Source organism: Nonomuraea harbinensis (assembly GCF_019396385.1).
Classification (GTDB): domain Bacteria; phylum Actinomycetota; class Actinomycetes; order Streptosporangiales; family Streptosporangiaceae; genus Nonomuraea; species Nonomuraea ferruginea.
The window spans coordinates 1-57,173 of the sequence record NZ_JAHKRN010000022.1 but is presented as its reverse complement, the minus strand read 5'-3'; the positions used below and the strand labels follow the sequence as shown (position 1 = coordinate 57,173).

Genomic DNA, 57,173 nt, shown 5'->3' with positions numbered 1-57,173 from the left:
CGCTGGAGCACGAAGCGGTCGTGTCGGCGCTGGCGTACCGTCCCGACGGGAAGACCCTCGTGACCGGCGACTTCCGAGGCGTCGTCCGGCAGTGGGACGCCGCGACGCACCGCCCGCACGGCCCTCCGATGGGCCGCCCCGACCACGGGCCGGAGCTGGCGAACATCGTCCGCGAGGTGACCTTCAGCCGGGACGGCACGGTCATGGCGGTCGCGAGAGGCAGGGCCGTACGGCTCTGGGACCCCGTCACCTCCCGCCCGCGGGGCGAACCCGTCGCCCGGCAGGCCGACACCGTCCTCGACGTCGCGCTCAGCCCGGACGGCGCCACCCTCGCCACCGTCAGCCAGGGAAGGACCGCCCTGCTGTGGGACCTGGCCTCGCGCGAGCGGACGGGCGAGCTCAAGGACCGCCTCGCCGGGTTCACCGCGATCGCCTTCAGCCCGGACGGCACCCGGATCGCCACCGCGGGAGGCAGCGGCCGCACCGTCCTGTGGGACACCGCGGCCCGCCGGCGGCTCCTCACGCTCGCCGACAACGTCGGCGTCCTCGAATGCGTGGCGTTCAGCCCGGACGGGACGCTGCTCGCCGCGGCCGGCCAGGACGGCGTGGTGCGCCTGGCGGACCCGCGGATCCGCCAGCAGATCGGGACCCACGTGCCCGCGCGCTCGGCCGTCGCGCTGAGCCCCGACGGACGCACGCTCGCCGCCGGGGCGGCCGGCGAGAAGGATCCCGCGATCCAGCTGTGGGACACCGCCACCCAGCGGCCCGCTGGCCCGCCGATGAGGCCGACGGGCACCCGCCGTTCCGTGGCCACGATCGAGTTCACCCCCGACGGCCGCACGCTCCTGACCTCCGGCGTGGACGGCCTGCGGCTCTGGGACGTCGCGGGCCGCCGCGAGCTCGCCCACGACCAGACCCTCGACGGCGTGGCCGAGCTCAGCCCCGACGGCAGGTTCGCCGCCGTCCAGGTCGGCCAGGACATCGCGTTCTGGGACCTCGCCCGCCGCGGGGAGACGGGGCCGCGCCTGCGCGTCCCCGGCCACACCGACGTCGTCACCGGGATGGCGATCAGCCCGGACGGCGCGACGCTGGCCAGCGCGGGCTTCGACGAGCGGGTGCGGCTCTTCGACGTGGCCACCCGCCGCGAGATCCCCGGCTCGCCGCCCGCCGCCGCCGGCGGGCTGGTCAACGACCTGGCGTTCAGCCCCGACGGCCGGACGCTCGCCTACACGGCCGCCGACGACGCGGTCCGGCTGTGGGACGTCGGACGCCGCCGCCCGGCGGGCATCGCCCTGATCAACGAGGACGGGGCGACCGGCGCGCTCGCGTTCAGCCCCGACGGCCGGATCCTCGCCACCGGCTCAGCGGGCGGCGGCGTGCAGCTCTGGGACCTGCGGATCCACCGGAGGCTCGGAGCGCCGATGACCGGCCACACCGGCGGCGTGACCGACGTCGCCTACGGCCCTGACGGGGCGTCCGTCGCCACGGTGGGCGGCGACGGCGCCGCGCGGCTCTGGAACGTCCGCACCCCCGCCGACCTGGTGGCCGCGGCGTGCGCCAACGCGGGCCGCGCCCTCACCCGCGAGGAATGGGAGAACCACGTGCAGGAGGAAGAGTACCGCCGGACGTGTCCATGACCCCGGAGCCGGGCCCACTCGGGGGGAGAGCGCGCATGTTCCTGCGAGGACTGCGGCGGCGGACGGACCGGCCCGTCCCCGAGCTGGTGGCGCTGTTCCGCTCGATCATCGACGGCGGCCGCGACGTCCACCCGATCGCGTCCGACTTCCTGGAGCACTTCATGGACGGCGCGGGCGCGTCCAGGACGATGTCGTCGCGGTGGCTGCGCTCGTTCCGGGTGATCGAGAAGGCCGAGCGCAGGAACCAGCGCCGGTTCGAGCGGCAGCTCACCCGGGAGGCGGGGCTGCTGCCCGACGGCGGGTCGAGCTGGTCGCACGACCACTGGGACGCGCGGATCAACGCCTTCATCGGCACGGAGCTGTTCTACGTCAGCAGGATGAGCCTGCTGCGCTCGCACGGGTCGTTCGTGCTGACCAGGGACGGGCCGGAGGTACGCGTTTCGGGTACGGTGCGTCACCGCTGGTTCGACCCCTACGACTGGGACCGGGGCCGATGGGTCTACATCCCCCGCCACGGGTTCGTGCCCATCGCCGTCGGCCGCGAGCTCGTCGAGGCCGACGAGGCGCGCAACTTCCTGATGGAGTGCCGCCACGTCCAGACGCTGGAGGGCCGGTGCGTGGCCGGCCGGTGGCCGCGGCGCGCCCGCGCGAGCTTCGCGTGGTCGCTGGTCCGGACGGGGGACGGATGACCGCGGAGCGTCCCCGCCCGCCGGGCCCCGGCCCCGCCGGCACGGCGGACTTCGTACGCTCGCTGGCCCTGCTCAGGCAGTGGGCCGGCGAGCCGTCCCTGAGCAGGCTGCGCGTCCTCGGCGGTCAGACGTCGACCGCCGACGGGACCAAGGTCGACGCCCTGCCGAAGAGCACGACCTCGCACGTCCTGCGGCAGACCGACAGGCTGCCCCGGTGGGACTTCGTCCGGGCCTTCGTCACCGCCTGCTTCCACTACTGCGACCATCCGCCCGAGCTGATCCCCGCCGAGCTCGAACGCTGGCGGGCGGCCAGGGCGGCCCTGGCCGAACCGGCCGCCCCCGCGCCCGAGCCGCCCCCCGCCGACGTCCCCCCGCCCGATCCCGCCGTCCGGCTGCTGGCCCGGCGCGTGCTCCGGGAGGAGGACCGGGCACGCAAAGGGCTGCTCGGCGGCTACAGTCTCGCGCCGCTTCCCTTCGGCCCTGACGACGCCTCGGGCGGCGGGGCGGCGCACGACCTGCACGCGATCGGCCGGTTCTTCGGCGGCCTGCGCCCGCGGCGCCTGCTGGTCGTGGGGGAGTCGGGGGCGGGCAAGACGGTGCTCGCCGTCGAGCTGGTGCTGCAACTGCTGGAACCCCTGCTGGGGGGACGGCCCGGCCGGGACCGGCCGGTGCCGGTGCGCCTGAACGCGGCCCGGTGGACCCTGGGCAGGCCGTTCGAGTCCTGGCTGGCCGAGCAGCTCGCGCAGCAGTTCGGGGTCGCGGCCAGGGACGCGCACCGGCTGGTGCGCGACCGCCTGGTGCTGCCGGTGGTGGACGGGCTGGACGAGCTGGACCCGGAGCCGTCGTCGGGTCCGCCGCGCCGGGCGATCGGGCTGCTCGCCGAGCTCAACCGCTACAGCGACCTCTCCGGGCGGCGGCCGGGCGCGGTCGTCGTGACCTGCCGCGCCGACCGCCACGCCGAGCTGCGCGCGGCCGGGGCGGGGCTGGACAACGCCGCCCTGATCAGGCTGAGACACCTCAACACCGAGCAGATCGGCACCTACCTGCGCGCCCGCTGGCCGGACGGCCACCCCTTCGCCCCGCACCGCGACGCCGTCCACGCGGCGCTGTCGGGGCCGGCGGGCGAGGCCGTGCACGCCGCGCTCGCCACGCCGTGGCGGCTGCTGCTGACCGTGACCGCCGTGGAGTCCGGCGGCCACCCCGACGACCTGCTCCACGCCGACCCGGACGCCGACCCCGCCACCGGAGCGGCACTGATCGCCGGAAGGCTGCTTGACGCGTACGTGCCTGCGGCCACCCACCTCGCACCCCGCGCCCCCCACGGCACCCCCTACCGCCCTGACCAGGTCCGCTCATGGCTCGTCCGCCTGGCGGCCCACCTACACGACCAGTCCGACCACGCCACCGAGGCCGACCGGCCCCGGCCCGGCTTCATCTCCCACCTACGCGGGAAGGCAGGCCGCAACGGGCCGCCGCCCGGCCTCGTCCCTCACCCGCGCGGGCAAGCGGGTCGCGGTGCTGGGGTGGGGCGGATGTCGCCTGGGTTGACGGCGATCGATCTTGTGCCTCATCTGTTGTGGCCGATCGGAGGGCGGCGGCGGGTGCGGGTGCTGCACAGTCTGGGGTGTGTGGTGTTCGCGGTGATCGCGATGCTGGCGTTCTGGACGGGCTCGGCGGCCGGTGAGCTGCCGGATCAGTCGCTCACCCTGGCGCTGATGGCGGGCTGGGTGGTCATCGCCACCGTGCTGTCGCTGGCACCGTGGCCGGCCGCCGCCGGTGGGCGGACCGGGGTGCCGCGACGGCGCCGGGTCACCGGCGGTCTGGTGGGCGCGCTGGCGGGAGTGCCCGTCGGCGTGCTCGGAGGGCTGACCGGGCTCGCGCTGACCGGGGGAAGGGCCTTCGGTCCCGGCTTCGCGGTCGTCGCCGGGGGCACGGGGGGACTGGTGCTGGGCGCCGTCATCGGGCTGACGGCGGCCGGCCGGCCGGGAGCCGAGCGCATGACCGTGCCGGAGGCGATCCGCGCCGAACCCCTCACCCTGCTGGGCTTCGGGCTGTGCGGCGCGCTCACCGGTCTGCCGCCGCTGCGGCTGGCCGGCGCCGGTCCGCTGCCGCTGGCCGCGGGGGTGGCCGCCGCCTTCGCCCTCGCCTTCGCGCTCGGGGTCGTCTTCACGATCGCCACCGGGGGCTGGAGCAAGGACGCCGAGCTGGCCCACCCGCGAGAGGCCCTGCACCGCAACGCGGTCATCGGGCTGGCCTTCGGCCTCATCGGCGGCGTCGCGGCCTTCCTGGTGTTCCTCATGAACCACGACGTCGCCGAGTCGCTGCTGTGCGCGCTCGTCGGCGGCGTGACCTTCGGCCTGGCCTTCGGCGCGATCGCCTGGGCCCGCACCATGATCGGCCTGGCCGTCGCGGCCGCGCGTGGCCTGCTGCCGCTGCGGCTGTGGGCCTTTCTCGACTGGGCCTGCGAGGCCAACCTGCTGCGCGTCAGCGGCGCCACGTACCAGTTCCGGCACCGCGAGCTCCAGGACTTCCTGACTCCCGTCGACAGGTGAAAACCTCGATATCCGCACGGGGCGGACCGTCACCAGGCGCGGGTGCGGCCCACCCAGACGTTGCGGGCGCGGAGTTGGGTGTCGCCGGTGGGCCCCGGCAGCTGCTGGTTCAGCCCGACGTCGTCGCCGTCTTTGTACATCCAGACCCGGTACTTGTGCCAGGCGGCAGGGTTCGCGACGGGCACCCGCTCCCGCGTGACGAAGTAGTCGTCGCCGGCCTCCTCGCCCTCGTCGCCGCTGGAGGTCTTGTTCCAGGTGTTGAAGAGGTTGGTGGAGTCGCCCACGTACTCCAGGATGTCGGTCTCCGGCGGCCACGCCGGCCATTCCCCGGTCGTCCAGAACGCCGGCCAGATGCCCGGCCCGGTCTGGGCGCTGAACTCGCCCTCGATGTCGTACTCGGGGAACTGGTCGTTGACGATGATCTGTTCCCTGGCGTGGATGGCGCCGGAGCGGTACCACAGCGGGGCGTGCGGCTTGTGCGGGCTGGTCCCGTCGGCCGCGGCCAGCCGGGTCGCCTTCAGGGTCAGCACGCCCCCGGAGAGTGAGATCTGGCCGGCGTGCATCCGGGCGGCGCCGTTGTGGGTGTCGTCGTCGCCTCCCCAGGGATAGAGGCGGTTCCACTCCCGGTCGAAGGCCGTCCAGCTGTCGAAGGACGACTTCTCGATGATGTTCTCCCACGTCTCGGCACGGGCGGGAGAAGGGGACGGGGTCGCGGCCGTCGCGCCGGTGGGCAAGGCCGCCACCCCCAGGGACAGGCCGGAGACGGTCAGAAATCTACGCCGGTCGACGCCATGATCAGACATCTGTTTCCGTCGCCGGTTCCGCCACAGGATGCCCGCACGTGAGTGGATGATCACTGTTAAGGCGGCGACAGTATGCCTCACGTGACGAAGATCGGCGAGCCCTCGTCAGGGATGCCGCAACGACGTCAGCCCCGCGTCCCAGCGGCCGAGGACGTACTCGGCCCACAGGCGTTCCAGCCGCAGCGCACATGCCGCCCCGTACAGGACGTCCCCGGCCAGCCACGGGTGTTCGGCGGCGAAGTTCTCGCACAGGTCGTGGCAGGCGATCTGCTCGTGCACGGCGTCGGCCTGCACGTGCTCGTCGTAGAAGAGCGCGGCGGTGTCGTCGCCGCCGAGCCTGCGCAGCCCGATGGCGTAGCGGCGGTTGGGCAGGGAGGAGGTCATCTCCAGCGCGGCGAGGTGCCCGATCAGGGCGCCGCGCAGCCGCCGGTGCAGGCCGAACAGCGACATGGCGTTGGAGATGGCCAGCGTGATGCCCGGCACGCGGCCGAGGTGGGCGCCGTAGGAGTCGTCCAGGCCGAGGCCGCGCATGGTGGCGCGGAACAGCTCGGAGTGCATGCGCTCGGCCCGGCCGCCGCCGTACTCGTCGGCCTGGATCTCCACCAGCGCGGCCTTCGGCCGGCCCCGGAGGCGGGGGATCGCCCAGGTGTGCGGGTCCGCCTCCTTGAGGTGGTAGATCGACCGGTGGATCACGAACTCGCGGAACTGCTCCAGGCCGGCCCGGCGGGACAGGAAGGCGGACAGGGAGGGGCCGTCGTCGTCGGCGGTCAGCTCCCTGAGCGCCCGCCGCACCTCGACCGGGCCGTCGAGCGGCGGCCGGGGCACGGCCGCCGCGAGCGTCTCCTCGAAGCGCCGCTCCAGCTCCATGCGCGCGGCCAGCAGCGGCGGCGCCCACTCCCAGCGCTCGTCCACGTCGTCGAAGCCCTGGTAGTGCAGCTCGTAGCAGGCGAACAGGGCGAGCTGGAAGTCGTCGTCGCCCAGCTCGGCGCCGGTGACGTCCAGCGGGATCGGGCTGTCGTCCGGCGGACGGGTCAGGCGGTCGAAGAGCGTCGCGGTGACCGGCCCGCGCGGAGCGGGCAGCCTCGTGGCCGGCTCCCGCCCGGTGGCGCCGCGACCTTCCCTCCTGGCCCTCCTGGCATCAACCGCTGTCACGAGTCCCCCTTCTCACTCCGGGCGACTGCCCGGGGACCGGCGCGCGAAACCCGGGTGTCCCCTCTGCCACGCCGGGAAGAGGGGTGGGATGTCGCATCAGGGAGATGACGTGGTGACGGTGACGCCTTGCGAGGACGGGCCCCTGCTGATCCGGGGGCCGTTCGAGCTGGTGACTCAGGACGGCGTGCCGATCCCCGCGGGGCGGGCGACGGTCGCGCTGTGCAGGTGCGGGTTCTCGTCGGTCAAGCCGTTCTGCGACGGCTCGCACAAGGTGGCCGGCTTCCGGGCCCCCAGCGAGCGCGAGGCCCCGGCCTGACGCAGCCACCGTACGGAATGGGCCGCCCGGCGGAGCCTGCGCCCGGCGTACGGCACGCCGCCGCACACGGCGGCCCCGACCGCGAGCCAGGCGCACGTCGCCCGCTCCACGATCCAGACCGGGGCGAACAGCGCCGACGTGCCGGGGAAGACGCGCCGCCCGCCCGCCCTGCGCCGCCCCGCCTCCGCCACCCCCACGGCCAGTACGGCGCCCGCCACGGGCAGGACATACCGGCGGCGCAGCAGGCAGAAGGCCAGCCCCGGCAGCACGGACAGGAACAGCGCCATGCGGCCGGGCTGCGCCAGATCGTCGTACGCCTGCCGGACGCGCTGGCCCCAGAAGCGGGCGGCGTCGGGCGGCAGGCGCCGGACGTAGAGATCCAGCGGGCGCAGCTCCCTGCCGCCGTGCGCGCGTACGGTACGGATGAGTTCGAGATTCTCGAACAGCACGTCACCGTCGTAGCCGCCCATCCGGGCGAAGAACGAGCGGCGCACCCCGAACGTGCCCGGATAGTCGGCCCCCAGACCGCGGTTGAGCAGGGTGCGGGCGGTGTCCCAGCGGGCGTGCCAGGGCAGTCGCGCGAAGTAGTTCTGCGGCCGGACCAGCTCGGCCTCGTCCAGGAGACGATCCACCCTGGCCAGGGCCCACTCGTCGTAGCGCACGTCGTCGTCGGCGATGATCACGTGCTCGGCGCGGGCCAGCCGCATGCCGGTGAGCACGCCGCCGACCTTGCCGTTGGCGCGGAGCAGATCGGTGTCCGGACGGGCGTGCGTCACGAGGCCGCGCCAGGCGGCGGCGTGGCGCTCGAACAGCGGCGCGGGAGAACCGTCGACCACGACGACCCGTACGCGGCGGCTCAGGGCGCGCAGGTAGGCGGTCAGCTCCTCCAGGCCGGAGTCGTCCTCCCAGCGCAGCGGGAGCACGTAATCCATCAGGCGCCGTCTTCCATCCCTCATGCCGGTCGCACCGTACCCGGGAAGGCCTTCAGGAAACGACGGCCGATGCGTGCCGGGAACAAATCGAGGTTAGAATGCTCACCGGTTGACCGGCTCTTGAATCCCGGCCCCCACGTGCGGCTACACCGTGGAATTCGACAATCTACATAGTCTTGCCCCCGCGAAATGGGTGCCGGCCCCGATAGCCGGATTTCTGTTTCTGGGCCAAACTGGTAAGTGAGCGGACCCGATTGCTCGAAATTCCTTGAAGTGACGAGGTTCGCGCCGACGACGAGCCAGGTCGACAGGGGATGAGGGCATGTTCGCGCTGGACGGTCACGTGGCAGGCGCCGGCCGTGTGGCTCCTGCTGGGCCTTCTGCTGCTCGCCACGCTCATCGCCCGGACGGTGCGCGTCGTCGGCGAGGACGAGCGGCTGGTGGTGCGCAGGCTGGGCCGCGTGACGGGGGTCCGAGGGCCGGCGTCATGGCGGCCGTCGAGGACCCGGTCCGCTTCGCGACGGCGGTGGAAGGCCCGCTGACGGCCACCACGATCGTCGCCGAGAACGTGCTGCGGCGCGAGATCGCCCGGCGCGACCTGGCCGAACTCCCCGCCCTGGTCGCCGGCGCGGGCGCCGACCTGGCCGGCCAGGTCAGCGAGACGACCCGGCAGTGGGGCATCCGCGTCACGCTGCTCGACATCACCGACATCCAGGTCCCGCTCAGCGCCGATCTGATCGCGTGGGGCAGGGGCGACCGGCGGCAGGAGAGCCTGCCCGCATGACGTCACAGGGAAGGAGACCCATGAAGATCACGAGCAACACCATCCCCGGCATCGGGACCGTCCATCACACCGACACCCGGCGGGGAGACCACCTCGCCGTCATCGTCACTCCCGCCGGACGCACCCTCCTGCTCTACGACGAAGCGGACCCCGACACGCCCGCGCACACCGTGGAGCTCGAACAGCAGGAGGCCGACCAGCTCGCCGACCTGCTGCGCGGCTGCCCCACGGCAGACCGGCTGACCGAGGTCGAACGCCGCCTGGCCGCCGTGGAACGCCGCCTGGCCACCGCCGCGTAGCCCTCAGAGGAACCTCCAGAGGGTGTTGCCCGCTCCCTCGTCGGCGAGCACGACCTGCGCGCCCTGGGACGTCCCGGCGAGGCCGAGGACCCGGCCGCCGTTGGCGCACTGGATGCGGAAGGCGGCCCCCGGCCCGGGGCGCAGCCGCCAGCGGTGGTCGGCCGTGCCGTTGTCGGCCCACTGCAGGACGCGCGACCCGGAGGCGGTGCCCATGTTCTCCACACCCAGCACCTTCTGGCTGTGGCCGTTGCGCAGCCGCAGGTAGCCGCCCGTGTCGACGACCGCCGTCCACAGGTGGTCGGCGGTGCCGGTGTCGCCCCACTGGACGACGAGCGCGCCGTCGGCCGTGGACATGCCGGTGACGCCGAGCACCATCCCGGTGGCCACGTTCTGGACGCGCCGGGCGCCGCTCGGCACGAACCGCCACCGGTTGTCCGCGCCGCCGTTGTCGGAGTCCTGGACCACCGGGGCGCCGTTGGCCGTCGAGCCGTTCTGCACGCCGAGCAGCTTGCCGCTGTGGACGTTGCGGATCTTGACCGAGCCGTCGCCGGTGTCGGTGACCGTCCAGCGGTGGTCGGCGGTGCCGTTGTCGTCCCACTGGACCACCCGGGCGTTGTCGGCGGCCGACATGTTCTCGACCCCGAGCACCTTGCCGCTGTGCGCGTTGCGGAACCGCAGGGCGTCGCCGTCGACGATCGGGACCCAGTCGTGGTCGGCGGTGCCGTTGTCGGTCCACTGGAGCGCCGGGGCGCCGTCGGCGGTGGACATGTCCTGGATGCCGAGGACCAGCCCGCTGGCCGCGTTGAGCAGCCGGAAGCCGGAGCCGGTGCCGCCCTGACCGCCGGTGTTCCAGTAGACGACGTAGTTGTGGCCGTGCGCGTCGTGGAACGGCCCCAGCCGCACCGTCGCCCCGCCCGCCGTCGCCGTGAAGGCCAGGGACGAGGCGCCCGTACGGGTGATCGACGAGGGGACCAGGACCGGGGCGGACGACAGGCCGGTGTTGCCGTAGTCGCCCGACAGCACGACCGGGCCGTAGGTGACGGCCTGCAGGCCGGGGTTGTCGTTGGCGGCCTTCATGACCACCCGCATGGGCAGCCGCACGGTCACGGTGTCGCCCGGCGCCCACGACCGGGTGAGGCCGGCGTAGCTGCCCGGGGTGACAGGGATGTTCTGCTGCACCCCGTTGACGCTGATCGTCGCGCCCTGGGTCCAGGCCGGGATGCGGACGCGGATCGTCCACGTCCCGCCGACCTCGCCGGTGACCCGCAGCGACGTGGTGTCGCCGACCGGGTACGAGGTCGTCTGGGTGACCGTGATGCCGCGCTGGCTCCAGTCGAGCGTGGAGGGCGCGAACAGGTTCACGAACAGCGTGGTGCCGTCGTAGAAGTAGATCGAGTCCATCAGCTTGGTGTTGGTCTCGATGCCGGTGCCCTGGCAGCACCAGAAGGAGTCGTAGTCCGTGCTCCAGGTGCCGCCGCCCCAGGCCGGGCCGACGCCCCGGCGCCCGCCGGGGTTGAGCGGGGTGAAGTACGTGACGTGCCCGCGCGCGTCGGCCGGGTTCTGCTGCCCGATCAGATGGTTGAGCAGGGCGTTCTCGTAGTAGTCGAAGTAGTCGGCCCGGGTCGGCGACAGCAGCCACAGCTCCCGGGTCAGCTTCAGCATGTTGTAGGTGTTGCACGCCTCGCCGGTGTCCCTGGTCAGGTGGGCGGCGATCGCGTTCGGGGCGCGGAAGTGCTCGGCCTGGCTGTTGGAGCCGTTCGCGTACGTGTGCGCGCCGACGGTGATCGACCAGGCGTTCGCGGCGATGTCGCGGTAACGGGTGGTGCCGGTCGCCTTGTACTCGCGGGCCGCCCCGATCCACTTGGGCACCTGCGTGTTGGCGTGCAGCCCGTTGAGCTGGTCCTGGCCCGCGGCCAGCGGGTTGAACACGGCCGCGTGGTCGAACCGCTGGGCCGTGGTCAGCCACCGGGAGTCGCCGGTCATCTGGTACAGGTCGGTCAGCACCGCGTTCATGCCGCCGAACTCGGTGCCGAGCATGGCCTGCAGCTGGCTCGCGCCGAGCCGCGAGGTGCGGGTGTCCACCCATCCCGCCAGGGCGAGCAGCACGGTCCTGGCCCGGGTGTCGCCGATCAGCCGCCACACGTCCAGCAGCCCGGCCAGCGTCTTGTGGATGCAGTAGTACGGGACGTTGCCGTTGGTCAGCGTGCGGTTCTCCACGGCGGTGATGTCGGACTCGGGGAAGCCCGACAGGTAACCGGCGGTGAACCCGGCGGCGGCGTTGTTGGCCTGGCACCGGGCCAGCTCGGTGACCATGTGGACGGCCTTGTCCCGGCAGGTGGTGTCGCCGAGCACGGCGTAGGCCTGCGCCCACGCCGTCAGGAAGTGGCCCTGCATGTGCGACCGGAACGGGAAACCGGGCGCGTCCCAGCCGCCGTTGGCCGCCGCGCCGCCGGTCGGCAGGCGGTGGTTGGCCCGGAAGACGTACAGCAGCCGGTCGACGTCGACGAAGCGCAGGTAGTTCAGGGTGCGGTTCTGGTTGTCCAGCCAGCGCCCGGAGGTCAGCCGGACCTGGCCGAGGTCGAAGGCGTGGGCCGAGACGCCGATGTCGGATCTGGCCCACGGCAGCGCGGCCGCGGACGCGGGGGAGGCGCCGGCCACCTGGCCGGCGGCCGAGAGCGCGACGGCGGCACCCGTGGCCTGGAAGAGCCGGCGGCGGCTGATCTCGCTCATGAGACCACCCGGAAGGTCGCGTCCTGGCGGTCGGTGGCGCTCGACGAGGAGCTGACCGGGTCGATGCGCAGCACGTACCCCTGGTGCCGCAGGTGGTGGGTCGGGAAGTTGTGCGACCGGAACGACGACCAGCCGCCGTCCGCCAGCCCGGCCACGCGGTGGAAGGTGGCGTCGGCGCGGAACACGGACGAGCCGTCGTCGGGGTCGAGCCGGACCGCGTAGTTGCTGTGCCGCAGGTAGTCGCCCGGCACGTTCACCGACTGGAACGAGACCCCGGCCGGATCGGCCAGCCCCGGCACCATCCGCCACAACTGATCCTGGTGCGGGTCGAACGGGTAGGGGTCGATGCGCCCCACCCGGTCGGCGTGCCGGACGAAATAGTCGGGGAAGTTGTACGACTTCAGCCGCACCCAGTTCGGCAGCCCCCACCGCGCGACCATCGCGTTGTACTCGGCGTCGGTGATCGAGGCGATCGAGCCGTGCTTGGAGTTCAGCGGCGGGGTGTAGTCCCGCTGACCGGCCGCCGTCCACGCGCCGGCGCCGATGTTCGACGACGACCACAGGTAGTAGTCGTTGTTGACCGGGCTGAAGGAGTCGCCCCACAGCCGCCAGCCGCCTTCGTTGGTCTTCTGCAGCAGCGGCGCCTCGATCGCGTTGCCCATCCGCAGGCCGCCGGTGTACGTGGTGAAGCTGTTCGGCTGTCCCGTGGCCGAGCGGGCGCCGTAGAGGTTTCCGTCGTTCAGGTTCTTGTAGTAGAGGTACGTCGTGCCGCCGTCGACGACGATGTCCCCGTCGAGCACGTTGAAGGCGGGGCTGAAGAACGGCTGCTGGGCGCTGACCGACTGGAAGTCGCTGGTGTAGTTGACCGCCAGGATGTCCCGGCCGCCGGTGTTGAACGAGTAGACGATGCCGTACTGGCCCCGCGAGGCGTCGCGGAAGACCGTGGGCGCCCAGGTGTGGCCGTTCGTGGTGTGCATGCGCAGCCGCCGGTAGCCGGTGAAGGCGGTCAGGTCGGCCGAGTCCCAGACGTGCAGATACTGACTGGTCGTGCCGAAGTCGAGGCCCTTCAGGTCGGTGGCGATCACCACGAAGGCGCCGTCGAGCTTGCGGTGGATCTGGGGGTCGCGCAGGCCCTGCTGCCCGGCGGTCGGAGTCGCGACGGGGTTGTTCTGGTTGAGCGGCGCCCAGTTCAAGCCGTCCCGGCTGACCGCGAGGTGCAGGCCGTAGTCGGCGGCCGACTGGTTGGGGGACTCGGTGAAGTACGCGAACACGTAGGCGGTGCCGGCCGCCTGCGCCGCGCGGGGAAAACCGGCCACACCGGTGGCCGCCAGCGCGGCCGACGCCAGGGCGGCCTTGCCGAACTGCCTGCGGCTCAGGGACATCCAGGGCTCCTTGGCTAGGTCGGAGCGGGCGGCCACAGCGCGTGTTAGCGCTACCATTTCTTTCCGCCGAACCACATGGCCTGCTCCGGTGGGTGCGTCGTCGCGGAGTACATCCGACACCCCGCCCCCACGTCAACGGGGGCGATCCGAACCGGCGGTGCAGACCTGCCCCCGAAGCGCCCGCATCTGGAGTTTCACGGTGAAGCGGACCGCGCCGTAGCGTCCGCGACGTGAAACTTTCACCGGCGGCCGCCGTCGCCGAGCCCGTCGCGTTCGCGACGGGACGACCCGGCGGAGCGCGTGACTACTGGAGCCCGGCGCGGACGGACGTGATGCGCTGGGTGTTGAAGCCGAGCCAGTGCATCCGGCCCACGTAGCGCGCGTGCTCGACCTTGATGCAGCGGTCCATGATCACGGTCACGCCGCCGTCCTCAGCGATCCGCGCGCCCTCTTCGTTGATCACGCCGAACTGGCACCACAGGGCGCCGGCGCCGATCGCCACGGCCTCCTCGGCGACGGCGGGCAGCGCGTCCGGCGCGCGGAAGACGTTCACCAGGTCGACCGGGACGGGCACGTCGCGCAGGCTCGGGTAGCAGGTCTCCCCGAGGATCTCCTTCTCCCGGGGGTTCACCGGGATCACCTGGTAGCCGTGCCGTTTGAGGTAGTAGCCGACGAAGTAGCTGGCCCGCAGCTCGTTGCCGGACAGGCCCACGATCGCGATCGACCTGGTGGCGTGGAGCACGCGCTGGATCGTCAGCGGGTCCTGGTAACGCCCGAGCTCGGTCATGCCGTCTCCTCCTTCTCCCCGATCGCCTTGGCGACGCGGGCGAACCCCTGGTCCAGATCCCAGATCAGGTCCTCGACGGACTCGGTGCCGACCGACAGCCGCACCGTGCCCGGCCCGACGCCGGCCGCCCGCAGCTCGGCATCGCCGAGCTGGCGGTGCGTCGTGCTCGCCGGGTGGATGACCAGGCTCTTCGCGTCGCCGACGTTCGCCAGGTGCGACCAGAGCGTCAGCCCGCCGATCAGGCTCTGCCCGCCCTCCCGGCCGCCCGCGCAGTCGAAGGAGAACACCGCGCCGGCGCCGCGCGGGAGGTACTTCTCCACCAGCGGCCGGTACCTGCTGCCAGGCAGGCCGGCATAGCTCACGTTGGAGACCAGCTCGTGCGACTCCAGGAACGCCGCGACCGCCCGCGCGTTCTCGACGTGGCGGTCCATCCGCAGCGACAGGGTCTCCAGTCCTTGCAGGAACAGGAAGGCGTTGAACGGCGAGAGCGCCGCCCCGAGGTCGCGCAGGGTCTCCGCGCGCAGCTTCATCAGATAGCCGTACGTGCCGAACGTCTCGTGGAAACGCAGGCCGTGGTAGGCAGGCGACGGGTCCGCGACCACCGGGAACCGCCCGTTGGACCAGTCGAACGCGCCGGACTCGACGACCACGCCGCCGATGCTCGTGCCGTGGCCGCCGATGAACTTGGTCGCCGAGTGGATCACGATGTCGGCGCCCCACTGGATCGGGCGGCACAGGTAAGGCGTCGCGAACGTGTTGTCCACGATCAGCGGCAGCCCGTGCTCGTGCGCGATGGCCGCCACGGTCTCGATGTCCAGCACGTTGCCGGCGGGGTTGCCGATCGTCTCGCCGAAGAACGCCTTCGTGTTCGGGCGCACCGCCTGGCGCCACGCGTCGGGATCGTCCGGATCGACCCAGGTCAGCTCCACGTTCATCTTGCGCAGCAGGTGCTTGAACTGGTTGACCGTCCCGCCGTACAGCGCCGAGGACGAGACGACGTGGTCGCCCGGCTCCAGCAGCGTGAAGAGCGCGGCCGCCTGCGCGGCGATCCCGCTGGCGAACGCCACCGCGCCGCAGCCGCCCTCCAGGTTCGCCACCCGCTCCTCGAACACCGCGACGGTGGGGTTCATGATGCGCGAGTAGGTGTTGCCGTACTCCTGCAGGTTGAAGTACGCCGCCGCGGACTCGGGATCTTCGAAGACGTAGCTGGTCGTCTGGAAGATCGGCACCGCGCGGGCGCCGGTGTTCGGGTCCGGCCGCTGCCCGGCGTGCAGCTGCCGGGTCTCGAACCCGAACTCGCGGGCTTGTTCGGCACGGGAAAACTGGTCGGTCACGAAGGCCTCTTCTTCGACGTCATCCGGTCCCGCCCTGAGCCAGGAACCGGCGGATCATGGGAGTCTGGCGCGCTTCTTCGAGCAGGAAGCAGTCGTGGCCGTACGGTGCCTCGATCACCTCGAACTCGACCGGCTTGCCGAGGTCGCGCAGCGCCCGCGCGACCTCCTCCGACGCCTGCGGCGGGTAGAGCCAGTCGGAGCTGAAGGCGATCAGCAGCGTCCGCGCGCCGACGCCTTCGAGCGCCCGCGTCAGCGATCCGCCGCCGTACTGCCGCGCGAGGTCGAAGTACGTCAGCGCGCGCGAGATGTAGAGGTAGGTGTTGGCGTCGAAGCGCTTGACGAACGAGCCGGCCTGGTGGCGGAGGTAGCTCTCCACCTCGAACTCCGGCTCGGTGATCGTGTAGCGGAGGTCGTCGGCGAACTGCAGCCGCCTGCCGAACTTGTCGTCGAGCGCCGGCGCGGACAGGTAGGTGATGTGGCCGACCATCCTGGCCACGCCCATGCCGCCGTCGGGCGCCCGGCCCGTGCCGTAGTAGTGGCCGCCCTGCCAGGCGGGGTCGCGCATGATCGAGTCACGCGCGATCGCGTTCCAGGCCATGCCCTGCGGGTGGAGCGCGTGCGTGCTGGCGATCGCCACGACGGCGTCGACCTGGTCGGGGTACATGACCGCCCACTCCATGGCCTGCATCCCGCCGAGCGAGCCCCCGGCCACCGCCGCGAGCCGCTCGATGCCCAGGACGTCCAGGAACGCGCGCTGGGTCCGTACCATGTCCGCCACCGTGATCACGGGGAAGTCCGCCCCGTACGGCCTGCCCGTCGCCGGGTCGATGGACGACGGGCCCGTCGTGCCGCCGCAGCCGCCGAGCAGGTTGGTGCAGATGACGAAGAAGCGGTCGGTGTCGAAGGCCTTGCCGGGGCCGATCATCCCGTCCCACCAGCCAAGCCCCTTGCCTGCGGCGCCGTCGCGGTCGGCGGCCCCGAACCCGTCGCGGGTGCTCTCCTCGGACGGCACCTTGGCCAGGCCGGCGGCGTGGGCGTCGCCGCTGAGCGCGTGGCACACGAGGATGACGTTGTCGCGCTGGGGCGAGAGGACTCCGTAGGTCTCATACGCTACGCGCACCGGGTGCAGATCTCTGCCGCAGTCGAGGGGGACAGGCCGCGGCAGGTCGAGATACCGGGTTTCCACGGTGCCGGCCGTGCCGGCCATGCCGGCCGCGAGCGTCGAGGCTGGCTGTGACATGGGAGCTATGGTAGCCGCCACCGTGGGTGTATGGTCAAATACCTACTGGAAGTACAGGAAGTAGCCGAAGGGTGCGGGACATGACGACTGTCGCCAACGGAGTGAACGTGCAGGCGCTGCTGGACGCGCGCGAGGTGCTGAAGACCGCGCCGGAGGCCGCGCAGTTCGTCTGGCGGGCGTCCTCCAAGTGGCAGAACGGCGTCCACAGCACCACCACCGTCAAGGAGTTCTTCGGTCTGGGGCAGGAGCAGACCCACAAGAACGAAGCGGTGTTCGACGCCGACCACCCCGACGTCTTCGCGGCCGAGGACAACGGCATCACGCCGATCGAGTACCTCCTCGTCGGCCTGGCCAGCTGCCTGACGGCGGGCGTCGCGTCCGTCGCGCAGAACCGCGGCATCCAGCTGCGCTCGGTCGAGGCGACGCTCGAAGGCAAGCACGACATCCGCGGGATCCTCGGCGCCGACGCCGACGTCCGCAACGGCTTCACCGACATCAAGGTGACCTTCAACATCGACGCGGACGCCTCGAAGCAGGACATCGAGGCGCTGGTGGCCCAGTCGCAGAAGCGCTCGGCCGTGTTCGACGCCATCACCAACCCGACAGACGTCACCGTCGAAGTCGCCTGAGGGCCGAGTCATCAGCGAGCGTGTCACAACGGTCGTCATCGGGGCGGGGCACGCGGGCCTCGCGGCGAGCCGCTTCCTCGGCGACCGTTCGATAGATCATGTCGTGCTGGAGCGCGGCGAGGTGGCGAACTCCTGGCGGCGCGAGCGCTGGGACTCCTTCCGCCTGCTCACCCCCAACTGGCAGAGCCGCCTGCCCGGCCTCGGCTACGAGGGCCCGGACCCCGACGGCTACATGACCATGGGGGAGGTGACCGAGTTCATCGAGCGTTTCGCCGTGCTCTCGGGCGCTCCCGTACGAACGAGCACCAACGTCACGTCCGTCCGGCGGACCGACGGCGGATACGACGTGACGACGGACCACGGCGAGATCGGCTGCCGGGCGGTCGTCATCGCCAGCGGCGCCTGCAACCAGCCGGTGGTGCCGAAGTTCAGCGAGGCGGTGCCGTCCTCCGTGCGGCAGCTGACGCCGTTCGGCTACCGCGAGCCCGGTCGGCTCCCCGACGGCGGCGTGCTCGTCGTGGGGGCGTCGGCCACCGGCGTGCAACTGGCCGCCGAGCTGCGCAGGTCGGGCCGGCCGGTGATCCTCTCGGTGGGCGAGCACGTGCGGCTGCCCCGCACCTACCGCGGGCGCGACGTGCTGTGGTGGATGGACGCCTCCGGCGTGTGGGACCAGCGCTACGACGAGGTCGACGATCTCACGCGGGCCAGGCGGCTGCCCTCGCCCCAGCTCGTCGGCACCCCCGAACGCGCGACGCTCGACCTCAACGCGCTCACCGCCATGGGCGTCGAGCTGGTGGGCCGCTGGGCGGCGGTGCGCGACGGCCGCGCGCTGTTCTCCGGCGGCCTGCGCAACGTGTTCTCGCTCGCGGACCTCAAGATGAGGCGCCTGCTCGACGGCTTCGACGCGTGGGCGCGCACGTCCGGCCGCGAGGCCGAGGTCGGCCCGCCCGAGAGCTTCGAGCCGACCCGGGTGCCCGAGTCGGCGCGCCTGCAGCTCGATCTGAACAGCGGCGAGATCCGCACGATCGTGTGGGCGACGGGTTTCCGGCCCGATTACGGCTGGCTGGACGTGCCCGTGGTCGACGAGAAGGGCCGGCTGCGCCACGACGGCGGCGTGGTCGACAGCCCGGGACTGTACGCGCTGGGCCTGCCCATGCTGCGGCGGCGCAGATCCACCTTCATCAACGGCATCGAGGACGACGCCCGCGACGTCATCGGCCACCTCGCCCAGGACCTGGCCGTACGTAGCTGAGCCCCTACCGAAAATCTATGTTCGCCGTAGTAGACATCCGAAGGCGTACGCGCTAGAGTTCCTGTCATCGAAAGGAACGGATCCGCCGGGCAGCAGAAGAGTTACCGCAACACGACGAACTGCCCGTGACGAGGTTTGAGTAGGTGAAGGCAGAAGGTCGGACGTGATGGGCCAACGCAGTGGTAAGGGGTCCTGATCGTGGACGCGCTGCCGAAGTGGAAGTGGACAGTCAGTCCGGCAAGTTGAGGAAGGGAGCGTTGAACGCCATCGAAGGATCGCCCGTCGCCGGCTGAGTCCCGCCGGACGGGTGCCGCAGTTCCACAAGATTGGAAGGTGGTCTACGGTCACGCATTCGCGATCCCCGCATCACCGCCGCACATCAGGGCGGATGCGGAATACAGTAGGCCGGCCGAATGGCCGGTAGATGGTGTTGAACCTCTTCGGGCCCCGGCGCATACAGGCGCCGGGGCCCTTGTTCGCATGATGAAAGGCATCTATGGATCAAACCCACACACCCGGCGCCCGCCCGGGCGGCACCGCGGGCAGCGTCACACACGAGGCCGACGACCGGTTCGAGGATGAGGACTACCCCGCCTACAGCATGGGTGCGGCAGCCGAGATGCTCGGTGTCACCCCCACGTTCCTGCGGGCCCTCGGCACCGCCAAGCTGATCGAGCCGAGACGCTCCAGCGGCGGCCACCGCCGCTACTCCCGCTACCAGCTGCGCCTCGCGGCCCGTGCCAGGGAACTCGTCGACCAGGGCACCCCCGTGGAAGCCGCCTGCCGGATCATCGTCCTGGAAGACCAGCTCGCCGAGGCGCTGCGCATCAACGCCGCGTACGAGCGCGAGCGCAAGACCGGAGACTGACGCGGCGGCTTCGCCACCCTGCGGCCTGGTCTCCGACCGCGCTGACCAGGCCATCCCCCCCGAGGGGAACCGACGTGGCATCCTGGCTCGCGCTGGACCGTTGCCCGACGACGGGCGGCGAGAAATCGGCGCCGCCGAAGCAGCGCCGATTCCTCGATCAGCGCCCCTATGGGACAGCGCCGCGGTCGAACGCCTTCATCTCCCTCCCGTGGACGGCCAGGGCGTAGATGACGAGGACGTCGAAGGCGATGACGATCGTCGACCAGACCGGGTACGCGGGCAGCCAGGCGAAGTTGACGAGCGCCTGGAGGGCGGCGAGGGTGATGCCGACCACTCGCCCCCAGGTCTTGCCCGTCGTGATCGCGGCGCCGGCGAGGAAGACGATCACACCCATGGCCAGGTGGAACCATCCCCAGGCCGTGTAGTTGACGGGGATCGCCAGATTGTTGGCGGTGACGACGTAGAAGTCGGTGTTGAAGATCCCCACCAGACCCATGAAGGCCTGGAAGCATCCCAGGATCATCATCCCGATGCCGGCGAGTGCCACCCAGCCGACCCAGCCGGTCGGCTGGGGCGCCTCCATCGTGGGCCGGGCAGGCGCCTGTTGCGGCGTTTCCTGACGGGCTTGTGGAGGCACCTGACCTCGGGACGTCTCCTGCGGTCGTGCGTAGCGTGGATTGGTCATTGCCGGCTCCCTTCGCACGGCAGAGCTTGCGAGGTGGCCCGCTTACGCGGCCCCGCCTGTGCGCCGAATTCGTCCGGACGCTGTCTCCCGGTGATTCAGCGATTCGGGCAGCTCAGGCGTGTACCTAAAAACACCCTATTCGGTTCTTATGTTCTGAACCTTCGCTTCTCGCCCGCATTTCTCCAAAGGTGTTCAAAATGGGCGTTGCCCGGGTCGAAGCGGAGCATCTTCCCCATGGGACTTCTTTATCCATTTATGGTGATCGTACGGGTGAGAAAAGGGGATCAACGTTCCCGCTGATGGAGGGCCTCGACCGGCCGAGTCCCCGCTCAGCCCGCCTCGGCGCGGTCGAGCTGCTCGCCTGACGGCCCGAGCTCCTCGGCGAACAGGGCGACGAAGGCGATCTCCCCGGCCTGGAGGGTGAAGCCGGCCGCCGCGGACCACCCGGACGGCCCGCATCAGGCGGTGCCGGCCGGAGGGGGCGGGGGAGGGGCCCGGTTCCATGGGGTCGGCGACCTGCTCTGCGCCCATTAGTCCCGACGCCACCGCAATTCGGAACAAATCGGGACAATTTGCGCGACGGAATGCACTGAAGACCTTACACACGGTTGACTATCGTGACCAAGCGGGAATACTGGTTTTCCTGTTGGCCGTCGTTCGACTGAGACTGAGGATGCACATGTCGCTTGGCCCCGCCCTGCCTCAGGCAGAGCCGCACCGGGCACGCAGCCGTGCCCACGTCGCGGAAGGGCGCGGTCAACGCCGACGCGGTCCAGGCCGGACGCCGCGCGAGAACCCCACGCGCCGCTAGCAAACTCTTCGGCGGTCGACATCTTTCCGCCGGCTCTCCTCGACCCCAGGACTTGTCATGCCGCCAGACTCCTTCAGCGTTCCCGCAGCGATCATCGCCCTGGTGCTCGCCCTGGCCCTCGTGGGCGTCCTCCTCCACCACGTGCGCGTACGCCGCGATCTCGCCCAGGCCCGCGGGCAGCTCGCCCAGGCCCGCCAGGAACACGAACACCGGACGCGCGAGACCAGCGCCACCGAGCAGCGGCTGGCCCACGCGGAGCGCCAGGCCCAGGAGAGCGCGGAGCTGCTGCGCGAGGCCCGCGCCCAGCAGGAGCTCGTCCGCGCCGAGACCGAGCACCTGATCACCAAGCGCGTCCCCGCCCTGCTGTCCCACCTGCGCACCCCGCACGTGATCGTGCCCGGCGTGCAGCACCAGGCGCTCGCCGGCACGGACGTCGACAGGCAGCACCGCGCCCTCCTCGACGCGTTCACCCGCGGCGTCAGAGAGGAGGGCGAGCGCATCGACGAAGCGGCCCAGGCGGTCATCAGGGGCGCGATGTCCCGCGTGCAGACCCAGGCGCTGCGCGCCCAGGACCTGCTCGCCGGTGTGCAACAGCGCTACAGCGGCGACGAGCACACCGCGCTCCTGCGCGAGGTGCTGGGACTCGACATGTTCAACGAACTGATCATCCGCCGCGTGCAGGTGACCGGCATCGCGTGCGGCGCCACGCCCGGCCTGTCGCGTGACGACACCTACCTGGTGGACCTGATGGTGGGCGCCATCTCCCGGGTGGAGAACTTCGAGCAGCGCATCGAGGGCCCCGCCAACCACCTGCGCCGCCGCATCGGGGTCGCCGCCCGCGCCGCGGAGTCGATCCTGTTCATCACCGCCGAGCTGCTGGCCAACGCGGTCCACCACTCCTACGGCACGCTCAAGGTGACCATCGCCGTGCACGAGACCAACAACGGCGCCGCCATCGTCATCGACGACGCCGGTGTCGGACTCAACGAGGAGCAGTACGCCCGCGCCACCCGCCTGCTGAGCGGCACCCAGCCGGCCCGCCTCGTCGACCTGGGCAACCCGCCCCACACCGGCTGGGCCGCCATCGGCCGCCAGGTCGCGCACTACGGACTGCAGGTCACGGTCAAGAAGAGCGCCTTCGGCGGCGTGCAGGCCGTGCTGAACATCCCCACCGCCCTGCTCGTGGAGATGCCGGAGGACAGCCGGCCGTCGGTGCTGGCGCCCGAGCCGGTCCGCGCCGCGGCCCCGGCCTTCCGGCCGGAGCCCGTGGCGGCGGCGCCCGTCGCCTCGCTCGCGCGGACCGAGCCCGCGGCGGAGACGCGGCAACAGACGGGAGAGGACCTGGCGCCGCTGCCGCAGCGTCGCCGCCAGCCGCCGCCGCGCCCCGCGTCCGGCCCCCGGCCCGGCGCGGGCGGTTCCCAGGGCCCCGACGGCAAGGTGCTCACCACCCCGGAGGCGGCCCAGAAGCGGTGGGGGGACTTCCAGATCGGAGCCGAAGCGGGCCGCCGCGAAGCGCTCCCGACCCAGCAGCACGACATCACCGAAGGGAATTGACCGTTCCATGGACGCTCACAGCGCTTCTGGCCGTGTTCCGACCAAGGGACGCGCGTTGTCCCTCGACGTGTCCTGGGTTCTGTCGCCCCTGATGGCGCTGCCCGGGGTCACGCGAGGCGTGGTGCTGAGCCGTGACGGGCTGATCCTCGGCGGTTCGGCCGACGTGACGACCGAGACCGGCGAGCGCGCCGCCGCCATGACGAGCTCCGTGCTGGGGGCCGCCCGAGCCCTGTGCGACGGCCTCAGCGGCGGCTCAGAAGGCGGGGTGGTGGACATCGTCATCTCGGCCGACAGCGGCTACTACTACATCGCCCCGGCCGGCGACCGCGCCGCCATCGTCGTCGCCGCCACCGGCGCGGTCAACGTCGGCGCGCTGGCCTACGAGGTGCAGCTGCAGGTGCAGAAGCTGATCAAGGCTCTCGACGAGGCCAGCGCGGCCAGGGTGCAGGGCGTGCGGACATGACCTCAGGACGACAACGGCGGCGGGTCGTCCCGGACTACATGGCCGCCGCGAGACTGACCGTGCCCGAGCACATCAGCGTCCAGCGGACGACCCTGGTCTACATCGCGCCCGACGCCGCCACCAACGGGCTGGACCCTCCGGGTTCGCATCTGCTGGCCCTGCTGCGGGACGGGCCGTTGTCGGTGTACGAGTGCGCCGCGCACCTGGGCCTGCCCTACTGCGTGGTGCGGTTGCTGGTCGCCGGGCTGGTCGGCGGCGGAACGCTGCTGACCCGCGATCCGCCGGCCACCGACCTGCCCGACATCGAGATCTTGGAGTTGGTACTCAATGGCCTCCGCGCTCTCTGACAGTCGCGTCAGCGCCGAGCACATCCCGGTCAAGCTGGTCATCGCAGGGCCGTTCGGGGTGGGCAAGACGACCATCGTGGGCGCGCTCTCGGAGATCAAGCCCCTCAACACCGAAGAGGTGCTCACCCAGGCGGGCACGCTGGTCGACGACCTCACCGGCGTGAACGAGAAGACGACCACGACCACCGCGATCGACTTCGGCCGCCTCACCCTGCCGGGCGTCGTGCTCTACCTGTTCGGGGCGCCGGGACAGACCCGCTTCCAGGTCCTGTGGGACGAGCTGGTACGCGGCGCGCTGGGGGTCCTGGTGCTGGCCGACACCCGCCGCATCGACGAGAGCTTCGCCGTGCTCGACCTGGTGGAGAACGCCGGCATCCGCTACGCCGTGGCCGTCAACCACTTCCCCGACTCGCCGGACTACCCGCTGGAGTCCGTGCGCCAGGCGCTCGACCTGGACCCGCGCACGCCGCTGATGGTGTGCGACGCCCGCGACCCCGCCTCCGCCCGCGCCTCGCTGATCGCGCTGGTGGAGCACGTCAGAGAGCTGGTGTTGTCATGACCCTGCGCTACATGCCCGACGCCGGGCGCCTGTACGGGCCCGAGTACGCCAGAGACCCGCAGGCCGTCTACGCGGAGCTGCGCGCGCGGCACGGCGCGGTCGCGCCCGTGGAGATCGCCCCGGGCGTCGAGGCCCACCTGGTGATCGGCTACCGGGCCGCCCTGGACGTGCTGACCAACGCCGGCGGCTTCTGGAGCAAGAACTCCGGCGCCTGGCAGGCGCGGCTCCCCGAGACCCCGGAGACCGGCGGGGTGATCGCGATGCTCGGCTACCGCCCGAACGCGCTGTTCTCCGACGGCGCCGAGCACGCCCGCTACCGCAAGGTGATCGCCGACTGCTTCCAGCAGATCCAGCCGCACAAGCTGCGCCAGCTGGTGACCGAGGTGTCGGACTCGCTCATCGGCCGGTTCGCCACGAAGGGCGAGGCCGACCTGGTCGCCGACTTCGCCCGGCTCATCCCGGCCCGCGTCTTCAACCTGCTCTTCGGGCGGCCCGACTCCGACAGCGAAGGCCTGGTCCAGGCCCTGTCGGACATGATGGAGGCCGACGGCGAGACGGGCGCGCGGGGCAGCGAGGCGTTCAGCCGCTACATCGGCGAGCTGATCCAGGCCAAGCACGCCCAGCGGGGCGACGACCTGACCTCCTGGTTCATGGACCATCCGGCCATGCTGCGGACCGACGAGCTGGCGGAGACCCTCGTGCTGGTGACGGCAGCCACCTACGACCCCATGGCCAACCTGATCTCCAACACGATCTCCCGGATGGTCAGCGACGACCGCTACTACAGCTCGCTCACCAACGGCGCGCTCAGCACGTACGACGCCCTCATGGAAGCCCTGCGCGCCGAGCCCGCCATGGCGAACTACGGCCCGTACTTCACGCTCCAGCCCGTGCACTTCCACGGCACCTGGATCCAGCCGGCCGAGCTGGTCCTCGTCTCCTACGCCGCGGCCAACACCGAGCCCACCGGCATCCCCGAGGAACTGCGCTCCGACGGCGGCGCCTACCTGGGCTTCGGCGCCGGGCCGCACCGCTGCCCGGCCAGCGACCCGGCCGTGCTCATCGCGATGACCGCGATCGAACGCCTGACCTCTCACCTGTGCGACCTCGAACTGACCGTGCCCCGCGGCGAGCTGTCGTGGCGGCCCGGCCCGTTCCATCGCGCGCTGGCGCACCTGCCGGTGCGCTTCACCCCGATCCGTCCCGACCAGCCAGGAGAATCCCCGTGGGCAATGCGGCCCCCGTCGTCCTCGATCCCTTCGGCTCCGACCTCCCCGGCGAGGTCCGCCGACTACGCGACCTCGGCCCCCTGGTCCTCGTAGAGCTCGCGGGAGGCATCCCGGCCTGGGCGGTGACCCGGCACGACCTGCTCAAGCAGCTCATCCTCGATCCGCTGGTCAGCAAGGACAAGCGGCACTGGCGGCTGCTGCCCCAGGCGCTCGCCGAGCCGGGCTGGACCTGGATCATGACCTGGATCGGCGTGTCCAACATGCTCAGCGCCTACGGCGAGGAGCACCGGCGGCTGCGCAAGCTGATCGCCCCGAGCTTCACCGCGCGCCGTACCAAGGCCATGCAGCCGATCGTCGAGGACATCGTCGCGGAACTGCTGGACGCCATGGCCGCGCAGCCCCGGGGCCAGGCCGTCGACCTCCGCGCCGCCTACGCCCACCCGCTGCCGATGCGGGTGATCTGCGAGCTGTTCGGCGTCCCCGAGGGCATGCGGGAGGAGATGGCCCAGGTGATGGAGGCCATCATGGACACCACCGCCACCCCGGAGCAGGCGGCTGCCACGGCCGTCCGGATCGGCACCGCGCTGCCCGCCCTGGTCGCCCACAAGCGCGAGCACCCGGGCGACGACCTGACCACCGAGCTGATCAACGTCCGCGACAGCGGCGACTCGCTCACCGACGACGAGCTGCGCGACACCCTGCTGCTCCTCATCGCGGCCGGGCACGAGACCACCGTCAACCTGATCGGCAACGCGGTGCACGCCCTGCTCACCCATCCGGACCACCTGCAGCGGGTCCTGTCGGGAGAGGTCTCCTGGGACGCGGTGGTCGAGGAGACGCTGCGCTGGACGCCGTCGATCGCCAACCTGCCGCTGCGCTTCGCCATCGAGCCGATCGAGATCGGCGGCGTACGGATCGAGGCGGGCGACGCGATCATCACCAGCTACCTGGCGGCCGGGCACGACCCCGACCAGCACGGCCCGGACGCCGACCGGTTCGACCCGACCAAGGAACGCGACGAGCACCTGGCCTTCGGCATCGGCGTGCACCGCTGCATCGGGGCTCCGCTCGCCCGGCAGGAGGCGCTCACCGCCCTGCCCGCGCTGTTCGCCCGCTTCCCGGACCTCCGGCTGGCCGTGGACGAGAGCGAGCTGCCCCACGTGCCGTCCTTCATCGCGCACGGCTGGGCCCGCCTGCCGATCCTGCTGCACCGCTGACCGGCACCGGCCGGCCTCGCGACCGGCACGAAGAACGGTGAGACACACGCGCCCCCGGTCCGGCCCCTCAGCCCCGGGGGTGCGCGCGGCTCACGGTGTCACGCGTAGAGGAAGTAGTAGCGGTAACGGCCTTCCCACTCGCATGAATAGTCGTCCCACCAGCCCTGGTTTATGCCGTGGCTGCCGATCCGCTGGCACTCCGAGTAGTCCCTGAAGACGCCGGCCAGCCTTTCGGCGTGCGCCGGGGCGGCGCCGATCGTCAGCGACACTCCGAGGACCATGACGGCCGAGACGAGAACAGCGCGTGCCTTTCGCATTCGTCCTCCTGCGACTGGGGGGTGATCATCACGGTGGACATTATCACCAACCCGGCGTTGGAAAGATTGTCACGTCGAATCGGCCGGGGCAAGGGGATGAAACTTTCACGGCGTTAACCCGAGGTTGCGCGGGTGTTTACTGCCGGTAAGGCCGGTGTCGCTTGCCGAGTGGCTTGTCAAGGCCCCGTGGGTGCTTATCCGACCGCCTGTGCACGCCATGGATGATCTGGTCGGCCTTCGAGCCCTGTGATCCACAAAGTACGATTTATGCCGCTTTTTCAGTCCGGTCTGGATGAAGTGCGGAAAACTTTGACCAGCGTCACTTACGTGTCATATCGTCTCCCCGCCCATATCGATGTGAGCCGCGACACTCGAGCAGGACATTGTTCTAGCAGGTTCTAGCAGGTTCTAGCAGGCGCTATGGCCGGGGACCGGGGAAGCGGCGATCATCCGACCAACCGGAGTCGCACCATGCAAGCTCGAATCCGCACGGCCATGATCGTCGGCATGGCGATGACCGTGCTGGCCGCCGTCGGTGTGTCGGTGGCCTCGGCGCCGCCGGCTCACGCCGCGCAGGTGGTCACCGACATCGCCTACGCGCCCGCACAACCGGCCGGCAGCAAGGGCCATCTGCTGGACCTCTACCTGCCGTCCACCGGCATCACGCCCCGGCCGCTGCTGATCTGGCACACCGGCTCGGCGTGGACGAGCGACGACGGCAAGGCCGGCACGGACGCGATCGCGGCGATCTTCAACCCCCTGGGCTTCGCCGTGGCCGGCGTCAGCGTCCGGAACAGCGCACAAGCGATCTTCCCGGCCCAGGTGCACGACATCAAGGCGGCCATCCGCTGGCTGCGTGCGAACGCCGCGACGTACCAGATCGACCCGAACCGCTTCGCGATCATGGGCGACTCCTCGGGCGGCTGGCTGACGGAGATGGCCACCCTGTCCGGCGGGGTGGCGGCGCTGGAGGGCACCGTCGGCACGACCGGCGTCTCCAGCGCCGTGCAGGTGGGACTCGCCTTCTACAGCCCGACCGACTTCCTGCAGATGAACGCGCAGAACCTGCCGACCGGCGGGCTCGACCACGACTCCCCGGCCTCCCCGGAATCCCTCCTGGTCGGCTGCCCGATCCAGACCTGCCCGGCCAAGGTGGCCCAGGCCAACCCGATGACCTACGTCGACGCCAACGACCCGCCGCTGATGTTCCTGCACGGCCAGGCCGACTTCCTGGTGCCGCACGGGCAGAGCGTCCTGCTCTACAACAGGATCAAGGCTCAGTGCGGCGACGCCACCTTCGTCTCGGTGCCCGCCGCGGACCACATGATGTCCCAGATCATGGACCCCGCCCAGTACGGCAACCAGACCGTCTACACCACCACCGACTGCTCCGAGACCGTGGGCACCGGCACGCTGAACCCCACCTGGGCCAACTTCGCGACCTTCCTGCGCGGCGGGCTCAAGCTGGGCACCTCCTGTGAGGTCGCCTACGCCACCGGCGCCTGGAACGGCGCCTTCAACGGCACCGTGACCATCAGGAACACCGGCACGACCCCCGTCGACGACTGGACCGTGACGTGGGCCTGGTCGGGCAACCAGCAGATCACGAACGCCTGGAACGCCACGGTGACCCAGACCGGCGCCCAGGTGACCGCCCGCGACGCCGGCCACAACTCCTACATCGGCCCCGGCTCCAGCCAGAGCTTCGGCTTCTCGGCGACCGCCACCGGGACGAACCCCGTTCCGGCCCAGTTCAAACTCAACGACATCGTCTGCACGAAGGTGCCCGCCTGAGACGACGCGCACCGGGCCCGAGCGTGAATAGCGCCGGGTCCGGCGCCGGATTCGCGGCCGTCACATTCGCGGAAATGGCGGCGTGAAGCGGAAAGAAGCATTTCCGAAATGCGACACGTTCCGTCGGATCTCGATTACGGAATGTCGCGGGCCGGATCGCTCGCGGACATATTGCCTTATCCGATGATCGGCCCCTATCCTTGCTGACGGCTCGCCGGACCATTTCGTTGTATTCACCCGCCGGTCGGGAGCCGATTGATATCCCGGGCCCGAAATAAATCGGATGAGCCGCCTCACGCTGCCCGAGGACCGTTGCCCGGGATCGTCGACGAGTTAGGGGACGTGTGCGTACATCCAACATGTTCGTCAGGAGCCTCGGCGTTTATGTGCCTGACAGTGTGAGCGTCGAGCAGGCGGTTCGCGAGGGCTGGTATCCGGAGGAGGAGGCCGAGAGATTTCAGCAGATCGGCGCGGCGGTGGCCGGCGACATGCCCGCGCCCGAGATGGCGCGGCTCGCGGTCCTGGACGCGTACGACCGCTGGGGTGAGTCCTCCCCGCGCGAGCTCGACCTCCTGCTCTACCCGTCGGTCTGGCACCAGGGCCCGAACGGCTGGCAACCTCAGCACTACCTGCAGAAGCACCTCCTCGGCGGGAACGTTCCGGCGTTCGAGATCCGGAGCGGCTGCGTGGGGATGATCAGCTCGCTGGAGCTGGCGGCGAGCTACCTGCGGGCCGGCGAGGACCGGCGGACCGCCATGGTCGTCTCCTCGGACAACCACGGCACCCCGCTGGTGGACCGCTGGCGGATGACGCCCGGGGCGCTGATCGGCGACGCCGCGGCCGCGCTCGTCCTCGGCAAGGAGTACGGCATGGCCGAGCTCCTGTCGGTGAACGCGACGGTGATACCCGAGGCCGACGCGGTCAACGACGGCGCCTACCCCCTCTTCCCCCCGGACGCCACCGTCGGCAGGGGGCTGAGCTTCGGCGACCGCCACGAGGAGTTCCGCCAGCGGCTGCTCAAGGCGCAGGGGACCGGGATCCACCTGACGATCCAGAAGACGATGATGCAGCAGGTCGAACAGACCCTGGACGAGGCCGGGATCGGGCTCTCCGACATCACGCGGGTCGCCTTCCCGCACGGCCGCCGCGAGGACCTGGACGGGCAGATGTCCTGGCTGGGCATCGACGAGGACCAGACGACCTGGGACTACGGCAGGCGCGTGGGCCACTGCGGCGCGGTGGACCAGTTCATCGCCTTCGAGCACCTGATCGCGACCGGCGGGCTGGTGGCCGGCGACCACCTGCTCATGGTCGGGTTCGGCTCCGGGACGTCCGTCGCCGCGGCGGCGTTCAGGGTCCTGTCCACCTCTCCCGTCACGCAAGGGGCACGCGCATGACCGAGCTCACGCAGAGACTGGTCGCCTTCGTCCAGGAGAACCTCGTCCTGGACGGCGACGACATCAAGGTCGACGAGACGACCCCGCTCCTCGTGTCGGGCCTCCTGGACTCCCTGCGGACGGCGCGGCTGCTGAACTTCCTCCGCAGGGACCTCGGCGTCGCGATCCCCGCGGCGAAGCTCGACCCCGACAACTTCAGGGACGTCGTGACCATCGTGGCGATGGTCCGAGAGCTCGAATCCGTCTAGCCGGGACGAGGGCAGAGTCATGAAGTTGGCGGACACGTACATCAGCGGAGTGGGAGCCTTCGTGCCCCGGACCGTCGTCAGCGTCGCGAAAGCCGTCGCCAAAGGCTGGTACCCAGCCGAGGAGGCCGAGCTGCACAACCTGGCCGGGGCGGCGGTGGCCGGTGACGTGCCGGCCCCGGAGATGGCCCTGCACGCGGCGCGGAGCGCGCTCAAGCGCAGCGGGCGGGCGCAGGCCGATCTGGACCTCCTCCTGTACGCCTCGACCTGGCACCAGGGGCCGGACGGCTGGCCCCCGCACTCCTACCTGCAACGTCACCTCGTCGGCGGGGACGTCCTGGCCACCGAGGTCCGGCAGGGCTGCAACGGGATGTTCATCGCCCTGGAACTCGCGGCCGGCCACCTGGACGCCGCCCCCGGCCGGCAGGCCGCCCTGCTGGTCGCCGCCGACAACTACGGCACCCCGCTGATGGACCGGTGGCGGATGGGCCCCGGCTACATCGGCGGCGACGCGGCCAGCGCGCTCGTGCTCACCAAGGAGACGGGCTTCGCGCGGCTGACGTCGGTCTGCACGACGACGGTGGCCGAGGCCGAGGAACTGCACCGGGGCAGCGAACCCCTGTTCCCGCCGGGCGTCACGGTCGGGCGCCGGATGAGCTTCGCGACCAGGAACGAGCAGTTCCGGCACCAGGTCATGCCCAAGGGCGAGGCCACCTCGGCGCTGTTCAAGATCCAGCGGGCGTTGATGGAGATCGTCGAGCGCGCGCTGGCCGAGAGCGGGATCGAGGCCCGCGATCTCGCCCGGGTGGCGTTCATGAACTACTCCGAAGAGATCGTCGAACAGCGCTGCATGGCCATGCTCGACCTGCCGATGTCCCGCTCGACCTGGGACTACGGCCGCACCATCGGCCACTGCGGGGCCAGCGACCAGATCCTCTCCCTCGACCACCTGCTGACGACCGGGCAGCTGCGCCCCGGCGACCACATGCTGATGCTCGGCACCGGGCCTGGAGTGACCGTCTCCGGAGCCGTCATCAAGATCATCGACACTCCTCCATGGGTATGAACCGAAGGGAAACCAACGCAGATGGTCGACAGTCCGCGGGTGGAACCAGTGGCGGTGGTCGGGATCGGCTGCCGCCTTCCCGGCGACGCCCGCTCACCGGACGAGTTCTGGGACCTGCTGTGCTCCGGCCGGAACACGACCGGGCCGCTGCCGGCCGAACGCTGGCGCCGGTATGAGAACCGGAGTCCGGAAGACGCCGCCGCGCTGCGCGACGCCGTGCGCCACGGCAGTTTCCTGAGCGACATCGAGGGCTTCGACGCGGAGTTCTTCGGACTGTCGCCCCGCGAGGCCGAGCTGATGGACCCCCAGCAGCGGATCCTGATGGAGACCGCCTGGGAGGCCCTGGAGCACGCCGGCCTGCCGCCGCACCGGCTGGCCGGCACCGACGCCGGCGTGTTCGTCGGCGTCTGCACCGCCGACTACGGCGGCCGTCTGCTGGAAGACCTGCCCCAGATCGAGGCGTGGACCGGCATCGGCGCCGCCACCTGCGCCGTCGCCAACCGCATCTCCTACTCACTCGACCTGCGCGGGCCCAGCATGGCGGTCGACACCGCCTGCTCGGCGTCGCTGGTCGCGCTCCACCTGGCCGCGCAGAGCCTGCGGCTCGGCGAGAGCGACGTCGCCCTCGCCGGCGGCGTCAACCTGCTGGTCACCCCGGGCCAGACCCTCACGCTCGGCACCGCCGGAGCGCTGGCCCCCGACGGGCGGTCCAAGTCGTTCGACGCGTCGGCCGACGGCTACGGACGCGGCGAGGGCTGCGGCGTGGTCGTGCTCAAGCGGCTGTCCGACGCGCGGCGCGACGGCGACCGGATCCTCGCGCTCGTCATCGGCAGCGCCGTGAACCAGGACGGGCACACCAACGGCATCATGGCGCCGTGCGGGGAGGCCCAGGAACACGTGATGATCAAGGCCTGCCGGCAGGCGGGCGTCGCGCCGTCCACCGTCGACTACATCGAGGCCCACGGCACCGGGACCCGGCTCGGCGACCCGCTGGAGGCGGGGGCGCTGTCCTCCGTGTACGGCACGCCGCGGCCCCCCGGCGACCCGTGCCTCATCGGCTCGGTCAAGTCCAACATCGGTCACCTCGAAGGCGCCGCCGGCATCGCCGGCGTCATCAAGGCGGTCCTCGCCCTCGACCGCGGCGAGATCCCCCCGAGCGTGCTGACCACCCTGAACGAGGCCATCCCGTGGGAGGACTCGGGCCTGCGCGTGGTGACCGGGCGATCGGCCTGGCCGGAGCGCGACCACCCGCGCCGGGCGGGCGTCTCCAGTTTCGGCTACGGCGGCACGGTCGCGCACATCGTGCTGGAGCAGGCGCCTCCCGCCCAGGAGGCGCCCGGGGACGAGGTGACGGGGGAGCGGCTCTTGCCCCTGTCGGCCGCGTCGGAGCAGGCGCTGCGGCAGTACGCGGGCAAGCTCGCCGATCACCTGGACAGCGGGCTCGACCTGGCGTCCGCGGGCCACACGCTGGCGCTCCGGCGCACCCACCTGGCCCGCCGCGCCGTCGTGGTCGGGGCGGGCGCGGACGAGCTGGCGGCCGGCCTGCGCAGGCTCGCGGAGGACGTGCCGGCCGAGGCCGTACTCACCGGGGACGTGCTGCCCGAGCCTGGTCCCGGGCCGCTGTGGGTCTTCTCCGGGCAGGGCTGCCAGTGGCGCGGGATGGGGCGGGAGCTGCTCGCCGTGCCGGAGTTCGCGTCCCTGGTCGACGAGGTGGAGCCGATCTTCGCCGAGGAGATCGGCTTCTCTCCCCGGCAGGTCCTGGCCGACGGCGAACTCGACACCATCGACCGCGTCCAGACCATGATCTTCGTGATGCAGCTGGGCCTCGCCAGGCTCTGGAACGCGTACGGGGTCGTGCCGGAGGCCGTCATCGGCCACTCCGTCGGCGAGATCGCGGCGGCGGTGACGGCGGGCGCGATGTCCGTCGCCGACGGCGCCCGCCTGATCTGCCGCCGCTCCCGGCTGCTGCGCCGGGCCGAGGGCAAGGGCGCCATGGTGATGGTCGGCCTGTCCTTCGAGGAGGCGGCCGATCGGCTGGCCGGCCGGACCGACCTGGTGGCCGCGATCGCGTCGGCGCCCGGCTCCACCGTGCTGTCCGGCGACGTCGCCGCCGTCGAGGAGGTGGTGAACGAGTGGCCGGCCGAGGGCATCGTGGTGCGGCGGGTGGCGTCGGACGTCGCCTTCCACAGCCCGCACATGGAGCCCCTGGCCGTCGAACTGGCCGCCGTCACGGCCGATCTCTCGTTCGGGGCGCCCCGCATCCCCATGTACACGACCGCGCTGGCGGACCCCCGGTCGACGCCCGTGCTGGACGGCGCGTACTGGGCGGCGAACCTCCGCGACCCCGTGCGGCTGGCCGCGGCGACGACGGCCGCGGCGCAGGACGGCTACCGCGTGTTCCTGGAGATCTCGCCTCACCCCGTGGTCGCGCACTCCGTCACCGAGACGCTCTCGGAGAACGGGTTCGAGGACGTGTTCGTCGGCACGTCACTGCGCCGCAACCAGCCGGAGGCGGCGACCTTCCTCGTCGCGGTGGGCACGGCGCACTGTCACGGCGTCGACGTGGACTGGAGCCGGATCCAGCCGAGCGGCGGCCTGGCCGACCTGCCGCCGTACGCCTGGCAGCACCGCCGCCACTGGCGCGAGGCGTACGCCGACGACGGCAACCGCGGGCACGACGTGCGCTCCCACACCCTGCTCGGCGCCGTGACCAGCCTCGCGGGCAGCCGGACCCGGATGTGGCGGACCAGCCTGGAGGACGCCAACCGGCCCTACCCGGGCAGCCACGCGCTCAACGGGGTCGAGATCGTGCCCGCCGCCGTGCTGGTCAACACGTTCCTGCACGCGGCCGAGGACGAGGACGTCACGCTCACCGACGTGGAGATGACGCATCCGCTGATGACCGCGGAGCGCAGGCAGGTCCAGGTCGTGCACGAGCCGCCGGCGGTACGGCTCGCGGCCCGCACGCCGGCCGGCCCGGGCGAGCCCGAACCCGCCTGGCTGGTGCACGTCACCGCCGACGTGGCCGCCCCCGGCCAGGTGAAACCCGACGTGCTGCCGGACGCCGGCGCTCTCAGCCCGATCGACCCCGGGTTCGTGCACCGGCGGCTGGCCGCCGTCGGCGTGCCCTCGACGGGCTTCGGCTGGACGATCGGGACGCTGCTGGCCGGAGACGGCGTGCTGCGGGCCACGGTACGCACCGGGGAGCCGGGAAGCTGGGCGCCGGCGCTGGACGCGGTGATGTCCGTGGCGCCCTGCGTGTTCCCCGGCGACCCGGTGCTGCGCATGGTCGTGCACATCGACGAGGTGGTGCTGACCGGCACGCCGCCCTCGACGGTGATCGTCCACGCGGCCGTGGACCCGGCCGCCGACGACACCGTCCGGGCGCTCCTGGCCGACGTGGACGGCCGGGTGGTGGGACACCTCACGGGACTCCGCTATCCGGTGATCGACGCGCCCGCCCCGGCCGACGAGGATCTCCGGGGACCGGCGGAGTCGTTCGCCGGCCTGGCGCCCGAGGACCTGCGCGAGCGCGTCCTGCCCGAGATCCGCGCGGAGATCGCGGCCGTGATGAGGACGGCCCCCGAGGACCTGGCGATCCGGCGTCCCCTCGTCGAGCAGGGGCTGGACTCGGTGATGACCGTCATGGTCAGGCGGCGCCTGGAGAAGCGCTTCGGCCGCCGTCTCCCCGCGACCCTGCTGTGGCAGCAGCCCACCATCTCCGCGATCGCGGACCACCTGGTGGAGCTGCTCGCGACTCCGGTCCAGGCGGCGGAGACCGCTCCCGAGAGCATGCCCGCGATCGGGGGGTGAGACCGCCGCCTCACCGTGCGCCGGAGGGCGAGCCGTCGGGATTCGTCAAGCTCTGAGTCCGGCCCTGTCCATCGAGCCCGGCACCTCGGACGAGGAGGTGCCGGGCTGCGCCGTCGGGCGGGCGCCCCCGACCGGCCTGTGCTCGTCAGCGTGACGGTTCCGTGGGCTCACCCGCCCCGGCGAACCGGCGCAGGGCGTCCAGCCCCGACAGGCCGTAGACGTCCTCCACCGCGTCGGCCAGCAGGTGGCAGGCCCTGAACCGGTCGAGCGGCGTGAGCCCGAGCCGGGTCAGGTGCAGGTACGTGTAGTTGAGCAGCACCCGGTAGCGCAGGAAGCGCGGGTCGGTGAAGACCGCCGCGTGGTAGGCCGGGTTCTCGTAGATCAGGCGTTGCAGCTCGTTCGGCTCGTAGTGGGGAGCGGGCGGGTCACCGGGCCGCGCCCTGAGCGCCTCGCCCGGCTCGAACATCGGCTGGACCAGCCGGCCGCTGTCCAGCAGCGTTCCGGCCCGTCGCCGGTAGTCCTCCAGCAGCGCCGCCCACTCGCGTACGAACGCCACGGGCGGCGCGGCGGGGTCGTCCAGGGCGGCGACGACGTCCCGCACCCGCTCGGTGAGCGCGGCCCGCCGTTCCCGGAAGCCCTGCTCGAAAGCGGCGCGGACGCCTTCGGGGTCGGCCGCCCACGTGATGAAGCCCTCCGCGTGCATCCGGTACGACAGGTAGCTCCGCGTGATGTGCTGCGAAGTGTGCGCGACGGTCAGCATGAGGCTCAGCGCGAGCCCGGTCCTGCTGTCACGGCCGGCACGCACGTGCTCCAGCATGCCGAACAGCAGCGGGGTGGCATCGGCGTAGAACGCGGTGAGCAGGCCCACCGCCTCGTCGCTGCCGAGCACGTGCCGGCGGGAGTCGTACGGCGCGTCGTGGATGGAGTTGTCCGGCGGCCACGGCGTGAGCGGCCCGTGCTCCTGCTCCCGCATGGCGAGCAGGCGGTGCCTGGCCAGGCTCGCGGCCGGGTCGAGCGCGGCCGTCGAGGGGTGTGCGCGCAGGTAGGCTCCGATGACCTCGTCCACCCGCGGGCGCACGACCCCCTCCCAGACGGCCGGCGCCGCCTTGACGTTGATCCGCAGGTGCGGGCCCTGCCGCCAGTGGCGCAGCACGTACGCCGCCTCGATCTGACCGCGAAGCCCGTCGAACAGCGGCCGCACGGCGTCCAGCAGCAGGCCGTCCTTGTCCGCCGCGTGGTAGTAGACGTGCACACAGTGCCAGGTGGGAGCGTCGGACGCGGTCAAGGGGGTCACCTCCGGGAGTCGGCGAGTCCGGCGAGGGCGCGGACCGCCAGGTACGACACGTGGCGCTCGGTCCCGGCACGCAGCCCCAGCCGGTTGTGGAACAGGTGGACGCAGCGCATCAGGATCAGCGACACCGTGCGCCGTTCCGGCGGCGCGGCCAGGGCGAGCAGCGCGTGCGGCGAGCCCGAGTCCCGCGGCGCGCACCGGCCGGCGGCGTGCAGGGCGCCGAGGTCGTCGCGGAGCGCGCGCATCGACGCCGCCCACGAGGCCAGCAGGTCGCCGCCGGAGCCGGGCGCGTCCCACAGCCTGCGCGTCTGGGCGAGGAGGGCGCCTTCGCGGCGCCGCCAATCCTCCTCGCTCACGGACTCCCCGCCCATCTCTCGCGCCTGGCGGGCGGCGGTGGCGAGGCGGTGGGCGGCGGCGGGCAGGTCCGGCTCGCACGCGGCGGCCGCGACGGTGAGCGCGGCCAGCCCGATCGCCGCGCGCCGGGCCATCTCGGTACCGGCGCGCAGCACGTCCAGGGCGAGCCGGCTCGACTCCGCGAAGTGCCGTTCGGCGGCGGCGACGCAGGCGGCGTCCCCGTACGCCTCGTATTCCGGCCGGTAGCCGATGAACGCCACCGAGCCGGCGGGACGCAGCCGCTCGTCGTAGGACGTGCGCCGCTCGCCCGCGGCCATGGCGGCCGCGAACGCGCGGTAGGCCGCCGCGTCGACCGGCGGCGACGGGTGGGCGGCGAAGTGCGCCGCCGCCCGCTCACGCACCAGGTCATGGACGCGCGACGCCCGCGCCGGGTCCGGCACCTCCAGCCGCAGCCGCACGTGCTGACCGCCCTCCCAGTAGCGCAGGAAGAACGCGCGGCGCACGGTGCCGTCCGCTGCCAGTTCCCGCGTCACCGGGTCCACCACGTCGTTGATCAGCGGGTCGAGGTCGCCGGAATGGAACAGGTGCGCGCCGATCCAGCGGCTGCCGGCGTCCGTCATCGGCCCGGCCGCGCGGAGAGCTGGACGACGTACTCGGTGACCCGGCGGCCGGGGCCGTAGCGGGGCGCTTGGGAGGGATCGGGCAGGGCCTCCTCGATCACCAGCAGCGCGCCGGGGTCGCGCAGCGCGCGCAGGAACCCGTTCAGCAGCAGCATGTCGGTGACGTCCACGTACATCGGCTTGCGGTCCTTGCTCAACAGCCCCACCAGCAGGCCGTCCCGCAGGTCCACCACCCGGGCGAAGAACCGGCGGGGCACCTCGTGCAGCGCCAGCCACTCGGCGAGCCTGGGGAGGTACGAGGCCTCGCCCTCGCCCTTGGCCGGCACCGGGAAGGCGCCTGCCCGGAGCCGCCACACCGCCCGGGCGAACGTGACCCGCCCGAGGTCCATCCGCGGCCACCGTTCCACCTCGCCCTCGCCCGGCACCTCGCTCCGGGTGCGGAACACCCAGCCGGGCACCATCGCCGTGGACGGCTCCCCGAACGTCCGCACCAGGAACTGCAACCACGGCGGCAGCCAGTACTGGGCGGTCATGCCCAGGTGGACCGGCCGGACCGGGCGGCCCGAGCCGTCGAACAGGGTCAGCCTGTCGCATCCGGGGTCGTAGCCGACGGTGAGCTCCGCCGGCGAGACGCGCGGGAGGTGCGCGTCCGGGGCGGTGAAGGGGTGGTCGAGGGCGAGGTCGGCCGCGGCCGGACGGGCGTTGAGGCCGCCGCCGACGAGTCCGCGGCACTCGGCCACCAGGACGTCGCCCTGCGCGGCGCGGAGTTCGCCGGCGGGCGGCGCCTCACCGCCGGCGAGGACGACCAGCCGGTGCAGCCGCGACAGCCCGCGCCCGTACCCGGCGGAGATGGAGTTGACGACCGCGCGCAGGGCGCCCGGTCCCGGCACGGCCTGCAGGTAGCAGCAGATCGACCCGGGGGGCCGGACGAAACTCGGCCAGTCGCCGGCCATCTCGGCCAGGCGGGCGGCCGTGAGGTCGACCACCGGCCCCGGCTCCCGCGCGCCGGTCTGTTCCCAGAAGCTCCGCCGCAGTCCGGTGAGCTGTACCAAGCCGCGCGGCGGCTCGGCGTCCGGCACCTCCCGCGTGCCCGCCACCGGGTCGCGCAGCATGCCGCGCAGCAGCGCTCCGCTCCCGCCCGGCGCCTCCTGGTGTATCTCGCGGTAGAACGTCAGTGCGGGGATCCGGCCGCCGGGGCCGTGCCGGTCCAGGAAGTACGCGGCGGCGGCGATCTTGACGGGCAGGTCGGGGTCGAACAGGCCGAGCAGCCCGCGCAGCGCGTCGAGGTCGTCGCACACGTCGCGCCAGGCCGGCGCGCTCAGCCGTCCCGCGACGCCGGGAATGACGGCGCTGTGCCAGAGCAGGTTCTTGTCCGGCAGCGACGGCCCCGGCGGCAGCACTTCCCGCAGCGCTTCCCGTACGACCGCGGACGCCTTCTCGTCGCCGGGCCGGGTGACGCCGTCGCGCAGGGCCGCCGCGACCCGGCCGACAGCTCGCGTGTACGGCGCCGGGCCGTCCTCCGCCAGCCACGACGCCAGCCGGCCCACCGGGTCGTGGCCCTGCTCGTCGTACGGCGCGACGAACTCCAGCAGCCCCGCGTCGGCCAGCGGCTCGATCCCGGGGGCGGCGGCCAGGGTGGGGCAGGGGTGCCCGCGCACCCAGTCGAGGGCCTCCCGGACCGCCGGGCTCGACGGCACCGCGGACAGCGGCTCGCCGTGACCGGCTCCGAGGAACCAGATCCGGTCGCCGTCGTCGGCCGCGGTCGGGTTGACGCGGAGCCGGGCGCGCTCCCGTACGCGCCGATGCCGGGTGAGCGCCGCCCACAGCGGGCGCAGGACCGCCCGATCCAGCTCGACCACCAGGTGCCAGGCGGGTTCGCCACCGGTCGCCGGCGCGGGGCCGTCCGCCTCCCACCGGCCCAGGCCGCTGAGCGTGAACGTGGCGTACGGGCTGGTCTTGACGGTCGCCCGGGCGAGATAGCGGGCCAGCCGCAGCAGCTCCTGCCGTTCCGGCCGGCGGTCGGCGGGGCCGGCGAGCCAGGCGTCGAGGCGTCCGGCCAGCACCGGGCTGCCCTGGGCCAGGCCGTGCCGGAAACCGGCGTCGGACACCGCCTCGCGGAGCAGCGCCGTCTTCTCCCGCGACTCCTCTGCCAGGGCGGTGGGCAGCGCCGCGCGCAACTCGTCCGCGCGGCGCCGCAGGGCGGTCCACGCGCCGACGCGGGCGGTCAGGTCGGCGGGGAGGGCCGCCAGCGCGTCGGCGGTCGCGGCCCCGCCGCTCAGGCGGCGTCCGGAGAACACCGCGCGCCGTAGCGCCACCAGCCCGGACCGGGCCGGACCGGGCGCGGTGCCGCCGATCACGTCGTGCAGCGGATCGGACAGGTCCGCGCCCTCCCGCCGCAGCCAGGCGGAGACGTTCACCAGCTCGTCCACCAGCCGCCACGTCCGGGTGCAGCGCATCCGGTCCAGCCCGGCCACCGGCAGCGCCGCGACGCGGACAGCGAGGACGGGCGAGACGGCATAATCGGGATCAGCGAGCCTTGCCAGGTCGCCGTCCCCGGTGACGGGGACGGCGTGCGTCACATCGGTCAATCGAACGCGCTCCTCGTGAGGGTTCGCCAGGGGCCGAGGGCGCCCACGGCACGGGCGCCCTCGGCCCTGCTCGTCATACCGCTGACCCGGGGGTCACCGGCGGGCCGACGCCTCCGGCGTCACGCCTCCGGAGCCCAGCAGCTGGTGGCCGTCAGGTAGGACGAGCAGTAGCCCAAGGCGGAGGAGGCGCCGGTCTCGATGGCGCCGTGGCCCTCCACCACGAGGGAGTCGGCCGACACGACCTCAATGGAGTCGACGTCCAGGCCGCGCAGGTCGAGCTTGAGGTTCTCAGCGGACATGTGCTTCTCCTTCTGATTCCGATCAAAGGTGATCTGTACGGGTCAGGCTCTCGTCGGAGCGGGGCATCACCTCCTCGTGCACAACGGCCGGCATGGGGCGGGCCACCAGGGGCCCGCCGGTCGGGGGAGTGCCCAGCAGCAGGAAGGACAGGCTCCGCAAGGGGGTTCCGGCGAGGCCGAGCACCTCGTCGGTGGTCTCGTTGGCGCCGTCGGAGTGGATGCGCGCGGCCAGGCCCAGCGCGGTGGCGGCCAGCGTGGCCCGCTGGACGACCAGGCCCGCCTCCATCTGTTGCATCCGATACCAGCGGTCCCCGAACAGGCGCGCGCCCGCGACCGGGTCGCCCGCGGGGACCAGCGCGGCGGCGGCGCCGCGCAGCGCCACCCGGGTGTTGGCCAGCAGCCGCCCCGTGGCCACCTCGTCCACCCGCTCGGCGCCGGCCAGCTCGTGGAGCGTCCGCCGGGCCGGGTCGTACCAGTAGGCGCCCCGCGGCAGGCCCTCCACCCGCCATGCCAGCAGGCACAGCGCGGTCACGGCCGGCCCTGTCTCGGCACCCGGCAGGTCGGCCGGGTAGCCCTCGCCCGCCGCGGCCAGCACGGCGCCGAGGGCCGCGCCCCTGAGGGGCACCGGCCGGTAGCCGGCCAGCGGGGACGTGCGGCGAGACGCTCCCGGGCCGGCGCGGATCCCGGTCGCGGGCTCAGGAGCCGGGAAGGCCCGGCCCGCCCGCGCCGGCGGCCGTGGCCGCAGCGCCTCCGCCGGCTCCGGCGAGCCCGTGGGGGAGGCGGCGGAGCAGGCTCGGTGCAGGGCCGCGGCGAGGCCGTCAGGCATGGGCTTGGGCAGCGGCGTGCTCTCGCCGGCCACCGGGCGCTCGATCAGCTCGTGGGCGGACGGGGAGGCGTCCGGGCGCCCCGCACCGCCGGGTGGCAGGGTCAGCGTGAGCACGGCCAGCGCGGCCTCCCGGGCGCCGTCGAGCCCGAGGAGCCGGTCCACCTCACCGTCCGGGAACCGCAGCCAGGCCCGGCACGGCAGCCCCAGCCGCCCGCCGGCGGCCAGCGCCTGGGCGACGAGCACGCCGGTCTCCTGGCAGATCAGGCGGTAGCCGAAGTCGCCGTACTTGAACATCGACCGCCAGAACACCGCGGACAGGACGATCGCCACGTCCGCCGCCGGACCGTCCGCGAGCAGGCCGGCCAGTGCCCCGGTGTGGTCGCCGCCGCGCACGCGCTCCAGCACGTGGTGCACCGGATCGTAGTGGTACAGGGCGGCCGGCAGGCCGGGCGGGCGCGGCTCGCCCGCGGCCACGTACGCCTCGATCGCGTACAACCCTCCGCCCGACGGCGCCGGCCGGCCGGTGAGGAGCATGGGCGGCCGCCCCGCGGGTTCGCCGCCGTCGTCGAGCTGATGGCACCAGACGAGCCTGGTCATGCCGAGCAGGTCCCGCAGCAGCTCGCCGATCCGGCCGAGGGCCGAGCCGTCGCCGGACTCCCAGGGGAGCTGCGTCCGTACGGCGTCCGGGTAGCGCTTGTGCCTGGTCGGCGCGCCGCCCCAGTCGATGGACAGCGGGCCCCGGTTCCGCATCGCGGCCAGGTAGCGGCGGGTGGCCGCGCCGGCCTCGCTCGCCGCCGTGGTCGGGTGCATACGGGTCCGCCTCGCTTCCTTCGTCGTGCCGGTGGTGACCGGGGTCAGGGGAACGGATGAGGATAGGGATTCAGCTCTTCGGACCCCAGGTCGCGGCCCCGGTGACCGAGGAGCCGCGGCAGGCTCAGCAACCGCGGCAGGCCGTGGACGCGCCGGTAGCGGTGACCGAACGTCATGGGCGCCGTACCCGGCACGATCACCTTCGCGGCGGACATGCCGCACGCCTTCGCCTCGGGCGAGGTGATGTCGACGGCGATCACGTCGAGGCCGCCGGCCAGGAAGCGTCCCGCCAGCTCGGCCACGTCCGCGCGGAGGTCGTCGTGCGCGGGCCACCCCGCACGGGCCGTCACCTCGGCGACGGTCAGCGTGGGCCCGTCCAGCGGCAGGAAGCCCAGCCGGTCGAACGCGTCCGGGTGGCCGTAGGCCAGGGGATGGTGCTCCAGCAGCCGCACCTCCTCGGGGTCGGCCGCCAGCCGGGCCGACGACGCCGGGTCGTAGCGGTCGATGTGGCCTGCCAGCATCGGGCCCAGGTCCTCCAGCGCCCGGCGGAGCGCCCGCTGCGGCACCAGGTGGGAGGCGGAGCCGCACAGCACGCGCGGCCGGTCCGGCCGGTCCAGCGCGTCGACGGCCATCACCCAGAACACCGGCACCCGCTGCTCCATCAGCGCGGCGAACGCGTGCACGTCGTAGCCGAGCCGGTCGCGTACCCGCTGGGCGAGCATCGGGATGCGGCGGTCGGAGGCCGAGCCGAGGTCCACCCGCGGAATGGGCATCCGGGCATACCAGGTGGCCAGGGCCGCGTCCCGCTCGGCCACCTCCAGCAGGCCGTACAGGATCGCCTCGGCCGGGTGGCCGCCCAGGGCACAGCCGTTGGAGCACTCGTAGGCGAATCCGGGGTCGTCCGCCGGGCGGGGACCGAAGAAGGCGTAGCTCTCCGGCACCAGCACCGGCGCGTCCCGTGCGAACGAGTACGCCCACACCCACGAGGTGGGCCGATCCGGACGGAAGCGGGTGAACAGGAAGCCGGGCCGGTCGTACCAGTCGTCCGGATAGAGGCCCAGCGTGCGGGGGTCGAGCGCGTCGCCGGCGATGTCGTCGTAGGCGGCGCGCACGACGGTCCGCCGGCCGCGCGGGGCGATGCCGGCGATCCGTTCCAGCGCCTCGGCGACGGCGGTGGCCCGCGCGGACGCGAAGTCGCCGCTGCGGCCGTAGCCGTGGTGGCTCTCGTGCTCGGTGCGAGCCGGGCTGAGCCGCGCCACCGCGAGCGGGCCGCCGCCGCGCTCCTGCGCGACCAGAGCCTGCACGGTGCCGGTCTCCGGGTCGACGAACCGCTGTTCCCACTCCGCCGCCCGGTGGCCGATGCCGCTGACCCGGAAGGTCGCGGGGTCCGGCTTGGGCGCGGGACGGGGGACGTACCGAGCCGCGTGCGGTCCGTCGTCGGGCCGCACGCCGCAGTCGGGGCAGAACGGGTCGGGAAGGAACGGGTGGTGGCGTACTTCGGCGTTCGGCAGGCGGACCTTCAGCAGCGCGCCGGCGGTCCGCGCGGAACCGGGGTCACGCCGCAGCCGGCGCACCTCGTCGGCGACCAGCGCGGCGACGGCGCGCGTGACGAGCGGTGTGAGCAGCGCGCTGGGCCGGGAGCCGAGGTCCGCGCCCCACCGGGCGCGCAGCCTGTCGCGAGCCACCGCGTCCGGCCGGTTGCCCGCGCGTCTCCGTTCCACACAGGTCGGGCAGCCGGGCAGGGGCGGGCGCGCGGCCGGGCCCACCAGCGCCCAGCCCGCCTCCACGCGCACCGGCAGCCACGACGCGCCGCTCTCGGCCGCGCGTCGCGCCACTCCCGGGTACGGCCGCACGTCGTCGGCGTCGCTCGCGACCACGATCACGGGACCGGTGGCCGAGGCGAGGGCCGCGCGGATGGCCGCGTACAGGCGGCCCTCACCCAGAACGGTCACCGGGTCCGCGTACGCGGTGACGGCGGCCTCAGTCATCGAGCAGCGCGACGTGGGTGACGAAGGGGAGCAGCCGGGCGGCCTCGGGGTCGCCGTCGAGTGGCACCGCCACCGGCACCTTGCCCAGGCGGCGCAGCCCCCGGGCCATCCTCCGTACGGCCTCGGAGGGGTCGCCGTCCGGCGGCCAGAAGGGACGGGCCCCGGCGTACGCGGGCTGCCCGGCGGTCCGCGACTGCCAGCGGAGCAGCAACCGCTCCAGGCCGTCGCGCAGCGCCGCCGGGGCGGTGGCGGCGACGGACACGATCGGATCCTGGCCGGGGACGGTGAGGGAGATCGCGGGCACGCCGAGAACGGCCGTGTGATCGCTCACCTCCGGCGTTTCACCAGCCAGGACGAGCTGGCGCAGCAAGGCCTCCGCGATCGGATCTTCCGTGGGACCCACCGGCGCGCCCCTCCCGTCCGCCTCCAGAGTGCCCGCCAGCAGGTGCTCGCACCGGGCTCGCAGACCGGCGGCCAGCGCCTCCGGCCAGCTCAGCCCGGCACCGGTGCCCACCGGAGGGCACGGCGTGCCGAAACCGGTGAGCCGGAGATCGGACACCGGCACGGGAAGAGGCCGGCCCTCCGGCAGTTCCACGCCCCATATCGTCGCTTCCGGGTCGGCACTCGGGTCGACGGTGAGCAGACCGTACGTGGCGAGTGCGGCGAGCAGGCAGCGGAGCCGGGCCGTCCGCTGGTCCGGTCCCCAGCCGAACACCTGCGGAGGCGGCGCCCAGCCGGGCAGCGCCCCGAACGGGTCCGAGACGGTCGCCCCGCACACCGCCAGCGGGGACTGGGCCAGCGCCTGCTCGTCCAGTATGCCGAGGAGGCCCAGGCGCGAGTCGACCAGCTCGGGGGTGCGGCCGAGCAGGCTCTCCGCCTCGATCGGCGTGGCCGTCGCCAGCTCCGCGGCCCGGTCCCCGATCGCCTCCGGGCCTCCGCCAGGACGGGTGCCCGCACGTGGACGGGCCAGGAACCGGTGCGGGAGCGTGTCGAGATTGCGCAGGTCGACCCGGGTGAGCAGGCGCTCCCGGTCCGTGTCGAGCCCGGTCACCTGGGAGAAGCAGGCGAGCGCCAGCATGGCGGCGACGACCTTCGGCACCGGTCCTGTCAGCCAGTCCTCGTTCGACGGCGCCGGGGCCGCGGCGGGCAGCGCGGCCAGCCGGTGCCAACCGGACTCCGCGGCGGTCACCGAGGGCCGTCCCACCCTGCTGAGCCAGACCTCCGCAGGACCGGCGAGAGCCTGGCCCAGCACGACGTCGCCCGCCTCGGCCAGGCGGGCCGTCGCCACCAGGTCGTCGAGGTCCGCGCTGACCTGGAGCACGACGTCGGCGTCCCCGGTGACGGCCCGGACGAGCGCGTCGCCGGCGGGAGAGAGCGTCCGGATCTCCTGGCGGGGATCGCGCCGGACGGCCTCGGCCGCCCGGCCGGCCGCCGTGGCGTCGGGACAGATCACGGCGACGTACCGCCACCCTGAACCGACACACGCCTCCACCAGCGCCTCCAGCAGCGGGCCCGCCCCGGCCAGCACCAGGCGGGCGCTGCGGATCCGCTCGAATCGCGCCTCCGGCGAATCCAGGGCGTAACCGATGAAGGCGATCTCTTCCGCGTACGCGCGCAGCTCCGCGCCGGTCAGTCCGTGTGGCCGCGCCTGCCGGTCATCCACCACGAACCGGTGTTCGGCGAGCCGGCCCACGAGGCTCTCGACCATGGCCTGCTTGTCGGCGGAGAGGTTCGACGTGAGCTCGTCCAGGGTGTGCCGGCCGGTCAGCGCGGGCGCCAGCCTGCCGAGCCAGGCGTACGCGTGCCGTCCGCGCAGCGTGCACGCACCGTAGTCACTGTGCACGTAGGCCCCGTCGGGGCATTCGACGAACCGGACGTCGTCGCGTAGTCGTGGTCTCATCGCCGCATCAGTGTTTGGGAGCGCTCCCATGAGCGAAATGCTACGAACTGACGTCCTCTATGTAAACCCGAAATCGGCCCTATCATGCAGCGCCTATCGTGGTTATAATCACGGGATTCTCGCATATTCATAACGGAATGCTTACATTCAGTGATGGGAACCCGCGTTTCTCGCCATTCGTCGGCATGGAGCGCACCGCGTTCCGCGAGGCATCCCGTCCCTTGACGGATCAGCGTCGTCCGCCCTGGACAGGTCATACCGGGGTGCCTGAGCCGGCCGTTCCCGGCTCGGTTACTCTCGGCGCGTCGCTCTGCGATCAGGTCAGAGCGCGACCGGACTCGGGAGACGCCGACGTATGCATGAGCCATCGGAGCGGACTGACGGATCACCCGTCCGGATCGGCGCGCTCGCCCCGCTGACCCGGCCCGGCTGGACCGAGGCGGGCCGGCACCTGCTCGCCGGACTCGAACTGGCCGCCCGCGAGGTCAACGATGCCGGCGGGATCGCGGGAAGGCCGCTCGAACTGCTGGTACGAGACACCGCCGCTGATCCCCACAGGGCGGAGGCGGCCGTGGAAGAGCTGGCCCGCCTGGGCGTGGCCGCCGTGGCGGGGGAGTACCACAGCGTCGTCGCCCGCGCCGCCGCCGCCCAGGCCGACGCACTCGGCGTGCCGTACCTCTGCTCGTCAGCGGTCCTCGACGCGCTCACCGAGCAGCCGACGGACCGGGTCGCGCGCCTGGCCCCGGCGCAGTCCCGCGGCTGGCGCATCTACGCGGACTTCCTCCTCGGCGAGGGCCACCGCCGCGTCGCCGTGGCGGCCGAGCCGAGTGTCTACTGGGCCTCCGGGACCCGCATCCTGCGGGACCACCTCGCCGAGCACGGAGGCACCGTCGTCGAGCTCGACGCGCGCGCGGCCGTGTGCGACGAACTCGCCGGCAGTGGTGCGACAGCCCTCCTTCTTCTCGCCGGTTCCCCGGAGCCGGCGGTGTCGATCGTCAAGGCCGTCCGCAGCGACCGGCGCCTCGCCGAGATCATGATCGGCGCTCCGGCCGGGCAGCCGGAGTTCGCCGGCTGGGCCGCGTCGCTGGGCGGCGACGGCGCCGCGATCCCGTTCCTGCGCTACCTGCCCGAACACCTCGGCCCACTCGGCGCGCGCGTCGGGACGGCCCTGCGTGAACGGCTGGCCGAGGCGCCCTCCTTCGTCGCCTTCGAGGGCTACGACACGGTCACCGTCCTCGCCGAGGTGCTGCGCACGGGCGGATCCTGGTCCAGCGTCGCGGTCGAAGGCACCCGCGGGGAGATCCGGTTCTCCCGCACCCCGGGCATCAGCGTCTGGCAGTGGGCTTGGCCCCCGATCCAGGTCGCCGACCGAGACCCCGCCGAACCCGATCGCTTCCGGATCCTGCACACCGGCTGAAGACCGCCGAGCGTGGCAACACGTCTGGCAAAGACCGGTCATGGAGGTTGTCGAGTCTCCGGGCCCAACGGATAGTCGAGGGTGTCAGGCCTGTCCCCGTACCCCGAGGAGAAGCATGAACGGATCGGCCACCCGCAATCGGCGCCGCACGGGCACGGTGCGGCGCCTCTTATCGGCGACCGTCGGACTCATCGCGATGGTCTTCCTCGTCGCCCCGCCCGCCGGCGCCCTGGCGCTGCCCACCCCCGCGCAGCTGGTCTCGAACCTCGACCTCGAGTGCTTCAAGACCAGCCCCTACCAGCCGCCGGCCGTCGGGCTGGCGCTGCGGCACATCAACCCGGTGCTCGTCGGCCTGCCCATCGAGCAGGTCTCCCTCGGCGCGCGCGACCAGCTCTGCGTCCCGGTCGCCAAGAACGACGTGATCCCGCCGGACGGCGTGCTCGACTTCGTCCGGTACGTCGACCTGTCGTGTTACCGGGTCACCGGGTCCTCGATGGACAAGTCGCTCGTGCTCAGCCATCTCAACCGCGTCCTGAGTGACCTGCCCCGCAAGCAGGTCCTGCTGAACCGGCCGGAGCAGCTGTGCGTCCCGGTCGCCAAGAACGGCGTGCTGCCCCCGGCGGAGGTGCTCCGGGTCGTCAGGCACATCGACCTCCTCTGCTACGGCGCCACCCCGAACGTCCCGATGAACAGGCCGCTGGCGCTCCGGCAGCTCAACCCCGTGCTCGTCGGCAAGATCCCGCCGGCCGACGTACGGGTGGGCTACTCGCGCCAGCTCTGCGTGCCGGTGTACAAGGGCGGCGACAACATCCCGCCCGAGGTCATGGATCTCGTCAGATGGATCGACCTGGAGAAGTACGACATCACGGCGCGTGAGATGGCGCCCGTCGACCTGACCCTGCGGCACCTCAACCCGGTGCTCGCCCGCCTTCCCGAGGAGAAGGCGACGCTCACCGCCGCGGTCCAGCTCGGCGTCCCCGTCGCCAAGAACGGCCGGATACCGCCCGGCTGAGCGACAGCTGACGAGCCTGCCGGTTCTCCCATGGGCGCCGGCAGGCTCACGTGTGCTTGCGGCGCTTGTAATGGCGGGCGACGCGGACGCGGTTGCCGCAGCGGGCCGCCGAGCACCAGCGGCGGCGCGGGTGGGCGGGCAGGAACAGCATGACGCAGTCGGCGGCGTCGCACTGGCGCACCGTGGCGACCGCCGGGTCCGCCAGCAGGCCGGCCGCGCCCTCGGCGAGCCACGTCGTCAGGCGCGCGCCGGGGGTGCCGGTGCGGCGGTGGGTGGCCGTGACGGTCTCGCCGTTCCAGGTCAGCTCGCTGATGGCGGGCGCGGCACGCTGGGCCCGGTTGACGGCTTCGAGATCGGTGGCCGGTGGCCGGGTCCCGGCACGGACGTGCTCCAGGGCGCGCGCGATGTGCTCGCGGAGTTCGCGTACGGCGGCCAGGTCGGCGGCGGTGAACTCGGCGGCGAGGAGCTCACGCGCCTCGGCGAACCGGTCGGCCTGCAGGCCCAGCCAGGCGCGCAGGTCACCGGGCGTGGTCAGCAGGTCGCCGGTGGCCGGGCGGGTGTTGACCAGGTCCAGGGCGAGGGGTTCACCGGTCAGGGGGCCGAGCTCACTCATGCCCTAATGCTACATCCGTGCTTTGACACGTTAGATCGCTGATCGCTATAACTAATGTGTCTTCTGCGATGAAAGGCATTAGCCATGACGTTCCCCGCGCTCGCCCGCACCGTCCACCGCCACCTCGACGTCGACGGCGTCCGCGTCTTCTACCGCGAGTCGCTGCCCGAGCGGGCCGACGCGCCCGTCCTGCTGCTCCTGCACGGCTTCCCGTCGGCTTCGCACCAGTTCCGCCGCCTCATCGACGTGCTGGGCGCCCGTTACCGGCTGATCGCGCCCGACTACCCCGGCTTCGGGCACACCGAGGCCCCGGCCGGCTTCACCTACGCCTTCGACCGGCTCGCCGACATCACCGAGGGCTTCGTCCGGAAGCTCGGCCTGACCCGCTTCGTGATGTACGTCTTCGACTTCGGCGCACCCGTCGGCTTCCGGCTCGCCGAGCGGCACCCCGAGTGGATCGCGGGCCTCGTCGTGCAGAACGGCAACGTCTACGAGGAGGGCCTGTCCGCCGGAGCCCGCGACTTCATCGCGCTGCGCCCTGACCGGCCCGGCGCCGAGGACACCGTCCGCGACCTGCTCACCCTGCCCGGCACCCGCGGCCAGTACGAGACCGGCGTCGCCGACCCCGAACTCGTCGCCCCCGAGGGCTGGACCCTCGACCAGCACTTCCTCGACCTGCCCGGCCGCAAGGAGGCCCAGGTCGCGCTCGCCTTCGACTACCACACCAACGTCGAGCGGTACCCCGCCTGGCAGGAGTGGCTGCGCACGCACACCCCGCCCACCCTCATCGCCTGGGGCGCGAACGACCCGTTCTTCCCCGAGCCCGGCGCCCGCGCCTACCTGCGCGACCTGCCCGGCGCGGAACTCCACGTCCTCGACACCGGCCACTTCGCCCTTGAGGACCGCCTGCCGGAGATCGCCCCGCTCGTCGCCGGCTTCCTGGAGCGGGTGTGGGACCGAGGGCCGCGTTGACCGCCGGCACCACGCTTCCAGTGGCCGGCTCGCGACGCCCCACTATGATCGGCGGCATGGCGCTGCGACTCATCCAGGTGAACTTCAAGGCCCGGGACGACTCGGCGCTCGGCCGGTTCTGGGCCGAGGCGCTCGGCTGGAACGTCTCCAGCGAGGCGCCCGGCGTGACCAACCTCGAACCCGAGGGCTTCGCCTGGCCGGACCCCGACGCCTTCTACGTCGACCTCGTCACCGTCCCGGACCCCGAGACGGTGAGGTACCGCGTACACCTCGACCTCTCCACCACCTCCGCCGCCCACCAGGCCGAGCTGGTCGCGCGCCTGCAGGAGCTCGGCGCGACGCCCGCCGACGTGGGCCAGGGCGACGTCCCGTGGACAGTCCTGGCCGACCCGGAGGGCAACGTGTTCTGCGTGCTGGAGCCCCGGGAGATCTACCGGGACACCGGGCCGATCGCCGCGGTGGTGGTCGACTGCGAGGATCCGCGCGCCATGGCCCGGTTCTGGGACGAGGCGCTGGACTGGACCCTGCACGAGGTGACCGACGACCACGCGCGGCTGCGCTCCGCCAAGGGCGTCGGCCCGTACCTGGAGTTCCTCCGTACGCCCGGCGCGAAGACCGGGCGTAACCGCATCCACCTCGACCTGCTGCCGCACCCCGTCGAAGACCAGGAGGCGGAGGTGGCCCGGCTCAAAACTCTGGGCGCCACCGCCGCCGACGTCGGCCAGGGCGACGCCCCGTGGAAGGTCCTGGCCGACCCGGAGGGCAACGAGTTCTGCGTCCTCGGCCGGGGCTGACGCGGGAGCCCTTTCATCGGCGCCTCACCCGTCCGCACCGGCGAGCGTCGCCGGACCGAGGACGCTCGCCCTGGTCGGGTCCCGGACGTGAGCCGCCAGATCCGGATGGTTCCATCGCGGCTGCCAAGCATCGATTTGTCTCGATGTGGGCGGGATTTTTGCTGCTGTCGTATTCGTGAATGCTGGTGTGCCGTTTTTTAGGGCGTACACGTGAGTAACCATGCGTTCTCGGCTATCCGTTTCGCGTACGAGCAACGTCCGAGCGGTCACTAATCAGCGGTCGAGCACACCGAGATGAGCCGTGTACTGCCCTGCAGACATCGTCGTTACGGACCTTGCGGCTGTCCGGCGGGCCGTTGTAACTTAGCGTGCTTGTGACGATGCAGTTGGCTCGCGCCATGAACGGGACGGCATGAAAGCGAACGAAACCACCCTTCGCAAGCTCATTCAGGGCGACCAACAATTACTGGTCCCTCTTTATCAGCGCCAATACACCTGAGAACGCCCACAGCTCACTCAGCTGTGGGCCGATATCACCGCCCAGGTCGACGTGCTGGCCGAGCAGCGGCAGGATGCCCCGAGCCATTTCATGGGATCGGTCGTCCTCGCGCCTGGCCCGGAGCTGGCGCCGAGCCGCTCTCAGTGGATCATCGTGGACGGCCAGCAGCGTCTCACCACTCTGATGCTCGCGCTCTGCGCCATCAGAGATCACTTGGTCGCCGAGGAGCCCACCGCTCGCGAGCGGATCAACGAGCTCCACCTGATCAACAAGTTCCAGCAAGGCGAACTGCGTTACCGGCTCCTGCCCACGCAGGGCGACCGAGCGGCGTTCAAAGCGTGTGTGGACGGCACTTCCGAAGGAAAGTCCGACAGTCTGATCGGCAACACCTACCAGTTCTTCCGCAGCATGTTGAAGGAGTTCGACGACCCGGCCGACCCGCATGACATCGCGCGGGTGGAATCGGTGCTGCTAAATCGGCTCAATCTCGTGCAGATCCTGGTGGAGAAGGACGACAACGCGTTCCGTATCTTTGAGTCGATCAACAACACGGGCATGCGGCTCAGCCAGGTGGACCTGATTCGCAACTATGTCTTCATGTGCCTGCCCACCCGCGGCCAGCATGTCTACGACGAATACTGGAAGCCGATCCAGGACCAGTTGGACGCCAAGGCCATGGAACAATTGATGTACCTGGTGCTGGTCCTGCGGGAGGGTGGCGAAGCCCAATACAACGCCGTCTACCGGGGGCATCAGCAGTTGCTTCTGGCACTGTCCGGGGATGAGAGGCGAATCGAGTCGTACGTCCGGGATCTGCACTGTCGCGCGCGGCATCTCAAACAGATCCTCTTCCCCCCGGAGGATTTCCCGTTCGCGGGGCGGCTGCGCTTCCTCAAGGAATGGCAGGCGTCCACGGCCTACCCGCTGGTGATGCGCCTGCTCGAGTTGCGGGAGGACGACTACATCGGCGATGAGGAGGTGGGCGAGGCGCTGGCCTACGTCGAGAGCTTCCTCGTGCGCCGCCTGATCGCCGGGGTCGCCACGGGCAACCTCAACCGCATCTTCCAACGGCTCGCCGTGCAACTGGGCGCCGAGGAGGAAGTGCCGCACGCGGTGCGTGTCGCGCTGTCACCGGCCAGGCTGTACTGGCCTTCGGATGAGCAGCTGCGGGAGGAGATTCGCAGCCGCGCCTTCTACTGGCAAGGGCGTACGGTTCAGCAGAAGCTGATTCTGCGGCGTATCGAGGAGTCGCTGGGCAGCAAGGAGCGGGTGGACCTGGCCGACAAGCGCATCACCATCGAGCACGTCCTGCCGCAGTCCATGACCACCGACTGGCTGGGCGAGCTCTCCCACGAGGGAGACGACGCCGACCTCCTGCACCGGCAGCTCGTGCACACCCTGGGCAATCTCACGCTCAGCGGCTACAACTCGGAGCTGAGCAACAACTCCTTCGCCGCCAAGCGCAAGCAGCTGGGGCAGAGCGGCCTGGTCATGAACCAGGAGATCGCTGCCTGTGAGCGCTGGGGCAAGGCGGAGATCCTGGCCCGCGCCGACCGGCTCGCGGACCGTGCGATCGCCATATGGCCAGGCCCGGAGGAGTCCGGCCGCGGGAGCGCGACCTCCCGCGACTGGACACTGCTGCACAGCGCCCTGGCAGTCCTGCCGGCTGCCACCTGGACCTCTTACTCAGATCTCGCCGAGCTGATCGGCTCGCATCCGGTGCCTGTCGGCGTCCATCTGGCAAGCGTCCCCGTGCTCAACGCGCACCGAGTCCTCAGCAGGTCCGGGCAGGTCTCGGAAAACTTCCGCTGGACCGATCCCGACGAGGATCGGGACGTCCACGAGGTGCTGCGTACGGAAGGCATCAGTTTCGACGGTGCGGGACGCGCCTCCGCGGATCAGCACATCACCGCTCGCGAAATCGCCGAACTCCTGGGTCTGCCCATCGCCGCGGATCTCGCCGAATCCGAGGCCGCGGACGATGGGTCCTTGTCGCCAGAAACGCTGACGTCCCGGGAACAGCGCTTCTTGCGTCAGCTCAATGAGGCGAGCGGCCCGCAGGCGGCCGGCGCGGTACAGCGGCTGCTGGAGCACTGGCGCTCACGAGGTGGCGACCTCCAGTACGGCACTTCCGCGAGTGCCTCCTGTGCGCCGGTCATCAAGGTCGGCGGACAGAGCCTGTACGCCATCCGCTTCTATGCCAAGAGCGCCGAGATCCCCTTCGGGCTGCTGCGCAAGCGCAAGCCGTTCGACGACCCCGCGCTGCGTGAGGAACTCCGGCAGCGGCTCAACGACGCACCCGGCGTGGACATACCCGTCGCCAAGCTGGAGTTGTATCCCCCCATCAAGAACACCCAGTTGGCGAACGTCGCCGTGTCCGACGTGGTCGTCGCGGCGCTCGACTGGTTCATGGCCATGGTGACCGCGTCGGACGAGCATGCCGGGGACGCGCCGTAGTCGTCCCCGGCCTCCGTCGGGGCTGCATGACAGGACGTTCACCGCCCCGGGACACCCTTACACCCGCAGGAGAGTGACCTGGCGGCCGGACGGTGTGGTCGCCTGGTCGAAGCTGCCGCGCTCCTTCCAGGGCGGGGCTTGGGGGCGGCGGTCGAAGATGACCAGGACGCCGGTGGTGAGGGTCAGGCGGTCGAGGTAGCGGTCGAGCTGGGCCAGGCCCGCAGGCTCCGGGTCGTCCGCGCCGGGTCGCCACACCTTCAGTTCCATGGCCTCGCGCTGCGTCAGCCGTTCGCCGTCCGGGCTGGTGTACGGCCAGCGGATGTAGACGTCCATGCGTTTGCGGCCGGCGGCGTATTCGCGGTCGAGGTGGCCGCCGCCGTTGACGAGGCGGTGCAGGAAGGCCATGAGGATGATCTGGCACGCCGCCTCGTGGTAGCCCTCCTGCTGGATGAGGACTTCGCCGTGCTCGCGCCAGAACACGACGAACTCCTCCAGCAGGCGGGGCAGGTCGAACCGGCCGTCGGGGAGCACGAAGCTGTGCGGATCGGCGTGGACGTTCTGCTCCGTGAGGTCGCCCAGCACGCGCAGGATGACCTCCCGGTAGATCGGGTTGGCCACCTGGGGCGGAGGTTGCTGGGTGATCAGGCCCAGATCGCGGGCGTAGGACAGGTCCTCGGAGTTGCCGCGGTCGGTGTAGGGGCCGCCGGCCACGATCGGCTCCATCACCCGCTTGACCCTTGGTTCGTACAGCCGAGCCGCCAGGGAGTCCAGGTGGGTGGCGCGCTTGCGGATGAGCCGCTCCTTGGCCTCCTCGATTCGCTCGCAGGTGATGGTGCCGGTCACTCTCATCTGGAAGGTGATCTCGTAGGCGAGGGCGTTGACCAGCCAGGGTTGTCCCTGGGTGAGCTCGAAGGCGCGGTCCACCGCGTCCTTGGTGAACTCCTGGCCGGTCGCCTGGGTGTGTCGGTCGTACAGTTCGGCGATGTCGTCGGCGGTGAAGTCGCCCAGGCGCAGTGAGTCGGCGAGGATGTTGAACGGGCTGGCCGCATTGAACCGCTCAGGGGCGCCGCCGGCGGCTACCTTGTAGTCACGCAGGTCGCGCAACCCGCACAGCACCACCGACGCGGGGAACGGATAGCCTTTCGATCGCTTGTTGTGCCCGTCGCGGAGCTGGCCGAGGACGCTGACCAGGCTGTTGCCCTGCAAGGCGTCGATCTCGTCGAGGAACAGCACGACCCGGCGCGGGCAGCGTCGGCACCACTCCCGCAGCGCCGCACCGAACCGGCTACCGGGCGTGACCCGCGGCCGGGAAGGTGGCGGTAGCAGCTTCTTCGGCCAGCCCGACAGCTCGGCGGACTCGCGGAGGGAATCCAGCAGAAGCGACTCGGCGGCGCCGTAGTCGTCGCCCGCCGCCTTGGCGCGTTCGCAGGAGAACATGAGGGCGGCGGTGCCGCCTTCGGCGGTCAGGCCGGAGGCCAGAGCGTCCAGGACGGTGGTTTTCCCGGTCTGCCGGGGGGCGTGCAGGACGAAGTAGCGGTCCATCTCGATGAGCGTCCGCGCTTCGGGAAGCCGGGGTATGGGGGGCAGCATGTAGTGGAGCCGCGGGTCGCAGGGACCGGTGGTGTTGAAGTATTTCGCTCCGCGCGTTCGCATGGTCACAGCCTGCCACCTTCTTGGGTGTCGCACCGGGGACAAGCCCTCTCTGACGCCGACGACTCGTTCATGGGGCCTGCCGCCCCTGGCAAACGAACCAGACGATCTCGCCAACCGGCGCCGGATCGACATCCCATCGTTCGGAGCAGGCCGCGACGGCAGCCGGCCCGCGTCCGTGCTCCTCGTCAGGCCCCGCTGGTCGGTGGCGTGTCGTGGGCGGAGGTCAGGACGCGGGCGGCGTCACGCTCGTACGGGCCGCGCGCCGTCACGGTGAGCAGCCCTCCGGCCAGTACGGGCAGGGTCATGACGAGCAGGGCGCTGGTGAGGGAGCCGGTCCGGTCGGAGAGGATGCCCACGATCAGCGGTCCGACGGCGATGGCGCCCCCGGCGACGAGCTGGGCGAGGGCGAAGGCGATGCCTCGGGAGGAGGCTCCGATCACGTCGGCGAGTGACGCGGTCAGGTTCGGGGTGGCCATCGACATCAGGATGACCGCGGCGGCCGTCAGCAGGGCGAACGGCATCAGGGCGCGGGGGGCGGCGAGCAGCGCGACGGCCATGACGACCGCGCCGGCGACGACGCCGCAGCCGCCGACGAGCACCCGGCCGCCCTTGCGGGTGACGTGCGCGCGGCGGCCCAGCCACGCCCCGACGAGGGTGCCGGTGACCACTCCGATGACGGTGACCAGGCCGCCCAGCGCTCCGGCCTGCCCGGGGGACAGGGCGAAGGTGCGGCCGATCAGCGTGGGCATCCAGTAGAAGAGCCCGGCGACGCCCATGCCCAGCGTGGCCAGGCCGACGGTGACGATGACCAGCGTGCGTACGGCGAGCACGTCCCGCACCTGCCGCCCGAGCCGCGGCGGCGTCGCCCGGCGCGACCCGGCGCCGTCCGCGGGGGGTGCGGCGGCCCCGGCGGTGACCTGGTCGAGGAGGCCGCGGGCCGGCTCGCGGAGCCGCAGGCAGATCAGGGCGGTCAGCAGGCCGGGGATCGCCATCAGCAGGAACGCCGCCCGCCAGCCGAACGCCTGCCCCAGCACCGCGCCCAGCACCGTGCCGATCCCGCCCAGGTGCGCCGACATCCGCGTCCAGCCGAACGCCCTGGCCCGGCTGATCGGCGGGTAGTAGTCGGCCAGCAGGCTGCCGGTCGCCGGGTTGTCGACGTGCTCGGCCGCGGCCAGGGCCATGCGGGTAAGGAAGAAGACGGCGAATCCCGGGGCGAGGCCGCTGCCCGTGGTGGCCACGGCCCAGAGGAAGACCATGACGGTGATGACGCGGGTCCGGCTGAAACGGTCGGCGAGGTATCCGGCGGGGATGGCGACCGCCGCCGCCGCGATCGCCGAGCCGGTCGGGATCGCTCCGGCGACGGTGTCGCCGATGCCCCACTCGGCCTGGATCAGCGGGAGGAGGCCGCTGAGCAGGCCGGCCTCGACCCGGTCCACCAGGCCGACCAGGAACAGGATGACGAGCGGCGCCCAGCCGTAGGGGGCCGGGTCACCGGCGCGGATGCCGCCGGGAGGAGGCGCCCCCCAGCGGCGCCGCGGCACGGGGCGGACGTCGTCACGCATGACACACCGGCCGGTCAGGACACAAAGTCGCGCACCTTCGCGTAGACGGAGGCGTCGGTCAGGAACGCGGCGTGCGACAGGCATCCGGCGTACGTGTTGACGGCCCCGGCGAGGGACACGCTCGAGTCGGGGTTGACCACCGTGTCGCAGTCGGACCAGAACGTGCCGTACGCGACGTCGCCCGGGGTCTCGTCACCGCTGTTGAGCTCGGTCAGGAACGGCGAGCCGATCCGCATCTCCTGGCAGGTGAGCCGCTCCTCCGAGCAGAGGCGGGTCGCGGTCGTGCCGTGGTTGGGGCCCGCCAGGGAGACCCAGGTGCTGACGGCCGCCGTGCCGCCGAGGAACTTGAGATAGTGGCGGCTGTTCAGCGAGCCCATCGACATCGCGACGATCGTCACCTTCGCCGCGCCCGTGGAAGATCGGATGGCGTCGACCCTGGCCCGGATGTCGGCGGCGATGTCGACGTTGGACTTGGTGCTGTCGTAGTCGATGGTGAACAGCCGGTCGGCGGGCCACCCGTCCGCCTCGAAGCGGTCGATCATCGTGCTCCAGCGGCTGCCGTTGCCGCCGTAGCCGTGCACGAACAGGATCGGCCCGGTGTCCGCCCGCGCGGGCGGGGGGGCGGGGATCAGGAC

At 72.0% G+C, this 57,173-nt stretch carries 46 protein-coding genes and 2 pseudogenes (1 of these 48 running past the window's edge); 27 read left to right on the top strand and 21 right to left on the bottom strand.

The genetic code is table 11. The features are described 5' to 3' along the window. The 3 genes in view from KME79_RS22985 to KME79_RS22975 are tightly spaced (at most 35 nt apart) and all read left to right on the top strand, a layout consistent with a single transcriptional unit that may run on beyond the window. Nucleotides 1–1,637, top strand: partial view of a WD40 repeat domain-containing protein gene (locus tag KME79_RS22985; protein ID WP_219546243.1) — the end only. It extends 1,867 nt beyond the left edge of the window; only the last 1,637 of its 3,504 coding nucleotides appear in the window; its start codon lies off the left edge, out of view; the stop codon is at nucleotides 1,635–1,637. Nucleotides 1,638–1,672: 35 nt separating this feature from the next. Beyond that, entirely contained in the window at nucleotides 1,673–2,326 is a 654-nt protein-coding gene (locus tag KME79_RS22980; RefSeq protein WP_219546242.1) for a hypothetical protein, read from the top strand. Next, complete coding sequence (locus KME79_RS22975) at nucleotides 2,323–4,878, top strand: NACHT domain-containing protein (RefSeq protein WP_219546241.1); 2,556 nt, start codon at nucleotides 2,323–2,325, stop codon at nucleotides 4,876–4,878. Before KME79_RS22980 ends, KME79_RS22975 begins: the two co-directional genes overlap by 4 nt. Before the next feature lie 29 nt (nucleotides 4,879–4,907). Here KME79_RS22975 and KME79_RS22970 read toward each other — a convergent pair whose 3' ends face one another. Continuing rightward, entirely contained in the window at nucleotides 4,908–5,681 is a 774-nt protein-coding gene (locus KME79_RS22970; RefSeq protein ID WP_219546240.1) for a LamG domain-containing protein, read from the bottom strand. 105 nt (nucleotides 5,682–5,786) lie between these two features. Continuing rightward, nucleotides 5,787–6,833, bottom strand: a complete 1,047-nt coding sequence (locus KME79_RS22965) for an iron-containing redox enzyme family protein (protein ID WP_219546239.1) — start codon at nucleotides 6,831–6,833, stop codon at nucleotides 5,787–5,789. An 88-nt stretch (nucleotides 6,834–6,921) separates the two neighbouring features. Between KME79_RS22965 and KME79_RS45125 the strand changes: the two are divergent. After that, nucleotides 6,922–7,044, top strand: a pseudogene (locus KME79_RS45125) (hypothetical protein); the annotation flags it as partial. On the opposite strand, the gene KME79_RS45120 reads toward KME79_RS45125, so the two are convergent. After that, the gene (locus KME79_RS45120; protein ID WP_246640266.1) at nucleotides 7,008–8,081 is read right to left on the bottom strand and encodes a glycosyltransferase family 2 protein; all 1,074 of its coding nucleotides are present in this window, start codon (nucleotides 8,079–8,081) and stop codon (nucleotides 7,008–7,010) included. The pseudogene KME79_RS45125 and the gene KME79_RS45120 sit on opposite strands and share 37 nt — an antisense overlap. Nucleotides 8,082–8,395: 314 nt before the next feature. Between KME79_RS45120 and KME79_RS22955 the strand changes: the two genes are divergently transcribed. Genes KME79_RS22955 through KME79_RS22945 form a run of 3 tightly spaced genes read left to right on the top strand, consistent with a single transcriptional unit; the run spans nucleotide 8,396 to nucleotide 9,164 of the window. Beyond that, nucleotides 8,396–8,623 (top strand): hypothetical protein, encoded by a 228-nt coding sequence (locus tag KME79_RS22955; protein ID WP_219546238.1) that lies wholly within the window; start codon nucleotides 8,396–8,398, stop codon nucleotides 8,621–8,623. Beyond that, nucleotides 8,569–8,865, top strand: a complete 297-nt coding sequence (locus KME79_RS22950) for an SPFH domain-containing protein (RefSeq protein WP_219546237.1) — start codon at nucleotides 8,569–8,571, stop codon at nucleotides 8,863–8,865. Before KME79_RS22955 ends, KME79_RS22950 begins: the two co-directional genes overlap by 55 nt. Before the next feature lie 20 nt (nucleotides 8,866–8,885). Further along, the gene (locus KME79_RS22945) at nucleotides 8,886–9,164 is read left to right on the top strand and encodes a cation:proton antiporter regulatory subunit (protein WP_219546236.1); all 279 of its coding nucleotides are present in this window, start codon (nucleotides 8,886–8,888) and stop codon (nucleotides 9,162–9,164) included. Nucleotides 9,165–9,167: 3 nt separating this feature from the next. On the opposite strand, the gene KME79_RS22940 is transcribed toward KME79_RS22945, so the two are convergent. From KME79_RS22940 to metX, 5 genes are all read right to left on the bottom strand, one after another. Next, on the bottom strand, nucleotides 9,168–11,894 hold the full coding sequence (locus tag KME79_RS22940) for a beta-L-arabinofuranosidase domain-containing protein (RefSeq protein WP_219546235.1): 2,727 nt from the start codon (nucleotides 11,892–11,894) through the stop codon (nucleotides 9,168–9,170). Then, nucleotides 11,891–13,276, bottom strand: a complete 1,386-nt coding sequence (locus KME79_RS22935) for a glycoside hydrolase family 43 protein (protein WP_219546234.1) — start codon at nucleotides 13,274–13,276, stop codon at nucleotides 11,891–11,893. Before KME79_RS22935 ends, KME79_RS22940 begins: the two co-directional genes overlap by 4 nt. A 304-nt stretch (nucleotides 13,277–13,580) precedes the next feature. Further along, nucleotides 13,581–14,063, bottom strand: a complete 483-nt coding sequence (locus tag KME79_RS22930; protein ID WP_219546233.1) for a CoA-binding protein — start codon at nucleotides 14,061–14,063, stop codon at nucleotides 13,581–13,583. Next, entirely contained in the window at nucleotides 14,060–15,397 is a 1,338-nt protein-coding gene (locus KME79_RS22925) for an O-acetylhomoserine aminocarboxypropyltransferase/cysteine synthase family protein (RefSeq protein ID WP_219546232.1), read from the bottom strand. The genes KME79_RS22930 and KME79_RS22925 overlap by 4 nt, the downstream gene beginning before the upstream one ends. A gap of 19 nt (nucleotides 15,398–15,416) precedes the next feature. Further along, entirely contained in the window at nucleotides 15,417–16,637 is a 1,221-nt protein-coding gene (gene metX / locus KME79_RS22920) for a homoserine O-acetyltransferase MetX (protein ID WP_219546231.1), read from the bottom strand. Nucleotides 16,638–16,717: 80 nt separating this feature from the next. On the opposite strand from metX, the gene KME79_RS22915 reads away from it, so the two are divergent. The 3 genes from KME79_RS22915 (at nucleotide 16,718) to KME79_RS22905 (ending at nucleotide 19,386) form a co-directional block, all read left to right on the top strand. Next, nucleotides 16,718–17,266: an OsmC family protein gene (locus KME79_RS22915; RefSeq protein WP_148033062.1), complete on the top strand. Its 549-nt coding sequence runs from the start codon at nucleotides 16,718–16,720 to the stop codon at nucleotides 17,264–17,266. 10 nt (nucleotides 17,267–17,276) lie between these two features. Then, on the top strand, nucleotides 17,277–18,518 hold the full coding sequence (locus KME79_RS22910) for an NAD(P)-binding domain-containing protein (RefSeq protein ID WP_308249020.1): 1,242 nt from the start codon (nucleotides 17,277–17,279) through the stop codon (nucleotides 18,516–18,518). Between the two features lie 496 nt (nucleotides 18,519–19,014). Next, nucleotides 19,015–19,386 (top strand): helix-turn-helix domain-containing protein, encoded by a 372-nt coding sequence (locus tag KME79_RS22905; RefSeq protein ID WP_148033060.1) that lies wholly within the window; start codon nucleotides 19,015–19,017, stop codon nucleotides 19,384–19,386. 166 nt (nucleotides 19,387–19,552) lie between these two features. Here KME79_RS22905 and KME79_RS22900 read toward each other — a convergent pair whose 3' ends face one another. Beyond that, nucleotides 19,553–19,969: a DUF7144 family membrane protein gene (locus KME79_RS22900; protein WP_219546230.1), complete on the bottom strand. Its 417-nt coding sequence runs from the start codon at nucleotides 19,967–19,969 to the stop codon at nucleotides 19,553–19,555. A 970-nt stretch (nucleotides 19,970–20,939) separates the two neighbouring features. On the opposite strand from KME79_RS22900, the gene KME79_RS22895 reads away from it, so the two are divergent. The 6 genes from KME79_RS22895 to KME79_RS22870 are packed head-to-tail and all read left to right on the top strand — an operon-like array spanning nucleotide 20,940 to nucleotide 26,251. Next, entirely contained in the window at nucleotides 20,940–22,436 is a 1,497-nt protein-coding gene (locus KME79_RS22895) for an ATP-binding protein (protein WP_219546229.1), read from the top strand. 55 nt (nucleotides 22,437–22,491) lie between these two features. Then, nucleotides 22,492–22,899 carry a roadblock/LC7 domain-containing protein gene (locus KME79_RS22890; RefSeq protein WP_219546228.1) on the top strand — a complete coding sequence of 136 codons (408 nt, stop codon included), beginning with the start codon at nucleotides 22,492–22,494 and terminating at the stop codon, nucleotides 22,897–22,899. Further along, nucleotides 22,896–23,246 (top strand): DUF742 domain-containing protein, encoded by a 351-nt coding sequence (locus tag KME79_RS22885; RefSeq protein ID WP_148033056.1) that lies wholly within the window; start codon nucleotides 22,896–22,898, stop codon nucleotides 23,244–23,246. Before KME79_RS22890 ends, KME79_RS22885 begins: the two co-directional genes overlap by 4 nt. Further along, complete coding sequence (locus KME79_RS22880) at nucleotides 23,227–23,805, top strand: GTP-binding protein (protein ID WP_148033055.1); 579 nt, start codon at nucleotides 23,227–23,229, stop codon at nucleotides 23,803–23,805. Before KME79_RS22885 ends, KME79_RS22880 begins: the two co-directional genes overlap by 20 nt. Next, complete coding sequence (locus tag KME79_RS22875) at nucleotides 23,802–25,127, top strand: cytochrome P450 family protein (protein ID WP_219546227.1); 1,326 nt, start codon at nucleotides 23,802–23,804, stop codon at nucleotides 25,125–25,127. Before KME79_RS22880 ends, KME79_RS22875 begins: the two co-directional genes overlap by 4 nt. Next, nucleotides 25,031–26,251 (top strand): cytochrome P450 family protein, encoded by a 1,221-nt coding sequence (locus tag KME79_RS22870; protein ID WP_219546226.1) that lies wholly within the window; start codon nucleotides 25,031–25,033, stop codon nucleotides 26,249–26,251. The genes KME79_RS22875 and KME79_RS22870 overlap by 97 nt, the downstream gene beginning before the upstream one ends. 98 nt (nucleotides 26,252–26,349) lie before the next feature. On the opposite strand, the gene KME79_RS22865 is transcribed toward KME79_RS22870, so the two are convergent. Further along, on the bottom strand, nucleotides 26,350–26,568 hold the full coding sequence (locus tag KME79_RS22865) for a hypothetical protein (protein ID WP_148033053.1): 219 nt from the start codon (nucleotides 26,566–26,568) through the stop codon (nucleotides 26,350–26,352). A gap of 471 nt (nucleotides 26,569–27,039) precedes the next feature. Here KME79_RS22865 and KME79_RS22860 point away from each other — a divergent pair, with 471 nt between their 5' ends. The 5 genes from KME79_RS22860 to KME79_RS22840 all read left to right on the top strand — a co-directional run bounded on the left by KME79_RS22860 (nucleotide 27,040) and on the right by KME79_RS22840 (nucleotide 34,883). Next, nucleotides 27,040–28,362: a cellulose binding domain-containing protein gene (locus tag KME79_RS22860; protein WP_187281285.1), complete on the top strand. Its 1,323-nt coding sequence runs from the start codon at nucleotides 27,040–27,042 to the stop codon at nucleotides 28,360–28,362. Between the two features lie 386 nt (nucleotides 28,363–28,748). Beyond that, a complete protein-coding gene (locus tag KME79_RS22855) occupies nucleotides 28,749–29,759 on the top strand; it encodes a ketoacyl-ACP synthase III family protein (protein WP_308249012.1) in 1,011 nt (336 codons plus the stop codon). Continuing rightward, entirely contained in the window at nucleotides 29,756–30,007 is a 252-nt protein-coding gene (locus tag KME79_RS22850) for an acyl carrier protein (RefSeq protein WP_148033051.1), read from the top strand. The genes KME79_RS22855 and KME79_RS22850 overlap by 4 nt, the downstream gene beginning before the upstream one ends. A 19-nt stretch (nucleotides 30,008–30,026) precedes the next feature. Then, the gene (locus KME79_RS22845; RefSeq protein WP_219546225.1) at nucleotides 30,027–31,070 is read left to right on the top strand and encodes a ketoacyl-ACP synthase III family protein; all 1,044 of its coding nucleotides are present in this window, start codon (nucleotides 30,027–30,029) and stop codon (nucleotides 31,068–31,070) included. Between the two features lie 39 nt (nucleotides 31,071–31,109). After that, complete coding sequence (locus tag KME79_RS22840; protein ID WP_308249011.1) at nucleotides 31,110–34,883, top strand: type I polyketide synthase; 3,774 nt, start codon at nucleotides 31,110–31,112, stop codon at nucleotides 34,881–34,883. Nucleotides 34,884–35,028: 145 nt separating this feature from the next. On the opposite strand, the gene KME79_RS22835 is transcribed toward KME79_RS22840, so the two are convergent. The 7 genes from KME79_RS22835 to KME79_RS22805 form a co-directional block, all read right to left on the bottom strand. Continuing rightward, nucleotides 35,029–36,168: a thiopeptide maturation pyridine synthase gene (locus tag KME79_RS22835; RefSeq protein WP_219546223.1), complete on the bottom strand. Its 1,140-nt coding sequence runs from the start codon at nucleotides 36,166–36,168 to the stop codon at nucleotides 35,029–35,031. Nucleotides 36,169–36,173: 5 nt separating this feature from the next. Continuing rightward, nucleotides 36,174–37,148, bottom strand: coding sequence for a thiopeptide-type bacteriocin biosynthesis protein (locus KME79_RS22830; protein WP_219546222.1), 975 nt, complete (start codon nucleotides 37,146–37,148; stop codon nucleotides 36,174–36,176). Beyond that, entirely contained in the window at nucleotides 37,145–39,727 is a 2,583-nt protein-coding gene (locus KME79_RS22825) for a lantibiotic dehydratase (RefSeq protein WP_308249019.1), read from the bottom strand. Before KME79_RS22825 ends, KME79_RS22830 begins: the two co-directional genes overlap by 4 nt. A gap of 128 nt (nucleotides 39,728–39,855) precedes the next feature. Further along, nucleotides 39,856–40,035, bottom strand: a complete 180-nt coding sequence (locus tag KME79_RS22820) for a thiopeptide-type bacteriocin (protein ID WP_148033045.1) — start codon at nucleotides 40,033–40,035, stop codon at nucleotides 39,856–39,858. Nucleotides 40,036–40,057: 22 nt separating this feature from the next. Then, on the bottom strand, nucleotides 40,058–41,671 hold the full coding sequence (locus KME79_RS22815) for a SagB family peptide dehydrogenase (protein ID WP_219546220.1): 1,614 nt from the start codon (nucleotides 41,669–41,671) through the stop codon (nucleotides 40,058–40,060). Between the two features lie 44 nt (nucleotides 41,672–41,715). Next, the gene (locus tag KME79_RS22810; protein ID WP_219546219.1) at nucleotides 41,716–43,659 is read right to left on the bottom strand and encodes a TOMM precursor leader peptide-binding protein; all 1,944 of its coding nucleotides are present in this window, start codon (nucleotides 43,657–43,659) and stop codon (nucleotides 41,716–41,718) included. Further along, nucleotides 43,652–45,559 carry a hypothetical protein gene (locus KME79_RS22805; RefSeq protein WP_219546218.1) on the bottom strand — a complete coding sequence of 636 codons (1,908 nt, stop codon included), beginning with the start codon at nucleotides 45,557–45,559 and terminating at the stop codon, nucleotides 43,652–43,654. The genes KME79_RS22810 and KME79_RS22805 overlap by 8 nt, the downstream gene beginning before the upstream one ends. A 355-nt stretch (nucleotides 45,560–45,914) precedes the next feature. On the opposite strand from KME79_RS22805, the gene KME79_RS22800 reads away from it, so the two are divergent. Together KME79_RS22800 and KME79_RS22795 are read left to right on the top strand one after the other, a co-directional pair. Continuing rightward, entirely contained in the window at nucleotides 45,915–46,976 is a 1,062-nt protein-coding gene (locus tag KME79_RS22800; protein ID WP_219546217.1) for an ABC transporter substrate-binding protein, read from the top strand. Between the two features lie 115 nt (nucleotides 46,977–47,091). Next, the gene (locus KME79_RS22795; protein ID WP_246640265.1) at nucleotides 47,092–47,988 is read left to right on the top strand and encodes a hypothetical protein; all 897 of its coding nucleotides are present in this window, start codon (nucleotides 47,092–47,094) and stop codon (nucleotides 47,986–47,988) included. Between the two features lie 46 nt (nucleotides 47,989–48,034). On the opposite strand, the gene KME79_RS22790 is transcribed toward KME79_RS22795, so the two are convergent. Further along, nucleotides 48,035–48,601, bottom strand: a complete 567-nt coding sequence (locus tag KME79_RS22790) for a CGNR zinc finger domain-containing protein (RefSeq protein WP_219546216.1) — start codon at nucleotides 48,599–48,601, stop codon at nucleotides 48,035–48,037. Between the two features lie 84 nt (nucleotides 48,602–48,685). On the opposite strand from KME79_RS22790, the gene KME79_RS22785 reads away from it, so the two are divergent. From KME79_RS22785 to KME79_RS22775, 4 genes and pseudogenes are all read left to right on the top strand, one after another. Next, nucleotides 48,686–49,573, top strand: coding sequence for an alpha/beta fold hydrolase (locus KME79_RS22785; RefSeq protein WP_219546215.1), 888 nt, complete (start codon nucleotides 48,686–48,688; stop codon nucleotides 49,571–49,573). A 56-nt stretch (nucleotides 49,574–49,629) separates the two neighbouring features. Then, nucleotides 49,630–50,367, top strand: coding sequence for a VOC family protein (locus KME79_RS22780; RefSeq protein WP_219546214.1), 738 nt, complete (start codon nucleotides 49,630–49,632; stop codon nucleotides 50,365–50,367). Nucleotides 50,368–50,884: 517 nt separating this feature from the next. After that, nucleotides 50,885–51,451 (top strand): annotated as a pseudogene (locus tag KME79_RS47060) (DUF262 domain-containing protein); the annotation flags it as partial. Nucleotides 51,452–51,463: 12 nt separating this feature from the next. Next, entirely contained in the window at nucleotides 51,464–53,323 is a 1,860-nt protein-coding gene (locus KME79_RS22775) for an HNH endonuclease family protein (RefSeq protein ID WP_308249018.1), read from the top strand. 57 nt (nucleotides 53,324–53,380) lie between these two features. On the opposite strand, the gene KME79_RS22770 is transcribed toward KME79_RS22775, so the two are convergent. The 3 genes from KME79_RS22770 to KME79_RS22760 form a co-directional block, all read right to left on the bottom strand. Continuing rightward, entirely contained in the window at nucleotides 53,381–54,976 is a 1,596-nt protein-coding gene (locus KME79_RS22770) for an ATP-binding protein (protein ID WP_219546212.1), read from the bottom strand. Nucleotides 54,977–55,161: 185 nt separating this feature from the next. Further along, nucleotides 55,162–56,538, bottom strand: a complete 1,377-nt coding sequence (locus tag KME79_RS22765) for an MFS transporter (RefSeq protein WP_219546211.1) — start codon at nucleotides 56,536–56,538, stop codon at nucleotides 55,162–55,164. 14 nt (nucleotides 56,539–56,552) lie between these two features. Further along, the coding region (locus KME79_RS22760) for an esterase/lipase family protein (protein WP_219546210.1) at nucleotides 56,553–57,173 on the bottom strand (621 nt) is incomplete at its 5' end.

Coding starts and splice junctions, on each gene's coding strand:
- KME79_RS22980 (WP_219546242.1), top strand. CDS start 1,673: ATGTTCCTGCGAGGACTGCGGCGGCGGACGGACCGGCCCGTCCCCGAG.
- KME79_RS22975 (WP_219546241.1), top strand. CDS start 2,323: ATGACCGCGGAGCGTCCCCGCCCGCCGGGCCCCGGCCCCGCCGGCACG.
- KME79_RS22970 (WP_219546240.1), bottom strand. CDS start 5,681: ATGTCTGATCATGGCGTCGACCGGCGTAGATTTCTGACCGTCTCCGGC.
- KME79_RS45120 (WP_246640266.1), bottom strand. CDS start 8,081: ATGGATTACGTGCTCCCGCTGCGCTGGGAGGACGACTCCGGCCTGGAG.
- KME79_RS22955 (WP_219546238.1), top strand. CDS start 8,396: ATGAGGGCATGTTCGCGCTGGACGGTCACGTGGCAGGCGCCGGCCGTG.
- KME79_RS22950 (WP_219546237.1), top strand. CDS start 8,569: ATGGCGGCCGTCGAGGACCCGGTCCGCTTCGCGACGGCGGTGGAAGGC.
- KME79_RS22945 (WP_219546236.1), top strand. CDS start 8,886: ATGAAGATCACGAGCAACACCATCCCCGGCATCGGGACCGTCCATCAC.
- KME79_RS22940 (WP_219546235.1), bottom strand. CDS start 11,894: ATGAGCGAGATCAGCCGCCGCCGGCTCTTCCAGGCCACGGGTGCCGCC.
- KME79_RS22935 (WP_219546234.1), bottom strand. CDS start 13,276: ATGTCCCTGAGCCGCAGGCAGTTCGGCAAGGCCGCCCTGGCGTCGGCC.
- KME79_RS22930 (WP_219546233.1), bottom strand. CDS start 14,063: ATGACCGAGCTCGGGCGTTACCAGGACCCGCTGACGATCCAGCGCGTG.
- metX (WP_219546231.1), bottom strand. CDS start 16,637: ATGTCACAGCCAGCCTCGACGCTCGCGGCCGGCATGGCCGGCACGGCC.
- KME79_RS22915 (WP_148033062.1), top strand. CDS start 16,718: ATGACGACTGTCGCCAACGGAGTGAACGTGCAGGCGCTGCTGGACGCG.
- KME79_RS22905 (WP_148033060.1), top strand. CDS start 19,015: ATGGATCAAACCCACACACCCGGCGCCCGCCCGGGCGGCACCGCGGGC.
- KME79_RS22900 (WP_219546230.1), bottom strand. CDS start 19,969: ATGGAGGCGCCCCAGCCGACCGGCTGGGTCGGCTGGGTGGCACTCGCC.
- KME79_RS22895 (WP_219546229.1), top strand. CDS start 20,940: ATGCCGCCAGACTCCTTCAGCGTTCCCGCAGCGATCATCGCCCTGGTG.
- KME79_RS22885 (WP_148033056.1), top strand. CDS start 22,896: ATGACCTCAGGACGACAACGGCGGCGGGTCGTCCCGGACTACATGGCC.
- KME79_RS22880 (WP_148033055.1), top strand. CDS start 23,227: ATGGCCTCCGCGCTCTCTGACAGTCGCGTCAGCGCCGAGCACATCCCG.
- KME79_RS22875 (WP_219546227.1), top strand. CDS start 23,802: ATGACCCTGCGCTACATGCCCGACGCCGGGCGCCTGTACGGGCCCGAG.
- KME79_RS22865 (WP_148033053.1), bottom strand. CDS start 26,568: ATGCGAAAGGCACGCGCTGTTCTCGTCTCGGCCGTCATGGTCCTCGGA.
- KME79_RS22860 (WP_187281285.1), top strand. CDS start 27,040: ATGCAAGCTCGAATCCGCACGGCCATGATCGTCGGCATGGCGATGACC.
- KME79_RS22850 (WP_148033051.1), top strand. CDS start 29,756: ATGACCGAGCTCACGCAGAGACTGGTCGCCTTCGTCCAGGAGAACCTC.
- KME79_RS22845 (WP_219546225.1), top strand. CDS start 30,027: ATGAAGTTGGCGGACACGTACATCAGCGGAGTGGGAGCCTTCGTGCCC.
- KME79_RS22830 (WP_219546222.1), bottom strand. CDS start 37,148: ATGACGGACGCCGGCAGCCGCTGGATCGGCGCGCACCTGTTCCATTCC.
- KME79_RS22820 (WP_148033045.1), bottom strand. CDS start 40,035: ATGTCCGCTGAGAACCTCAAGCTCGACCTGCGCGGCCTGGACGTCGAC.
- KME79_RS22815 (WP_219546220.1), bottom strand. CDS start 41,671: ATGCACCCGACCACGGCGGCGAGCGAGGCCGGCGCGGCCACCCGCCGC.
- KME79_RS22810 (WP_219546219.1), bottom strand. CDS start 43,659: ATGACTGAGGCCGCCGTCACCGCGTACGCGGACCCGGTGACCGTTCTG.
- KME79_RS22805 (WP_219546218.1), bottom strand. CDS start 45,559: ATGAGACCACGACTACGCGACGACGTCCGGTTCGTCGAATGCCCCGAC.
- KME79_RS22800 (WP_219546217.1), top strand. CDS start 45,915: ATGCATGAGCCATCGGAGCGGACTGACGGATCACCCGTCCGGATCGGC.
- KME79_RS22795 (WP_246640265.1), top strand. CDS start 47,092: ATGAACGGATCGGCCACCCGCAATCGGCGCCGCACGGGCACGGTGCGG.
- KME79_RS22790 (WP_219546216.1), bottom strand. CDS start 48,601: ATGAGTGAGCTCGGCCCCCTGACCGGTGAACCCCTCGCCCTGGACCTG.
- KME79_RS22785 (WP_219546215.1), top strand. CDS start 48,686: ATGACGTTCCCCGCGCTCGCCCGCACCGTCCACCGCCACCTCGACGTC.
- KME79_RS22780 (WP_219546214.1), top strand. CDS start 49,630: ATGGCGCTGCGACTCATCCAGGTGAACTTCAAGGCCCGGGACGACTCG.
- KME79_RS22775 (WP_308249018.1), top strand. CDS start 51,464: ATGTGCCTGCCCACCCGCGGCCAGCATGTCTACGACGAATACTGGAAG.
- KME79_RS22770 (WP_219546212.1), bottom strand. CDS start 54,976: ATGCGAACGCGCGGAGCGAAATACTTCAACACCACCGGTCCCTGCGAC.
- KME79_RS22765 (WP_219546211.1), bottom strand. CDS start 56,538: ATGCGTGACGACGTCCGCCCCGTGCCGCGGCGCCGCTGGGGGGCGCCT.